This window comes from Paenibacillus sp. FW126-R14, assembly GCF_058789495.1.
In genome coordinates, this window is record NZ_JBYTBS010000013.1 from 57,672 (window position 1) to 115,342 (window position 57,671).

Sequence of the window (57,671 nt, forward strand, 5' to 3'; positions counted from 1 at the left end):
AGATTATGTGAACGCGCAGCAGTATGATTATTTAAAAGAGGCAAACGTCAATTATGTCGAGGTTGTTGAAACGGGAGATTTGACCTCCGTTGAAACTAACGACACGATGCTCGATCTGGCCGGGGAAAGAGGGATAAAGGTCAGCGTTACGAATACGGAGGATCTTTCCAGCGTATCCGACCAGGAGATTGAGGACTTTGTCAATCATTATAAGCCGCATCCGGCGACGGGCGGGTATTTCGTACGCGATGAGCCGGTTGCGCTCAAAGATTTCCAAGATTCGGAGCGGATCTTCAAAAAAATCAAGTCGATGGACCCGGCCCGCCTGCCGCATCTGAATTTGCTGCCGGGCAGCGACCATTGGGCAACCTGGACCGGACTAGTCGGGGCGTCAAACATCGATTATTTGACCTTCGATTCCTATCCGTTCGGCGTTAACGGAATGGGCCAAGACTTTTATTACTTGCTGGACCGCGTTCGTAAAATGGGATTAAGCAATCATTACAAAACGGCAGGATATTTGCAAAGCGTCGGCATCGACAATCGGCTGGTTCGGCCGACTCCAGAAATTATCCGTTATGAAGTTTATTTGAATCTGGCATACGGCCTCAAAAAGTTGACCTGGTTTACATGGTGGACCCCGACGGATCGCGGCGAGCCTTTCACAACGGCGATCATTACGGCGGACGGTCAAAAGACCGATCTCTTTGAGCCGGTTAAACAGATGAACAAAGTGATCCAGGAGCTTGGCTCGACGCTGCTGAAGCTGGATGCGAAGGATGTGTACCATTATGGGCAAATTCCGCCAAACACCGAGCAGCTTCCGGCCAGCTTCTACTTCCAGCCTGTGTCGGCACCGAACGCCAATGACGATATGCTGATCACGAACTTCGTTCACAAAGATACCGGAAGACGCTATGTGATGGTTGTGAACAAATCGATGACGGAAAGCAAAAATTTCACGTTCGCGATTAATTCCAATACGGGGATAAGATCGGTTACAGAGGTTTCAAAAGAGAACGGTGAAGAGATGGCCACAAACTTCGATCCGGCCACTTCCGAGCTGTCTGCCAGCTTCCTCCCTGGCGAAGGCAGACTGTACGCAATGCCGGAAACGTTCATCCGTCCGTATCCGGTGCAAGCGCCGGTATCGTCTTTGAACAATCCTACGCCGGATAACCTGGCTTTTGGCAAAAAAGCTTTTGGAAGCAGCGACACGGGCATTGAATGGGGTTGGAACGCTGCATTCGCAATCGACGGCAAGCGCAATTCCACACCGGCCTCGTATGGCTGGTCCAACTCGTTGGATCTCGGCGTCGACCATAAGGAATGGATCACCATTGACCTTGGCTCTACGCAGGAGGTTGGGGCGGTAAGCCTGTTCCCGAGAACGGATCAATGGCATGAAGGAACCGGTTTCCCGGTAGGCTTCAACATCGAAGTCTCCAATGACAACGTCAACTGGACGACCGTTCATACAACGCAGAATTATACGGAAAGGCCGGCAACGACGCGCAACATCTCGTTCCCTGCCGTTAACGCCAGGTACGTCAAAGTAGAGGCGACCGAGCTGGGCAAAGATGATTACAACTATTACCGCATGCAGTTTGCGGAGATCGAAGTGTATAAGGACGCGTCGGCATTCTCTAATCTGCGCGCCAAAATGCTTCCGTCCGACCTGTATGCCGGCTCTCAAGGGACGCTTAGCCTCGGCAGACTGCAGTTGGACGGGTCTTTGCAGGCAGTCAGCGGCCAAGTGAGCTATAGCAGCAGCAATCCCTCTGTCGTTACGGTGAATGCTCAAGGCGTTGTGACCGGCGTTGCGGCTGGCTCTGCGACAATTGCCGTAACGGTGCCGGGCGTAAACGGCGGTACGGAAACGAAGAGCTTCCCGATCCTCGTTAAGGAGCTTGCTTCGCCATGGGCGTTGAGCTTCGTGGGCGGAGCAGACGGCAAAGCGGAGCTGCAGCAGAACGGAAGCTATCGGGTGTGGGCATCCGGAACCGGCATGGGTGCCGCCGCCGATCAGTTCGTCTATATGAACAAAAATCTGACGTCGGCTCAATCTGTGACACTGACATCCAACCTCGAATCGCTGTCTTATGCTGACGCAAGCACGGCCGGATCGAGTGGCAGAACGGGCATTATGATCCGGAGCACATCGACAAACGGATCTTCACAGCCGGCGAGCGTGTATCTCTCCGTGAATGCCGAAGGGAGAACGCAGTTGACCTACCGTGATGAGGACGGTACGGTCACGACGATTGACGGCGATTACGTGAAACCATCGGTTGAGCTGAAGCTTGAGAAGCAAGGCAATACGGTCACCGGTTATTACAAAAAAGGAACAGAATGGGTTGGGATTAACGCCGATGCTTCGCAGTCGTCGATAACGGTCAGTCTTGCCGAAACGCTTACGGGCGGCATCGCTGCGTATTCCGGCGCGGCAGGCGCGTTCAGCGATTCGGTCGGAGTCACTGTGACTGAAGTGAGTCAGGTTGCGCCTTCAAGCGACGCCAGGCTGAAGGGAATCGCCCTTGGCGGCAGCCCGCTGCAGGGCTTCGATGCCGGGAAGACCGGCTATGACGTGCAGCTTCCGGCCGGGACGACGGCCGTACCAACGGTGACGGCCACGGCGATGGATGAGAAGGCCAAGGTGACGGTTGCCCAGGCCGCTTCGACGACGGGCAAGGCGGTCATCGAGGTGACGGCGGAGGACGGCGCAACGAAGTCGACCTATGAAGTTCGTTTCTCCGTTGCTTCGAGCGGTTCCGGTTCGGATCCAGGCACGGATCCGAACCCTGGTACAAATCCCGATACGGGAACGGATCAGCCACCTGCAACGAAACCCGATGCGGGAACAGGAACAGGAGCAGGAGCTGGGACGAGTACGGGGACGGGCACGAATACGGGCCAGCCAAGCAGTCCGGGCTCCGGAATCAAGTTGACGGATGTGCCGGATCGCCATTGGGCGGCGGACAACATTCGGAAGGCCGTTCAACTTGGCATTGTGAACGGATATGATGACGGCACCTTTAAGCCGGACAGACAAGTGAACCGGGCGGAGTTTATCGTCATGCTGGCGCGCGCGCTGAAGCTTCCGGAAACGACTTCAACTGCCGTAGCGTTCACCGATGCCGACAAGATGGCCAAATGGGCGCTTCCGTATATTGCGCAGGCGGAGAAGAGAGGGCTCGTATCGGGCTATTCCGACGGAACTTTCCGTCCTGAAGCAACGATAACGCGAGCCGAAATGGCCGTGCTGATCTTCCGGGCGGCGGGTCTGCAGAAGCTGAAAGAGGATGAGAAGCTTTCGCTTCCCTTCGCCGACGCTGACGGGATTCCCGATTGGGCGCTTCCGTACGTGGCGGCGCTGACGAATGCCGGCCTCATTAACGGGACAGACGGCAATCGCTTCGATCCCGCAGGTATCGTTACCAGGGCTCAAGCCGTGACGATAATCATGGCGATGTTGAATCGGAAATAGGACTTAGTAGAGGCTGTCCAAGAAGGTCTGTTACGACCTGAGGGCCAGCCTCGTTTTTTTTAATTTATCCTTGCCTAAAATGCCGAAAAAAAGAGAGCTAAAATGAAGTTTGCATCATTTTGTTTGCCGCTTTTCCCTTGTATGCTAAACATATTCGCTGCCTCAGGCGGCGCGCAACAAGTGATGCAGAGGGAGAGGGGTTATTATGCTGAAATGGTCGCTCGCTAAGAAGGAGCATGTGGGGTGGGCTGCGTTTATTGCACCTGCATTTCTCATTTATACCGTAATTTTTCTAGGGCCGGTAATTACCAGCTTCTACTACAGTTTGACGAATTGGAACGGGTTTTACAAAACGATGGATTTTGTGGGCTTGCGCAACTTTGCGCATCTGGCAACGGATGGGGCATTCCACAAGGCGCTTCGCAACACGTTCTGGTTCACACTGCTGATCGTCGTTTTGCAAAACGGTCTTGCCATTCCGCTAGCTTTAGCGCTCGATTCGAAGATTAAATCCAAGTCAGCGCTGCGAGCCGTATTTTTCACGCCGGCAATTCTGAGTCCCTTGGTTGTAGGCTATACCTGGATGTACATCTTTCAGCCGCAGAACGGTCTCCTGAATGGCCTTCTGGGGATCGTGGGACTTGGCTCTTGGGAGCAGTCGTGGCTGGGCGATCCGCAGTACGCTTTGTATTCACTAGTTACGATCGTACTGTGGCAGTATGTCGGCTATTCCATGGTCATTTTTGTCGCCAATCTGCAGTCCATTCCCGGAGATTATTATGAAGCCGCCGACATTGACGGCGCGGGAGCCTGGCGCAAGTTCCGCAACATCACGCTCCCGCTGATGGCGCCATCGATTACGATCAATGTCGTACTGGCCAGTATCGGTTCGTTAAAGGCGTTCGACATCATCTACGTGACAACAAAAGGCGGACCGTTTCAGGCAACGGAAACCATTACGACGCTGCTTTTCAAAACGGCTTTCACCCAAAGCAACTTCGGCTACGGCACGGCAATTGGGGTCGTCATGTTTTTTATCATCTTGTTGATCTCGGTCATCCAGATTGCCGTACTACGCAGAAGAGAGGTTGGGGTTTAAATGAGATTGAAATCAGGCCGTGTGGCAACATTGGAAATCGTCATGATCTTGCTTGCCCTATTGTTCGTTATTCCGTTTTATTTTGTACTCTCCATGACGTTCAAAACACCGGAGGAAATGGCGGGATTTCCGCTCTCGCTGCCCCATAGTTTACGTTTGGGCAATTACGCGGAAACTTGGCAGATGATGCGCTTTCCTCTGGTGCTTGGCAATACGCTGCTCATAACGGTTTGCTCCGTTGCGGTGTTGATTGTATTCGGCTCGATGGCTGCATATCCGCTTGCGAGGAAATCGAGCCGAACGTATAATTTGATGTATCTCTACTTTACTGCCGGTATCATGGTGCCGTTTCAACTGGCGATGGTTCCCTTATACCGCTTTGTCAACGCGCTTCATTTAGTCAATACATATCACGGTGCGGTTCTCATCTATTCCGCGATCAATTTGCCGCTTGCTGTATTTTTGTTCACGGGATTTCTGAAATCGACGCCCAAGGAGCTGGAAGAAGCGGCTTGGATCGATGGCTGCTCCAAGTTTCGTGCCTACTGGGTCGCTGTATTTCCGATCATTAAGCCGGCAACGGCGACGGTTGCTGTCCTCTGCTCGCTGAGTACGTGGAACGATTTCCTAGTCCCGCTGCTTTTCCTGCAAGATCAGGGCAGACGTACGATTACCATTGAACTGTACATGTTTGTAGGCGAGCACGTGACGAACTGGTCGCTGCTGTTCCCAGGCATGGTATTGTCCATCTTACCGCTGCTTATTTCCTATATTTTTCTGCAAAAATATATTATTAAAGGCATCGCTGCCGGCTCAATTAAAGGTTAGAGGGTTACATCAAGAGGGCAGGGGGGAGCGAGATGAAGCCGAAGGCTTACCGGGTTCGGGACTGGAATCTGAACACGAAGCTGATCTCCGTTTATTCCGTCACCATCATCATTTCGGTCATTGTACTAACGCTGCTGGGCTTCCAACACTATAATGCGAATTTGCAGAAGAAGGTCGGGGAGTATGGCCTCAGTTTAACCGATCAAGTACGCAAAAATTTGGACACTTACATTCGGCAAATCGACCTAATGACGTCCACTTTTTATCTGGATGTCCGGGACAGTTTGGGCAAAGAAGTTAACCGGGAGAATCCCGCCGAGGCTTTCCGGGAAAAAGTGATGATTGACCGGGCGCTTCGCAATACGATACTGGCCATCCCGTTCTCGGAGCTGCTTGGCGCGTATTGGATTAAAGACGGTCAAGTCTTGTACTCGCAGTACGGAACGGGTGACTGGATCGATCATACCGGGTTCCGGGAGGCCGGCTGGTATGACCGCGTCCTGCAAATGGACGGCAAAGGCTTGCTGATTCCCCCTTACAAGGTAAATACGAGAACCGGGGAAGCGTATGTGTTTTCGTATGCACGAAGCATCGTGAATGTGGACAACCGTCAGTCTGCCGGCGTGCTGCTGCTCGATTTCTCGGTTAAAGGCCTGGAGGAAATAACCGATAATGTCAAAAGCTCTTCGGCCGGCACCTTGTTCATACTCGACGAAAACGGACATATCGCCTATCATCCGGACGCGTCGCGCATGAAGGATACATTCCTACTGAAGCCGGGAGCTTCGTATGGCTATTATAAGGACACCATCGACGGCCGGCAAACGTTGGTTCACTATGTCCGTTCTTCGCTTTCTCAGTGGAGCATTGTCAACACGATTGAAGTCAGCCAGCTTTCCAACGAGCTCGGCCTGCTTCATAAATTACTTTGGACGACTGCTGCCATCCTTCTTCTCGTGTCGATTTCACTAACGGCGTTTCTGACGACTACGATCAACCGGCCGCTGAAGGAGCTGAAAAAGCTGATGCGTCGCGTAGAACTGGGAGACTATAACGTAAAGTACCATACCCGTTCGAACGACGAAATGAACCACTTGGGCCATAGCTTCAATACGATGGTGAGTAAACTAAATGAGTTGGTCAATAATGTTCTGCATATGAAGATATACCGTCAACAAGCGCAGGTTCAGGTGCTGCGAAGCCAAATTAATCCCCATTTCCTGTATAATACGCTAGAGTCCATCAACATGAAGGCGGAGATGAACGGAGATTACGAGGTGGCGGACATGGTGTCGCTGCTGGGCAAGCTGTTCCGCTTATCGCTGCGCTCTGAAGCTGAGAGCGTACCCCTTTTTCGCGAGCTGGAATACGTTAATGTATTTATGCGATTGCAAACCATACGATTCCCGCATTTATCGATGGTGATCGAAATCCCCGAAAGTCTGATGACGATAGACATTCCGCGATGGATTATTCAACCGCTCGTAGAGAATGCGATCATTCATGGTAAAGTGCAGGTCAACAAGGAAGGGTTAATTCTTATCCGGGCCATGATGGAAACAAACGGCGATCTGACGATTTTCATCGAAGATAACGGCGTGGGATTAACCGCCGAGCGATTGGAATGGCTGCGCGTTATGCTTCGGAACTCACAGCAGGAGGAGCTCGAAGACGGCGATCATATCGGATTGCGGAATGTTCACCGCCGCATTATGTACCTGTGCGGTGACAATTACGGCCTTAAGATCGATAATCGCGCGGGTGGCGGCGCCCAAGTGATCATTCGTTTAAATGTTATTCAAAAAGGAGCACAGAGCGAATGCCAAAGCTGCTGATCGTAGATGACGAAGAGATGATAAGGGCGGGATTGTCACAAATGGTGCCCAGGCTGCTGCCGGAGTGGGAGGTCGCCGGAGCTTGCCCGGATGCCGAGAGCGCATGGCAGACTATCCAGCGTGTGGAACCGGATTTGGTTATCCTCGATATCGGGATGCCAGGCGAAAGCGGGCTGGTGCTGGCGGACAGGCTGTCTCGCCTGAAACCGGATATTTCTATTATCATGCTGACCGGCTATGACAGATTTGAGGACATCCATTCCGCCCTGCGCAGCGGTGTTAGCGCTTACTTGCTTAAGCCTATTCAACGGGATGAATTGAAGCAGGCCATCGTTAAAGTCGGGGAAAAGATTGCCGGACGAACGTCGCAGAGCAACCGGCTGCTCGTTCAGGCGTTAACGGAATGGGTGCTCACTGCTGAAGGTCCAGCTCTGCGAACGCTCATTGATATTTTGGACAGAGAGGGTTTGAGAGGGCAGGAGATCAGCTACAATTTGCAGTTGACGATGTTCGTCCAACACGATAACGGAAGTACGGACAAAAATTTGGAAGAGCGTCATGCCCGCGCGGGCGAGATCGTAAAAGCCATGAGCCGATCAGGTTCAGAAATCCTTAAGTGGGCTGTAGTCCCGATCGCCAAGTCCTGCGAGCTGCTGTTCGTGGCAGGCAGGCGATTGATCTGCCCTTCATCAGCCATAAGCGGGAACACAGAGAGCGGCATGCTGGCAGCCGCAGGCGATCCGGTGACGGATCCGGCCGAGCTCCCTCGTTTGTTCCGCGAAGTGCAGGAGCGGCTCCTGCGCAGCGGAACGGAAGCGGATAGTCTGACCCCGGAAGAGCTTGAACGGTTGTCCCGGCTCACGCTGGCGCTGGAGATGAACGATTTGGATGGTACGGTCGCCGTACTGCGGCATGAAATACAAGCTTGGCGTTCGATGGAGCCGCTTCAGAAGCTGCGCGCCGGTTTTCGGCTCATTGCCTTTTTTTCAGGGCCAGAGACACGCAAACTTCAATCTAAACTATTGAAGAGGATGCAGCCCGAGATTGACAAACTGACGAGCAGGCTGCTATTCAATCCCGATCCTGTCCTTTTACAGCTGGAAGTGGAAATATTGCCTGACAAATTGGCCGGGCTTCAACCTTTTGCACCGGATGACCGCAAAGTGATTGCGAAAGTTAAGGAAATTATCAAACGCGAATTTATGAATCCTAATTTTACACTGGAACAGGCGGCAGCGGGCGTCTATTTGAACCCTACGTATCTCAGCGAGCTGTTCAAGGAATCAACAGGCCAAAAGTTTATCGATTACATTACCGAAGTCCGGTTGAACGAAGCCCGGCGCATGCTGATGGAGACGGATATGAAGATGTATGAGGTGTGCGACTCGGTAGGCTATACCAGTTCCAAATACTTCAGCACCTTATTCCGCAAGAGATTTGACGTAACGCCGACGCAATACAGAGAGAGCAGCGGGGATCGGCAAAGCGTGAGTACGGATTCAGAATGAAAAAAGCGGAATCGCAATGCGGGGCTATCTTCATGAGGCGCCCGCTTGAGGATTCCGCTTTTCTGTGCTCAGAACGCAATAAAGCTGTAGGTTCCCGATCCGAACCGGAGGGTTACAGTATCTGGAAGCCGCTCCCCGCTCAGCAACCCTTCCGTGCCTTCGGCGTAAAATTTATTTTCCTTCCATACGAGTTGCCCCGCGTTCTCTTCATAGATTTGCAGCGCGTCCAGCCCCTTAGCCAAAGAGAGCGGGGTCAGCCGTAATTCTGCTTGAGCCCCGGCGGGCACAGCAAATGTCATCTTGAGGCTCTTATTTTGGATTCGGCGCTCCCACTTTGCACTCGTCATTCCGAAGGGGGTGGGGACGCGTGCTTCGGCATATTCAAGGCCCTCCGGGCAATAAGGCTGGAAGCGGATAGTGGCGAATCCGGGAGCCGCGATTTGAATGCCGGCTACATATTCGGTTAGCAGCCGGGCGGGATAACCGTTCCATGCGTGGCTGTGAGATTCGATATCGTCCCAGCCCTCCCACATGGTGGGGGAGCCTTGCGCGATCATGTAGCCCCATCCGGGATACTCCGATTTGCGCAGCAGAGCGAAAGCCTTATCGGCGAATCCTTGCTCGAACAGCAAACGCAGCAGAGGCAGGGACAGAACGGTTCGCGCTTCCCACGGCTGTTCGGCGATGCGTCTCAGCATGGCCGATCGATCGGCTGTCTGGGGTGCGAGCCCAGCTAACATAGCTAAGGCATTTACCCCTTGATGCCTGGCGGGCGATCCCAAACTGTCCATGAATCCGTTAGACTCAGGATCAAACAGCTGATTGGCGATGCTTTCGGCGAGACGCTTGGATGCTGCCGTCCATGACTCGCTATCTTGATCCAATCCTGCAATAGCCGACATTTGCCCCAGCAGCAGCAAAGCCTGATAGAGCTTCGTGTTCTGAACCGTCAGTACAGCGCCGCTGTCGTCAACGGTCGGGTAAGGCCAATCGCTGATATGCCACCACGCGCTCTTGGGCAGAAGGCCGTCCGCTCCGCAGAAAGAGAGCCAGTAAGCAACAGAGCGTCTCGCGGCATCATAGTGCCGTCGGATGAAGCCGGCGTCTCCAGTTGCCTCGTAAACTTTCCAGAGCAGAGTAACAAAATGCAAATCCCATTCAGGAATGCGGATAGCGAAATCAGGGTGTTCGTCATTGCTGGGAGCTACAAAAGGAAAAGCTCCATCCGGCTTCTGCGCTGCCGTGAAGTCGGCAAGCGTCTTTTCCAACATCGCGGCTGCCGAATCGAAATGATAAAGCAGCAGCTCGGCTTGCAAATCGCTGTCGGCCAAATATTGAGCTTGCTCTCGGTGAGGACAGTCTACAATTTGACCCAGTATATTGTTCTTCTGTGTCCGTACACAAGCTTCGTGAAGAGCGTTCAAGAATGGATCCGAGCTGTGGAACAGCCCATCTTCCGGCAGTCCCGTTCGCATGGCTGTCACGTGGATCTGATCGCCTTGAAGCGGGACAGGGTAGCCCGTCACTTCGATATAGCGGAACGCTTTGTAGGTAAATGCGGCTTCCCACTCTTCCATATCATCGCCACGCATCGTATATTGATCGTAGTAATGTTCGGATGTTTCGTTGCATACTTTGCGTTCCACGCCTCCATCCGCTGCAAGCTGCTCCGCATAACGCAAACGGACCGTGGCGCCACGGATGCCGGGAAGACGCAAGCGGACCCATCCGGACACGATGCATTCGGCATCGTAAATTTGCAGGCAGCCGTCAGCGTTAAGCTCCGAACGGACAAGCTTGGGTACGAAGATGTCATCGATGCCCCCTTCGGGAATTCGCTGCGGTGTCAAACGCCATCCGGCTTCGGCGGCAGGAGATAACTCGGCAGGGGAGCATTCGGTATCGCGATAACCATATTGGGTCCACGAGGAGGACAGCTTGCGCGCATCGACATCTTCTATGGGGGAGATTCTCCGGTTTTGTTGAAAAGGTGTCCCTGAACGATGAGCGCCGCTTGATAAGTGTTTCCAATACGGATCCGTAGCCCAGCGCTGCCGTTCGCCGTTTTTCATGACGAGATCCGCTTGTACGATTAGACCAGGCAAGCCGTCTACGGTATTTTGCCCGCCTCCGCCCAAATAAAGAGCAGTGACCGCCAAGCAGTTAAGGCCGTCCGGACGAAGCAGCGGCGCGATGTCGTAGGTGATATACAGCTTTCCGTTTTGGGGATCGGATGGAGCGGGACTCACATAGCCGCCGACACGCGTTCCATTGAGAAAGAGCTGAAAATAGTGATGGGCGGAGATGGATAAATAGGCAGAGAGAACCGGCTGCTCCACGATGTATTCTTTACGGAAGTAGGCAAACTGGTTGGTGGCAGCCGGCTCGCCGTTCCAGATCCAGCTGGCTGTCCAGTCGGCAGGCGTAAGGCCGGTAACAAAGGAGGCTTCGCTTTCCGCCGGATCAGGGTGGTCTTCTTCCCATACAAGCAGTTTCCAACAGTAGCTTTGATGCGGTTTAAGGACAGGCCCGTCATATGGCAGGAAGGGCATCACGGTGTCCGTCGGGCCGCTATCCCACAGCCCGGCTCCAAGAGAGCCGTCAGGTTCAAGCGGAAAGAGTGAGATTTGGCAGCTTTTTTGCCGGATGCTTCGGCGGTCACAGGCGAGTTGCCACTGGAAATGAAAAGCTGCGGGGTCGATGCCGATCGGCCGTTCCCATCCGTTAATGGACAGGGAGGCGAGAGTAAAACGGGGGTTACTTTTCACGGGCAATCGTCTCCTTCGTTGTCTTATGTTCATAATCCTAATTAATTATAGGCAACACATAGCGGCTGCCAAGGCTGCAAACTTAGGAAAGCGTTCGTTATTTTCTGGGGTTTTGCAAGGGCGCAGATCCTCCCGGCGGGAAAAAGGAATGTTCCGAAAATAAAGGAACAAACATGAATTTATGAACATGTTTTTTTGAACTTATTTTTTCTAAGATAGAGCTGGGATCAAACCTTTCATAATTTTAGGAGGATGAAAAAAATGGGGAAAAAGAGTCTGGTCACGGCATTGTCACTTATCTCAGCATTGTCTCTAACTGCATGCAGCAATGGCGGAAACAGTCCATCCGCAAGTTCGGCTGCTCCGGCAGCGGTATCCGCAAGCCCAACTAGCGCCAGCACGGAGAAAGTCGTATTGAAAGTAACGGGGTTTAAGTCCGGTTCCGAGCTAGGAGCGATTCCTGAACTTAATGACAAGTTCATGAAGGACAATCCGAACATCAAAGTCGTATACGAAGGAATGCCTGGCGGACAGTTCAAAGAGTTCATCAAAACGCGGTTTGCAGCCTCTGACGCATCGGATGTCATTATGCTGCATCCGGGTCTGTCGGACATTATTGCTTATGGCAAAGCAGGGTACTTGTACGATTTGTCCGCAGAGCCATGGATCAAGAATTTTACAGATGCTTCCCTCAAGGCTACCTCGGCTAACGGCAAAGTATACGGCATTCCGAATGACATGAATGTACTTGGCGTGTACTACAATAAGAAGCTATTCGCCGATCTGTCGATCTCGGTCCCGAAAAGCTGGGACGAATTCGTCGCGGCCTCGGAGAAAATCAAGGCGGCAGGCAAGCTCCCGATTTCCATCGGAAACAATGACGGCTGGATGACGCTGGCTGCTCTGTACACGATGGCGCCTGCACTCGTATATGCCGACAATCCTAACTTGGATGCACAGTTGAATGATGGTACGGCTACATTTGCCAAGAGCTGGCAAGATATGAACCAGAAATGGTTCTCGCTCAATGATAAAGGCTATCTGACGCCTCAAAGCACAGGAGTCAGCCTGGATCAGGCGCAGCAAGCTTTCGCCAAGGGGAATGCGGCCATGTACATTGATGGAAGCTGGTCGCTCGCCGGCATTAAAAAGGCAGGTCCGGATCTTGATGTCGGCATGTTCGCGATGCCTTCCAATGCAGCGGGCAAAGATGTCGTCGCTTCAGCTGCTGTCGGAACTACTTTAGCGATTAACAAAGATACGAAAGTGCTTGACGCAGCTAAAAAATATGTTGCCTTTTGGAGCCAGGTAGACAATCAAAAGAAATGGGCGGCAAGCCAGCAGGCGTTCATGACGATTAAAGGTGAAACAGGTGATATGGATAAAGCCTTTACTGAGATTGCGAAGGTCGTAGCAGCAGGCAAGAGCTATCCTTTCCTCGATCAGGGCTGGTTGTATGGCAGTGCGGCTACTGGCGAGTTGATGACTTCTGCACAGGGCGTTTATTTGAAGGCGATTACACCGCAAGCCATGCTGGAGAGCATGGACAAAGCGTGGAAGCAGGCGGCAACGAAGTAATCGTGCATTTCCTTATTACGGATAAGACAAATTTCTTGGAAAAAAAGCAGCCGAGCGACTCGGACTGCTTTTTTTTCTTTGCTTTCGGACTAAGAAATTTACAAGGAAATCGCATTACGATAACATTCACTTAACAAATTATGCTCATAATAAGAGGTCTAGACAAGATTTCGTTATCGGTCAGGTTGACAAGCGAGCAGCAGCCTTTCATGATAAAACCATAGAGTTGCGCTCAAGCATGACAGCATGAAGATTAGATAGAAATATACTTGCCGTTCAGGAGGAAGCGATGTATCCAAGATATATGCAAATTCGCGATGAAATCAGTACACAGATTGAACAAGGCGAACTGAAAGTTGGCTATAAATTTCCCTCAGAGCCCGAGATGGCCAGCAAATTCGGCGTAAGCCGCGAAACGTTTCGAGCCGCGGTCAAAAAGCTGGAGGAAGAAGGTAAAATTCGCGTTCAGCACGGAGTAGGCACATTTGTCATCAGACAGCTCGATAAAATTCCGAGTGATCTTTCCCGGCTGCAATCGACAAGTGAAATGATCCGAATTTCCGGACGTCAGGAAGGGGATCAGCAGTTGTCTGTCAGCTACGCTTCTTGTACGGAGGAATGGGCGGCCATTCTCAATCTCAGGGAAGGGGAGCCGGTTGTGGTGCTTGAACGGGTCCGCACAGCGGATCATGAGCCGGTCATGACTTCTTTCTATATTTTACCGCAGTCTATTGTAGGGGAAGCCTTTAACGAGGAAAGCTTCGGCGGCTCGATGTTTCAATTTTTGGAGCAGAAGCTCGGCATTAAGATTAAGCGCAGCCATACGGAAATTACGGTTCCGCTGCAGACAGATGCGAGGGTTCAGAGCTTGACGGTACACCCCACGACGACTGTTTTGCAAATGAAGCAGACGCATTTTGATGAAAATAATTTTCCGATTTTTTATGCTTGCGATTATTTTCGCAATGATGTCTTTCAGTTTTGGGTTGAACGCTTTTCGTAACGGCGCACGTTGCATGATCGCATGATAAAACCTCTGTCGGCTCGCTTTTCGCGGGTTGGCAGAGGTTTTTTTGCAAGCTCCTCCCTTTGCAGCGGAGCATTAATGCGCCGCGGTCGTTCGAGGAGGAGATGTATAGACAACATTTATAAAACATTTACATTCCAATGATATGCAGTTAACAATTCTCCTGCATACTGAGGGTGAATGAAGTCTAGACAACTAAAGAGCGTCAATGTGCATTTAATTCGAACTAGGAGGCAGAGAGAAATGAAGAAACCATGGACCACACTTGTATTGGTAGGTACGACGCTAACAACATTATTGACCGGCTGCGGGGGGAACGAATCGAAAACAGCAGCGGTAAGCCCCTCTGCTTCTGCAAGCCCGGCCGCTTCAGCCAAGCCGGCAAGCAATGTGAAGATGGCGCTCAATGTTGCGACAGCCGGCGATACGAATATGACGGAGCTCCAAGAGAAGTACATGATTCCAGAACTCAAGAAAAAATTTGCAGATGCTAACGTTAACGTAGTCGGTACAGGCCCTGGAGACGCTGGATCACAGAAAATTTTCGAAAAGCTGAAAGCGCAGAAAGATGCGGGCAAGAAAGAATGGGATATCGATGTTGCCATCGTTCATCAAAGCGCGATGCAATCGCTAATCGACAACGATCTCATCGAGAAATGGGTTCCGATGTCCGCGAATAAGGCCGCTGTCGTCTCTGCCGACAGTAAAAACAGCTTGGGAACTAACGTGGACGGCTACGTGATTCCGCTTTATCACAGCCAAGTTGCCTTTGCTTACAATCCCGATAAAGTGAAACAGGTGCCGAAAACGATCGACGAGATTGAAAAGTGGATTCAAGCCAATCCGAAGCGTTTTGGCTATAACGGCATCAAAAACGGCATGAGCGGCGTAGCGTTCGCGACGGCATATCTCTATGCAAAGAGCAATGACTACAAGGCATTAACCGAAGGTCCTTTCAACGCGGATCTCGAGAAGAAATGGCCGGACATCATCAAGCAGTTAAAGGCGCTGCCAGTCGTTTATACGAACGGAAACAACGGTACGCTGGACATGCTTAACCGTGGCGAGATCGACATGGGGCCGGTATGGGTCGATATGTTCAATCAATGGGTTGCAGACGGCCGTATGAACCCGAATTTCGGTCTGAAACTGACGGATCCGGGTATGCCGGGACAACCGCTCTACGTTGTAATTCCGAAAAATGCGAAAAATAAAGAGGCGGCTCTAACATATGCAGATTTCATGACGTCTCCGGAAATTCAAGCGAAGGTCATCGTCGGCCAATTCAGCTGGTACCCTGGCATCAATGCGGAATCGGTGCTGCCGAGCGTTAGCGAAGATGCGAAGAAAAAGCTGTTTAAAGATGTTTCTGCAGAAGATCTGAACAAGCGCGGGCTGCAGTTCCCGTTGGCGCAGTTTTTAGGTGATTATCAAGGGGCTTTTGAAAAAAATTAATGCATGGGAGGGGATGAAGCCAATGTCTCGACCGAATACCGCATCAATTGGCGCTTCGTCCTGGATCCGTTGGTTGGCTGGAATCGCGATGGTGGCTCCAGCCACACTTATTGTTGTGGGGCTCTTTCTGTATCCGTTTCTTGATTCCCTGCTGGGAAGCTTTCGTGACAAAAACAGCCAATGGACAATGGACAACTATGTGAATGTTCTTACCTCATATTCCGGAGACTTCCTTTTTACCATTTTCGTTTGTTTGATCAGTCTCGTGCTGGTACTTATTTTGGCGGCTTTTCTTGCGGGCTGGCTGCGGCTGAAAGCCGATCCTTTCGTTGAGTTTTTGTTCAAAATACCTCTGTTCGTGCCGTTTGTCGTCGTCGGTCATGCGATGCGGGTCTTTCTCGCACCGCACGGCACGCTGAACTCATTGCTTTCCGCAACAGGGCTGTTCAACCCGGATGCGATGCCCAGTGTCGCCTTTTCCACTGTCGGTCTCATAACGGCGCTGGTTTGGAAAAGCATGGGGCTCACGCTGCTACTGTTCATGGGCGCGTTCCGAGGCATCAACGGCAGCTATTTAGAAGCGGCGCGCAATGTCGGTGCGGGCAGTTTTCGCTTGATTAAGGATATGATGATTCCGATGTCTTGGGGGACGATCGGCGTGGCAGGCGTTCTGACGTTCACCTCCTTGATTGGCAATTTCTCCATTCCCGCTATGCTTGGCGACGGCGGAGGCCACCAGATGCTGATGGTCGATTTGTATTATGAGCTCGTTTTTATGCATAATTCCGGAGCTGCCAATGCGCTCGGCGTCATCTCTTATATCGCATCGCTCGGAGCGGCGATCTACTATGTGAAGAAGGTGGCCAAGTCATGAATGCGGACTCAACCCAAGCGATCAATAACAGGAAATCACGCGGACTGCTGTCCCTGGTTATACGACTGTCGATTTATGCGTTTTCCATCTTTATGATTTTCGGACCGATTTCCAGTTTGATTCTGTGGTCATTCGCCGAAAAATGGTACTGGCCGCATATGCTCCCCCAGGACTGGGGATTCAAGTACTGGGCGAAAGTGTTTGACGGGAAAATGCTGACCGCGCTCTCCACAAGCTTCGGCATTGCTTTTTTGGTAACCTTCATAAGTATTGTTCTTTGTGTGCCGCTGTCTTATTTGTTTGCGCGCTTTCGCATTCCGGGAAAATCGCTGCTGCTGCTGCTTTTCTTACTGCCGCAAGCTTTTCCTCAGCTTCCGGTTTTTACTAACGTCATGACGTCGATGTACAAATGGGATCTTGTAGGCACGATTACAGGCGTAACGCTTATCCATCTGGTGGGCGCAATCGTGTTTTCTGTATGGACAATGGTGTCCGTGTTCCAGCATATTTCGGTTGTTTTGGAAGATGCGGCGGTGAATCTCGGTGCCTCCCGGCTGCGCACCTTTTTTACCATCACGCTGCCGATGGCCGTTCCTGGCATCATTGCGGCATCATTGCTGGTGTTTCTGTACTCACTCGACGAGTTCACAGGAAGCTTGCTGATCGGTTCGCCCTTCATCTCGACAATGCCGGTGTATATGTATAATTCGGCCATGGGGTACGAGATGCAGACGGCATCCGTGACAGGCCTGCTTCTGATGATACCCGGCGTCTTTCTGCTGCTGCTGATGCAGCGATTTATGAAATCTGAATATATGGCCGCTTTTGGAAGGGGATAGTTATGGAGATCCGACTAGAGAATGTATCAAAACAATATGGTAAAAGCCGTGGGATCGAAAATATTTCACTTTCCCTGCCGCAAGGCGGTTTTACCGCGATTGTCGGCCCGAGCGGCTGCGGCAAAACGACGCTGCTGCGCGCGCTCGCCGGCTTTCACGATATCGATTCAGGCACCATTCGTTTTGGAGACAAAGACGTCACGCATGCGCCTTCGAGCGAACGCGGAGCGACGATGGTTTTTCAGAACTATGCCTTATGGCCCCATATGTCCGTCTTTGACAACGTTGCCTACGGATTGAAGCTTCGCAAAGTCAAGAAGGATGTCATTGAGCAAAAAGTATTCGACGTGCTGCGCAAAGTGGAAATTCCCGTGCAGGAAATCAAACACCGGAAGCCGCAGCAATTTTCCGGCGGTCAACAGCAGCGGATCGCTTTGGCGCGGGCGCTCGTGATCGAGCCGAATTTACTCTTGATGGACGAACCTCTCTCTAACTTGGATGCCAAAGTCAGATCGCGCCTTCGCGTCGAAATTCGCGATATTCAGCAAGCCTTCGGCATTACGGCCTTGTATGTCACGCATGATCAGGAAGAGGCCCTGTCCATGGCGGATCATCTCGTCATTATGAAGGATGGACGCGTCGAGCAGGCAGGTAAGCCGAGCGATGTGTATTACCGGCCGGCTACCTTGTTCTCGGCTCAATTTATGGGGGAGAGCCATACGCTCACGGTTTCGAAAGACGGCGAGCACAAGCAGCTCGTCATTCGCGCGGAAGATGCGCAGCTGCTGCCTGAAGACGCTAGTCTTCCCGCTTCGGCCGCTTACCCGGATGTTCGCAGCCGGGATGGTTTTGTCTATTTTCATGCGGAAGTGAAAAGTCATCTGTTTATCGGTTCGAGCTACCGTCATTTGGTGACGGCAGGCGGACAAATCTTTTTTGTCGATGCCCAGAAGATGCAGGCGCCGGGCAAGTACTGCGTTGGCGTGCCGGAAGAGCGGGCTTATTGGTTTGCATGAAGGTGAAAGGACAGGGGAGAGAAGCGCTTGATCACATGGATGGAACATAGACGCAAAATACTGGTTTCAGATTTGCAGCGGAAGCTCACGAGTTCAGTCGGTGTTAAGCTTTTTATCCTCTTTTTCATATGTATCACGCTGTTTGTCTCTGCTGCCGGTTATGCTTCTTACCAGGTGGAGAGGAGTATGCTGGAGCGGCAAGTGGCGTCAGCTTCCAAGCAAATGATTATTCAAGCGAGAGAGAAGCTGGACATGCTGTTTGGCAGCTTTGAAACGTTCTCGTTCCAGTTTGCGGTGGATCGGGACCTGCAGAGCGAGATTAAAACGTATTTGGGAAGCGCTGCGGGGACCTCTGCACGGACGAGCCAGTGGGAGGCGCTCAAAACAAGAATGGAAGACGTCCTGTTCAGGGATTCCTCGCTTGACGGAATAAAGCTTTACGGCCCGGATGCCAAGGAAATCGTGTTAACGGGAAACAATAGCCGTTCGCTGCAACAAGGAAGTTCTTCCGCAGCGGATACGGCTTGGTATGGCTTATTGAAGACGGATGACCAAAGCGTTGTTTGGATTCAACCGAAGGAACTTAGCGCTGATGCCGCTTCATTAGGGCTAGCCCGTACCATTAAGGATCCTCTCACAAAGCAAACGATTGCTTATGTCGTAATGGAAATCAAGAAGGATGTTTTTATCAATCAATTGGATTCGATTCAGCTTGGAACAACAGGAGTAAACCGTCTGATTGACCGCCAGCACGAAACGGTGTTCGCGACGGGGGCGCTGCAAGGCGCAGACGATACGGCCAATTACGCGGATCTTCTGAAAGGCGCACAGAATTCGACGGAAAAAGCCGGAGCTTATGTGCTCACAAGCGGACAGGCTGGCGGGCAATTGGTCGTCTACGATCAACTGTCCGATGAGCGGTTAGGCTGGACGGTGGTAAGCACCATTTCGATGAATGAATTATTGAAAGGCGCGAGCTACGTGCTCAATGTCATCCTGCTGATTGTGGCGGCTGCAGCGATTGCCGCAGGAGGGCTTGGCTTCTATGTGGCGGGATTCATCGGAAAGCCGCTACGCGTTTTAAAAGATAAGATGCGTCAGGGGACGGAAGGCGATCTGTCTATTCGCGTTCATTTCGGGCGATCCGACGAAATCGGAGCCGTCGGCGAGAGCTTCAATCTCATGATGCAGCTGATCCAGAAGCTTGCCGATGAAGCAAACAAGTCCGCCGGCGATGTGTTGACGCTTGCGGACACCGTGAGAAGCGGTGCCAAGGAAACGACGAGCTCTGCGCACAATAATGCCGAGTCGACGTCGCAAATTGCCGAAGCGACTAAACTGCTTACGAAGGAAGCCGAGCGGGCAAGCGAAATGTCGCAGGCCGTTCTTGAGCAGACCGAACAAGTGATCCACGTCAGCCGGAAGATCGACGAATCGGCGAGCTGGGTGAAACAAGCCAGTAAAGAAGGAAAACAGTACATGGAGGAAGTTGTTGCGAACAACCGCACGGTTGAGCAAGTGACAGATTCATTGCAAGGCCGTGTGATGAGACTGGCGGAAAGCACGAATGCCGTCTCGCAAATCGTCAAACTGCTGAAACAAATGACGGGGCAAACGAATGTGTTGGCGTTAAACGCTGCCATTGAAGCTGCCAGATCCGGCGTTCATGGAAAAGGCTTTATGGTGATTGCCTCCGAAATCCGCAAGCTGTCGGAGGAGGCGAACCGTTCCATCGAGCAAGTCGGCCGCATCGCCACACAAATTCAAACGGATATGGAGGAGACGATGTCTGCCATCGATGAGTCGAGACCCGTCTTCCTGCGTCAATTTGAAGCTGTTCGTCATGCCGACCAGCGATTCGGCGTGGTCCACGATCAGATGATCACATTAAACGATTACTTGGAAAACGTCGACAGCGCCATTGAAAACCTCCGCCATTCACAAGATGTACTGTCCAAAGCGATGATTAACGTTTGCGCCATCTCCGAAGAAACATCGGCTTCTGCGCTTGCAGTTTCGGAGGAGACGGCCAGCCAGCTTCACATTAGCGGCAAGCTGTCCGGCACTGCCGAACAACTAAAAGAGATGTCCTCAGGGCTGAAGGAGTCGCTTGGCTACTTTCAGCGATCAGGGTCAATGACTTCATAGAAAGGTAAGAAGACGAATGAAAGTATTGCTTGAGATCAAGGAAACGCTGTCGTCTCGGGAGACGCAAACGCACCGAAGCTACCGCTTCTCCGTTCCGGAGGCATGCCGGAAATTGATTGTTAAACTGAATTATTCGCCAGGCAGCGAATCGAACGAAGAGCGGGCGAAGCATATCATCATGGAAAGTCAGCACCGATATGCAGGGGAAGGCGAAATACCGGACCCGGACAGCTGGAGAAAATATTTGCCGCTCAAAAATTTAATGACCGTTTCGCTCGATGATCCGGTTGAATTCCGTGGAGCATGCCACCGAAAAGCGGATTTTCAAATTTTAACGGTATCGGAGAGCGAAGCGTCTCCGGGCTTGCTACCCGGTGCGATTCACCCGGGAGAATGGCAGGTTACGTTAAGTTTTCATGCGATCGTAACGGAAACATGCGATTATGAGCTCATGGTGTTAGGATCGGAGGAGAACCTATGAATGCAAAGTGGCTTCCCTACGAGCTTCACACGCATACCTTTCACAGTGACGGTCGGCATACCCTGGGAGAATTGGCGGCAAGCGCCAAGGAGCTGGGGCTGCACGGCATCGCGATGACCGATCATAATACGATGTCGCCGCTCTTGAACCGGGACGCCGTGCAGGATGCGGCAGGTTTACATATTGTTCGCGGCATGGAGTGGACTACGTTTTACGGACATCTGCTTATGCTGGGCATCGAGCATTATGTCGATTGGCGTGATCTCGGCATTCGGGATATTCACAAGGGCATTGAGCGCGTTCACCGGCAGGGTGGAATTGTCGGCATTGCACATCCCTTCCGCATCGGCAACCCGATCTGCACGGGCTGCTATTGGGAGTACGAGGTTTCCAACTGGCATGATATCGATTATATCGAAGTATGGTCGTATACGATGCCATCGATATTAACGAGCAATCAGCGGGCTTTTCAAATGTGGACGAATTTGTTGAATGAAGGCTGCCGGATCGCGGCTGTTTGCGGGCGGGATTGGCATGATTCCGTCCCGACATCGGACCCTGTTGCCGTAACGTATTTACAGTTGGCGCATAGCACCGCACCATATGGTGAGGATCGTCATGTTGTTGAAGCCATTCGCGCCGGGGCTGTCAGCGTTACGATGGGGCCGCTGCTCTTGCTTGAGCTTACCTCAGATCAAAGCGTTTCTTACGGGATTGGCGATGTGGCGGCAGTCCGGGATCTTCATACGGAGTGGGAAGTGACTGTGCGGCTGGACATGTCGGCAAGAGCCGGATATTGGCAGCTGCACGATCAATTGTTTACCGTAGAACTGAATAGCAATCAAGGCACAGTCGCCAAGCTTACATTGCCATACAGCGGTGAGGCGGTCACCTGCAAGCTGAGCGTGGACGGGATGACTTGGCTGCGGGCGGAGCTGTACGGTGTGATTGCGGGCTGTCGAACGATGATCGCTTTCACAAATCCGGTTTATTTGGAACAGGCATAAATGGTTATTGCACCACCGAACGGCTGAACATTCAGCCGTTCTTTTTTTGCTGTAAGTGACGGCTCGCAGGTTAAGCTTTTGTAAAAATAGTAACTTCCGTATAATATTGGCGTTTAATTTATTAAACAATACGCCATGAGGTGAAGCCCTAATGAAGAAGCTCGGTCCCCGAAAACTCGCTGCTCTCACAACCGCCGCCGCACTGTTGTTAAGCGATCAACTTACGTCAGCCTCTTACGCTGCCGGCAATTCGGTGAAAGTCAGTATACCCAGTTTCCCTGTACAAATAAACGGGGGAATCATCGATCCGTCCAAAGCCCAATACCCGCCTATCGTCTACAAAGACATTACTTATTTGCCATTAACCTGGGATTATACCCGCTCTTTGTCTTTGGAGTATACGTGGAGCGACTCGCAAGGTCTTCACGTTTATGCACGAGGAAATCACTATCAGGAACCGCCTGCTGGGGATAAGAACGGCAGCAACAAGAAACCAACGTATACAGCGGAACTCGTGACGTATCCCGTCTTTGTGAACGACAAAGCGATCGACAATCAAGCGGAGGAATATCCGCTGCTAAGTTTCCGGGATATTACCTACTTTCCGATGACCTGGCATTTCATGCATGACGAATTCTTTATGAATTTGTTCTGGAATCCTAAAGACGGGTTCTCCGTCGTAGGTCCGCAGCGTCACTACCTATATTCCTTCGTCAACGACTCCGCCGATTACCTGTACCTTTACTCTGGCTTACAAATGTTCAAAATCAGGAAATCATTAACCGAACAACCATCACTTTTGACCGAAGAGGAGAATCAGCAGGTTTCCGCCCTGCCGCCAAGAGCAAATGCCGAACCGCTGACGAAAGCGGAATTCGCTTCGCCGGACTCTGCGTCTATCGAACGGAAGGAGAAAACATTCTATTACAGAGGGCAAGAGCTGCTCTCGTTGATGCCTATGCCGCAGGACGGTACATCTTCTTCAGAGGGATTCATGGAACGTTCTTACGCAGGCTTAGCGTATAAGGAAGCATGGTTTGATCTTGGATCAGGAAGAAAGATCCTATCGATCGTAGAGACGGACACTAATAATAAGATTTTACCGGACATTTTTACCTATTACCGTTATTTCTTCGTGGATGGCAATGAACGACCCGTACCTTTGAATGGGTTCGCTCATTGGCCCATCTCCAGTGTTCAACCAAATCCAAATGGAACTTGGTGGTTGACGAGCAGACCTATTACAGGGGACTACATTAACGGTCGAAATGGTTTTATCAGAGGGGGAGCTTAGTCTGCTGCAGCCAAACGGTCAAACCATTTCCGTGAACCGTCAACTGAAGATAGACGAGATTGAAGTGCTTTCCCATGAGGAAGACGGCACACTCATCTTTCGTGCTTATACCCGAACAATGGAGAGGGATAATCCTGCCTTTGGCATATATAAGATTGACTAAAAGGCGTGAGTCCATGGATATACCGAACTCATGCCTTTTTGCCGTAAAGATCGTGCATTGTAGTCCTCACTCCGTTTAATTGGTCACTTCTGTGCTAGAGCTGTTCATGGTTTTGTCACAGAAGTGATCTTAAAGCTATTTAATGTCTTGAAATTCAGTAGAAAGACATCTATATTAGTAATGATTACTATTAACACAATTTATAATAGTAATTATTACACTTAAATGAAAATGAGGGGGCAAGCAAAATGAAGTTATGGGGAACGAAAACTTTTGCTTTGGCGCTAATATGTGCGGCCATTCTGGCCGGATGTTCTACGACTGCGAATACCGATTCGACCGCACAGAAGGATGAGGCAAAGCTGAAAGCGATTACGCTCTCTTGGGCTAAAGATATCGGCAGCTTAAACCCGCACCTGTATGCGCCGAATGAGCTTTTCGCGCAAGCCATGGTGTACGAACCGCTTGTGCAGTATGGCGTGAAGGGCGATATTCAGCCGGCTCTTGCAGAGAGTTGGCGTGTAACGCCGGACGGAAAAACGTACACATTTCAATTGCGCAAAGGGGTGAAATACTCAGACGGTTCGGAGCTTGATGCCGCTAATATAAAGAAGAACTTCGATGCCCTGCTGGCGAATGGAAAGCGGCACAGCTGGCTGGGATCGATCAATGAAATCAAACAGACGGAAATCGTCGATTCGCAAACTTTCAAGATCGAATTGAAAGATGCGTATTATCCGTTTTTGCAGGAGCTTGCGCTCATTCGTCCCATGCGTATGCTCGGCAATGCCGGGTTTCCTGATGACGGGAATACGGCTGAGACGATTAAAAAGCCGATAGGAACGGGCCCATGGGTACTGTCCGATTATCGAAAAGACGAATATGCGGTGTTTACTCGCAACGAACATTATTGGGGAACGAAGCCGAAGCTGGATAAAGTGACGATCAAAATCATCCCTGATCCGCAAGCCCGTGCGATGGCGCTGGAAAAGAAGGAAATCGATATGATTTTCGGGAGCGCTCAGCTGTCGCCTGCTGCATTTAAGTCAATGAAGGATACTGGCAAGTATTTGACGATGGTCTCCGAGCCGCTTTCCACGCGCGTGCTGGCCGTGAATTCGAACAGAGGTCCGACTCGGGATCTGCAAGTCCGTCAAGCGTTGGAATACGCATTTGATAAAAATACGGTTATCGAGCATGTGCTTAACGGCATCGAGAAGCCGGCGGATACGCTTTTCCCGCCAACACTTCCCTATACCAACGTGAAATTGCAGCCCTATGCGTATAATTTGGAAAAAGCGAAATCGCTGCTGGATGAAGCGGGCTGGAAGCTGGAGAGCGGCAAAACGTTCCGTGAAAAAGACGGGAAAGTGCTGGAACTGGATCTCGCCTATGACAGCAACGACCAAGTGCAGAAGACGATTTTTGAGTATATGCAAGGAGAATGGCGCAAAATCGGGATCAAAGGCAATATGATCGGCGAAGAGAAACAAGCGTTCACGAACCGGCAGAAAGAGGGAACGTTTAACCTGGCTTTCAACGAAACATGGGGCATTCCTTACGACCCGCATACGTTCGTGGCTTCCATGCGGGAGCCTGGGCATGCCGATTACCAAGCGCAAGCAGGCTTGCCGATGAAAAAAGAGATTGACGACAAAATTACGCAAGTGATCATCAGCACGGACGAGCAAAGAAGACAAGAACTGTACGCGGACATTTTGACGACACTGCACGAGCAGGCGGTATATTTGCCGATCTCCCACACGGTGAATGTTGTCGTTGCGAATAACAAGGTGAGCGGAGTTTCGTTCTATCCGATGCAGTTTGAGATTCCATTCCAAATGTTTGATATCAAATAGGAGCACCTCATGATTAACTTTCTAGCAAGAAGATTGGGCAGCATGCTGGTTGTGATCATGGGGATCACGGTGGCAGCCTTTCTGTTAATCAGGCTTATACCGGTTGATCCGGCGGAAGCTTACTTGAATCTGTCGAAAATTCCCATCACGGAAGCTGCGCTTGATTCGGCGCGCAAAGAGCTGGGACTAGATCGTCCCGTGTACGAACAATATGCCCAGTGGATCGGTCATGCGGTGCGGCTTGATTTTGGCACATCATTCATCTCGAAGAAGCCCGTTTTGACTGAATTGGCAGGAAGGTTTAAAGCGACGGCTCAGCTAGCGTTTGTCTCCTTCGTTGTGATGCTGGCCATCAGCATCCCCGTTGGGATATGGTCAGCGATTCGCCGAAACGGCTGGTTTGATCGGATCGCCAAACTCGGCGTATTTGCTCTAGCCTCTATGCCGAGCTTTTGGCTCGCCTTTATTTTAGTCTATTGGCTGGGATTAAAATGGGACTTATTCCCGCTTATGGGAAGGGGAACGGCGGCTCATCTGGTGCTGCCCTCCCTGACCCTGGCGCTCATTTACAGCACCTACTATATCCGGCTTATCCGAACGGGCATGTTGGAACATTTGGAGCAGCCTCACGTTTGGTACGCACGGTCGCGCGGGGTGAAGGAGCCGCTGATTATGCTTCGTCACGTCGGAAAGAGCACGCTGCTGCCCATCATTACGTCGCTGGGCATTACGCTCGGGCATTTGCTCGGTGGAACGGTCATTGTTGAAAATGTGTTTGCTATCCCGGGCATCGGCCGCTACATCATGGAGTCAATGGTGAACCGGGATTATGCCGTCGTGCAATGTTTTGTTTTGCTGACCGGCCTGTTTTTTGTCGTCATCAATTTGCTTGCGGACACGGTGTGCGCCTTCGTAGATCCGCGTATTCGAGAGAAAGGGGGACGGCGGCATGAGTGAACGGTTGAGCCTGACGTTTTATCGCTCTGCGGCGCTGATCGTTAGCGGAGGCTGTTTGCTGGTGCTCGCCATGATTGCCGTGCTGGCGCCGCATCTCATGCCGCATGATCCGTATGAGGTTGATATTGTACATAAATTACAGGCTCCTTCATGGGATTATCCGCTAGGAACGGACCATTTGGGACGCTGCGTATGGTCGCGAATCATTGCCGGTACACGTGTTTCGCTCGTTGCGGCTTTCGTCGTTATCGCGATCACAACCGCGCTGAGTCTGACGATCGGAATCGCAGCAGGCTACCTAGGAGGGTGGCTCGATCGGCTGCTCATGCGTGTTTGCGATCTGTTCTTAGCATTTCCGAGCTTCATTTTCGCGCTTGCCATTGCCGGTTTGCTGGGAGGCGGCGTCGTGAATCTGGTCGCAGCGCTGGTTGTCGCGCATTGGGCCGGTTATGCAAGAATGATTCGGATGATGGCTGTTAGCCTAAAGGAAAGAAACTATGTATTCTCGGCGAAAATAACCGGGGTCTCCAGCTTCGGTATTCTGCTGAGGCATATATTGCCGTTCGTGCTGCCCCAAATCATTGTGCTGCAATTTTTGCAAATGGGCTCCGTTATTTTGCAAATTTCGGAATTGTCGTTTCTTGGACTGGGCGTGCAGGCGCCGATGGCCGAATGGGGCATGATGATCAACGACAGCAAATCATGGATGGCCAGCCATCCGCTGCTGATGGTCGCTCCGGGACTTATGATCTTTGTCACGGTTGTGGCTTTCAACTGGTTCGGCGACGCGCTGCGTGACAGGCTCGATCCGAAGTCCGGTTAAAACGAAAGGAGCTGCGTATGGAACAAACGGTCATTCTGGACATTCGCAATTTGCAAGTCGATCTTCCTGTTCAAGGCGGGCGCATGAAACGTGTGGTGAGCAACATTCATTTGACGTTAATGCAAGGACAAGTGTTAGGCATTGCAGGCGAAAGTGGCAGCGGCAAAACGATGATATGCTCGGCGATACTTCGGCTGTTCAGCGCTAAACAGCAAGTGAAGGGCAGCATTCGTTTTTGCGGCGAGGAACTGCTCCAGCAGCCCGAGGCAAGAATGCGTCAACTGCGCGGTCAGGACATCGCTTTGATTATGCAAAATCCGATGGCGGCCTTTAATCCGACGGTAACGATCGGCGTTCACTTTACCGAGACGATCCGTTCTCACATGGCAATGAGCAGAGCGGAAGCGCACAGGCTCGCCTGTAAGCAAGTTCAGCGCTTTCAGCTGCCGCATGGAGAGGGGGTGCTGCGCATGTATCCCTTTGAGCTGAGCGGGGGGATGCTGCAGCGCATCATGATCGCAATAGCCGCTTGTTTGCAGCCGAAGCTGCTTATCGCCGATGAACCGACGACGGCGCTCGATACGACGACGCAGTTCGCGATATTGGAAGAGCTGCAAAGACTGCGCGAGCAAAGCGGCATGAGCATGCTGATCGTATCGCATGATCTTGGCGTCATGGCGAAGCTTGCGGACGAAGTGGCCGTGATGCGCGGGGGCATCATGGTGGAAAAAGGACCCGCCAAGCTCCTGTTCAACCGTCCGCGTCATCCGTATACGCAGGCGTTGTTGGCTGCGCGGGAGGGCTTCGGCAGCACGACCGTTTCTGCGGAAGCGGAAGAAACCGCGGATGAGGACTTCATCGAAGTGGAGCCGGGGCATTGGGTACGATCACATCAATCGGCTGGCAGGTGAAAGCATGCGTTGTATATTGGAATTGAACAATGTGTCAAAAACGTACCATTCAGGCGCTTCGTTCGTTTGGCGCCGGCGTACGGAAATTGAAGCGGTGAAGAACGTGTCGCTTCGTCTCGACGAAGGGACGTGTCTTGCCATCGTTGGCGAAAGCGGCTCCGGCAAAAGCACGCTGGGCAAAATCGTGCTCGGCCTGGAGCGGCCGGATCGCGGCGAAGCCAAGTTCCTTGGACGCAGCTTGCATGGCGTTCCGGCTAAAGAGCGCAAGCTGCTGCGGCGCGACATGCAGCTGGTGTTTCAGGATTCTCACAGCGCGGTGAACCCGCGCATGACCGTGCAGAGCATCATTGCCGAGCCGCTGCGGGTGCATGAGCGCATGACGGCATCCGAGCAATCCCGGCGGGTACGCGAGCTGCTCGAAGTGGTCGGCTTGCATAAAGACGACGCCGGGAAGTATCCGCATCAGTTCAGCGGCGGGCAGCTGCAGCGGATTTGCATCGCCCGTGCGATTGCGCTCTATCCGAAGCTGATCGTGCTGGATGAGGCGGTCAACAGCTTGGATGTGCTCGTGAAAGCGAGCATTTTGCGCCTGCTCGCGGAGTTGAAGGAGCGGTATGGGCTCTCGTATTTGTTCATCTCGCATGATTTGGCAGCCGTGCGATTGCTTGCGGATCGCGTCGCGGTCATGGAACAAGGCGAGATCGTCGAAACGCTGGACGACGCAACGAGGCTTGATGAGCTGCAGCACCCGGCTGGCCGGCGGCTGCTGCAGGCCGTACTGCCTGGCATCTAAAGGAAAGGATCGCTGTTAACGAAGCGTTATGTAATTAAGATGAAGAGATTAAATCATAGATCTTATTTGAAATTGGCGATTCCACTGACCTTATCGACCATGACGACGCCGCTCTTGGGGGCGGTGGATACGGCCGTAGCCGGACAGCTTCATCATCCGGCTTATTTGGGCGGGATTGCCGTGGGTACGCTTATATTCAATACCTTATATTGGCTATTTGGGTTTCTGCGCGTCAGCACCTCCGGATTTGCAGCACAAGCTTTGGGTCAAGGAGACCGGGACCTGCAAATCGAAGAACTGCTGCGCCCGCTTGTGCTTGCAACGCTGCTAGGCATGCTGTTTGTGGTGCTGCAATGGCCGATATTACAAGCTTGCTTACATGTGATCAACCCAGAAAATGAAGTTAGAGCAATCGCTTCGCACTATTTTTACATACGTATTTGGGGCGCGCCCATTACCTTGATTAACTATGTTATTCTCGGTTGGCTGATGGGGATGGGAAGAATCAAGTTTTCGCTGTTTTTGCAAATCGCTATGAATGTGCTCAACATCTTGCTGTGCCTGTTATTTGTTCACGGCTTTCATTTAGGGGTTGGCAGCGTTGCTGCAGCTACGCTTCTTGCGGAAGGCGGGGCGCTTTTACTGGGGATAGGTTTCATTATCCGGTTGGTGCCGCTCAAGCTGAGGTGGACCCAGGTCAAGAAGTCAGCGTCTATTTCCAAAATGAAAAAGAGCATGGCGGTCAATAGCGATCTGTTGATCCGAACAGCTTGTCTATTGGCTGTATTTAACCTGTTCACGGCAGCTGGCGCCTCCTTCGGTACGGAAGTATTGGCGGCTAATGCCATTCTTATGCAAATTCAGTTTATGATGGCTTACTTTTTTGATGGCTTAGCGAACGCAAGCAGTATTATGGCTGGGCGAGCCGTAGGTTCGAAAGATCGTGAAACCTTCCGGAAAACGGTCGGTTTATCATGGCAGTGGTCCCTATTTGCTTCCGTTTCGGTGGCTGCTCTATTTTATTTGTTGAAGGATGAGACCATCGCTCTTTTTACAAGTATACACACGGTGGCGGATCAAGCTAATCGCTACAGTGTGTGGCTGGTTTTATTCCCTTTTTTATCAAGTTTAGGTCTTGTGTATTATGGCGTATTTACGGGTACTTCAGTTACCCGCCCCATTCGAAACACGATGATCGGGGCAATGCTGCTATTTCTGGCGGCCCGGTTGCTGCTGGTAGACAAGTTGCATAACGACGGACTCTGGATGGCCTTCCTCGTATTTTGCACAGCGAGGTCTCTGCTGCTGGTCATATTTGTACCGAAGCTCGAAAAAGCGCTGTTTCCCAATCGCGATGATCTAATGCAGAGCTCGCTGAAGAATTAAAAAGCTGCCCATCGGAAGCATTTACCGAAGGGCAGCTTATTTAAATATCCATCTCCTGAAAGTCTGTGATGAAGGTCCTGTAACGGGGTTTGGGATGAGCCAGGGGACTATAGGGCGTTATTTTGCTAGAAACAGCCTACTAGGCAGGGAAGAGGGAACTGGGGTCCGCTATTCCACCATCCGAGCAGATAGGTAGGTCTTTGTGGCGAAATAAAACCCTGTAGTTCCCCTTCAATCCCGAAATGTCGATTTTCTCCAAAATAAGGGAGCGGAGTTCCCTCCATCAGGCGGATCTCAAGTTATGCCGGGTAAACTACCCTGACGGTTTTTAGGAAGCAGCTGTACTTTATTTAGTTAAGGCATCTTAGGCCAATCTTCTTGACTCGTACTCCAATAATCAACAATAAGCCATTTTCCTTCTATTAGTTCTAATGTGACTGTATCAACATAATGACGAGATTTTCCTTTTACCATAACCTCTACCGAAGCTTCTTTTTGTTTGCCTTTTTCACGAACATCAAATATAGACTTCTGTTTAGGATGGCTAATATCCCTAATCTTCACAATGCGATAATTTTGTATGTCCCCGTACCAAAAACGATATTGTACGACCAATTGTGCATTATGATCTGGAAAGAATTCACCGGTGTTGTCAACACTAGTAACGTATAAATCATAGAAATTTATTAAAGTATCTCTTGCGGTAGCATGTTTTGAAGCGTTTGGACTTTGATTGTAATATAGATAAATAGCAAATGTAGCAACACTTATACTAAGTAGTAAAATGAGAGTTTTTTTCATATTAACCCCATATTATTCCTGCTTTAACGCGCACTTTTTCATTACGTTGATTTGTATTTCCTAAATTATTCCACACATTATTAGACACCTTGAATATGGTTTTTATTACATAATTATGTAAATTTTTTTGAGAGCATACGTAGATTCGAGAACTTTTTTTAAATTCTACTCCAAATCTATCTACGATCCGCAGAGTTCCTCCGTACGCTCCAACATACGAGTTTAGACAAGGACCAGCTACAGGCTGGGTCTTTCCTATACCTCTTTAAAAACCGTTCCATCCAATAAAGGGATGAACTTTTTGGCCGCAGGCGAAAAATGTTTGTTGCGATGATAAACATAGCTGATGCCTCTAAGGAATTGGATTCCCTCAATAGGGATCTTAACTAGCAGACCATGCTTGATTTCCTGCTGAATAGCAAAGCTAGAAACGATGGAGACACCGAGTTCATGAATGACACCTTGTTTGATCCCCTCAAGATTGCTGATTTCCAAATATTTAGGAGGGGAGAAGCCGTACTTTCGAAATTGATCTTCTAAGTAAAGGCGGGTAGCGGATTTGTCCGGTTTTAAAATGAAGGTTTCGTTAACCAAATCTTCTAGTGTACACTGCTGTTTTTGGGCCAGATGATGGGAAGGACTAACGATAAGGACGAGCTCGTCCTGATAAAATGTGGTCTGTTGATAGCGGGTCTCATCAATCCGCACGCGATCGGACAAAATCAAGAAATCGACTTTATTCGTATCGAGCATGTGAATCAGGTGGTTGGATGATGTGATATGCATATTTATTTTGATATTTGGGAACTCTGTGGCGTATTCTCGCAGCATTTTGGGAAGCAGGTATACGCCGACAAAATTGCTTGCTCCTATGGATAAGGTTCCGAAAGATAAATCCTCCAGCTGCCGGATATGATCTTTAGCTGAATGAAGCAAGTTAATAATTTGTTCCGCGTACGGCTTGAAATGTTCGCCTTGTTTCGTTAGGTATAATTTTTTTCCGATCCTGTCAAAAAGGGGAACCCCCAGTTCTTCTTCCATGCTCTGAATCTGCATGCTTACGGATGGTTGGGAGCAGTAGAGCTGTTCGGCCGCTTCTGTGAAATTAAGGCATTCCGAGAGCGTAATAAAGGTCTGCAGCTTGGATAGATTCATGATTCAACACATCCTTTTCTAAAAATAAACTATAACGTTATGTTATGATTATTCAAATATAATCAAATTGTATAATAACAGTAGCGCGAATATACTAAAATTGCAAACGGTTAACTAAAAGGAGGATGTCAATGGGAAGCGTACCCGGTGAATGGTTTGGTGGAAACTCGATTTTAAAGGCTCCACGTATTTTAGAAATGAAAGCGATAACATTTTGGGGACGATGGAAGAAGAAGTGTGGCTCATTATGAAGGTTAACACCAGTTCGAGCAGGCTTAATCACTACTGAGGAGAATGAGAGATGACAAATGAACGGACTACGGAAGAAAAGGAAGGCAAGGAGCCGTCTCGCCCAAAGAGCAGCAGAGCGGAAAACTTCATGAAAAAGTGGGGGTTCCCCCTTGCGGTTATTGTGGGATTGCTTCTATTCTTCATGCCCACCCCGCAAGGCTTAAGCGCAGAGGCACAGAAAGCAATTGCTATTTTTACGGGATCGTTAATCCTTTGGATCACCACACCCATTCCCATTTATTTAACATCGATCATTGCGATTTTGCTGCTTCCTTTAACCGGAGCTGTGAAAGATCAAGATGTGGCCTTCGGAACATTAGGTTTTGACGTCATTTGGTTGATGGTTGCGGCATTCATCCTCACGTCTGCGATGATGAAATCTAATTTGGGCAGAAGATTCGCCTTGTGGATGGTTACGAGCTTCGGGAAAACGCCGAAGAGAACGCTGCTCGTCCTTATTATCATTAACTTTGTTCTTGCTTTTTTCGTACCTTCGACAACGGCAAGAGCTACGCTAATGGTTCCTATTTGCTTGATTCTGTTAGAAGTGTATCGGGCAGTTCCGGGTACAAGCAATCTTGGGAAATTGATGATGCTGCAAGGCGTCCAAGCAGACGCGATCGCGACATCCGGCGTTATGACGGCCACATCGGGCAACATCATCGCCGTAGGCTTCATCAATGAACAAGCGGGCGGGCATATCGGCTATATCGATTGGCTATTAGCATCTATGCCTACGGCTATTATTACGATGGGATTGACCTTTCTCATTGGATTTAAGCTCTTCTCTATTAAAGGCGAGTCCAGATTTGAAAATGCCATGAGCACATTGAAGGAAGAGCTGAGAAAGCTGGGATCTTTCTCGCTGAATGAAAAGAAAGCTTTAATTATCTTTGTTTGTACCGTAATCCTTTGGGCTACAGGCGATTATCAAAAAGGGTGGTTCGGTTTTGCACTGAGCACGGAACAGACAGCGGTGCTTGCAGCACTTTTTTGCCTGCTACCTAGAGTAGGGGTACTTACATGGAAAGAAGCAAATATCAAATGGGAGCTCATGATTTTCGCTGCCGGGGCGTACGCTGTCGGCAATGCATTGGATAAATCCAAAGGCGCGGAATGGATCATCAAGAAATTGGTGACGTTCTTAGGCTTGGAACATATGAGTCATGCGCTGGTTTACGTGGTGGTCGTGTTCCTGAGCATGTACAGTCATCTTATATTTACAAGTAAAACCGTACGTGTGACGATCTTAATCCCGGCGTTCATTGCTCTGGCCAAAACATTAGGCATCGATCCAGTACCGCTGGCATTAGCTGCTGCAATGACGATGACCTATACCATCACTCTCCCTCCGCATTCGAAGGTGAATACGATTTATTTTGGAACAGGGTATTTTTCCGTCTTAGATCAAGTGAAGTATGCCATTGTGACTTGTTTTATTGGCGCTTGCGTAATTAGTTTATCTTTATTTACCTGGTTTAAAATACTGGGATTATAAAAACATTCGGAGGAAACCATGCTAAAAAGAAAAGTTATTCTGGCTATTGCTGACGGTTTGGGGGACCGTCCACATCCGCTGTTGAATCATGAAACTCCATTGGAATACGCGAAAACGCCTAATCTGGATCTGTTGGCAGCAAGTGGGATTACGGGAATGATGGATTTGATTAGTCCCGGAATTCCGGTGGGAACGGATATGGGACATCTCATTTTATTCGGTTATCCGCCGCATCGCTATCCAGGACGAGGGCCAATCGAAGCTTTAGGCATCGGTATGGACATTCAGTCGGGAGATGTCGTCTTGCGCTGTAACTTTGCTACGGTCAATGAGGACGGAATCGTCGTTGATCGCCGAGCCGGCCGGATTCGAGAGGGGACAGATGAATTAGCAGCAGCTATCGACGGCATGGAGATTGACGGAATTGACGTTTATTTCAGAGAGGCCACGGAGCATCGGGCGGTTCTTATTCTGCGCGGCGATGGGTTGAGCGATCAAATCAGCGATTCTGATCCCAAAGCACCAAACGATGGCATGCCTTATCTAGCGATAAAACCGCTGGATTCATCGGAGGCATCCAAGCGAACAGCCTGGATTGTAAATCTTTTTCTTCAAAAATCGCGTGACATTTTGCTGAATCATCCTGTTAATGCAGAGCGTCTTGAGCAGGGGAAACTGCCTGCGAATTTTATTCTGACCAGGGGAGCCGGTCAAATGGCCGATCTTGAACCGATTGCCAAGCAATTTGGTATAAGCGGGAGTTGTATTGCAGGAGAAAGCACGGTGCTAGGCGTGGCCCAATTAGCAGGCTTTAAGACGATGACGGACAGTAGGTTGACAGGCAACATAGATACGAATATCGAATTAAAAGCGAAATGGGCCATCGAAGAGATAGCGGCGAATGACATGGTTTATGTGCATATGAAAGCACCTGATGTCAAAGGCCATGATAACTTGCCGTTTGAAAAAGCAGCAGCTATCGAGCTGTTTGACCGGATGGTGGGGCTTATTTTACATTCGCTGCCGGAGGATACTTATCTTGCCCTGGCTGCCGATCATTCTACGCCTTGCGAAGTTGGCGAACACACGGGAGATCCGGTTCCGGTTCTCATTTACGGGCCAAGCATCCGAAGAGACCGGGTCACGGCGTATAATGAATTGGACTGCGCATATGGAGGATTAGGACGGTTGTCGGGGAGCGATTTTGTCAGAACTTTACATGGGTTAATGGGAATCGTGAAGAAGCAGGGGAATTAAATCCCGCATAGGGATAGATAAAGGGGCTGTCTCGCTAGGTATGAAGACCTGCGGGAGAGCCCCTTTTATCATATCGAAACAGCTACAGCTATTTCCCCCCGATATCCGCAATAATGGTGCGGTTCCTGCCGGTTTCCTTAGCTTTGTACAAGGCCTGGTCGGCCAAATGAATCAGCTCTTCAGCCGAGTCTGAGTGGGAGGAATAGTGGGCGATGCCCTGCGAGACCGTAATCGGCTGCCGGACAGGATTATCCTTATTTTGCAGCGTAATGCGAATTCGTTCGGCAACAAGATAAGCCTCTTCTGCACTTGCTTGTGGAATAAGGGCAATGAACTCTTCGCCTCCGAATCGGCAGCACACATCACTTGGCCGAACGGTTGAGGTCACTATTTTCGCGAAATGCTTCAACACTTCATCCCCTGCTTGATGCCCATACGTGTCATTAATAGATTTAAACCGATCAAGATCCATGATAATGACGGAGAATGAAGTTCCTTCCTCTATCCACTTATGCATGATGGCTTCGAGCGTTCTGCGGTTTGTAAGTCCGGTTAACGGATCTGTCATGGCATCGAGCGTCAATTGATCGGTCTGTTTTTTAATAGCCGTTAACGCATATCTGACTGCTGTCGATAACAAATCGACCTCACGGTTCCAGTGCTGTTTTCCTTCAGGCAGCTCGACATGTTCCCGACCGATTTTGCCAACCAGATCGGCCAAGGAAATGAATGGCCGCGCTAATCTGCGCGCAAGCCCGATGACGATTAACATGAATATCGAGAACGGGAGCATCGTGTACAACAGAACGGATTTGATATGACGCATTAATTGCTCATAGACGACGCTGATTGGGGACACGACAACGACGCCCCAGCCATTTTCGGGAACTTTTACATAACCCGCCAGCAAAGATTCGCCATGTAAATTGACCATCTGTTCGTAGCCGCTTTGACCTTGAATAAGCTTGTTAACGACTTGATTGGCGCTGATATCCTCGCCTAGCCGTGTTGTGTCGCGATGGAACAGCAGATGACCGTCCGATCCGACGATGTAAAAATAGGAACCTACTTTATCCGTCGGGTTGCTCCCGAAAATCATATTCAATATATTGTACTCTTGCAGATAAAGCGTGCCCCCGATGAAACCGCGGTAAGTACCTTCTTTGTCGAATAACGGCTCGCTCATAAAGACGATGAGGCGGTTGGTGCTTGCGGCAATGTACGGTTTGGAGAGGTAGGGCTTTTGCGATGCCAATGCAGCTTTCGCCGCTTCTGTCGTAATATATTTTCCAGCTGTGCCTGTGGACGAGGGCGACACATTCCGAACAAGACCCGTCTCATCCACGATTGAAATGGAATTAAAATAATTGCTGCTGTGACGCATTAATTCGAGACTTGCATATACTTCATCTGGATTCATAGCGTTTACATTTGAAAAAATGTTTGCTGAATATTGCAGACTGCTTCGCATGGATTTAAACAAGGAGTTGATCGTCTGGCTCATTTTGCCTGCGCTCGAAAAGTTCAAAGTGAGCGTCGTGTCGATCAGGGACCTTTTTTTCGATTCATAGGAAGCAGCGAGCAGAATGCTTAAAGTCAAAAGGACGGAAAGGCAGACCAGCCCTGTCAGAAGCGTGGCTAAGCTGATCTTTTTCCTCTGGTTCGCTTTTATTTCGTGCAGCATAGGTACTGGATAACTCCTTTGGACTATATAGACAAATACCGACGAAAAATCGACATGTTTCGCGGTATTTAAGCTTCTATTATATACCAAATCCCCTATAAATACAGTACCCTAGCTTAGTTAAGCTCTTTCAGCGGCTCGAAATTCGGATAAATATAGGGCGAGCTTGGTGCTGCGATCTTTTCAATGCTGGCAGCTTTGATGACAAAAATATCGTTGTCATTGTAGCTGCCATTTTGAATGGTACCGGTGACCTTGACCCACATGTCTTTGGGGTAAGTCTGAGCGGTTGGGAAGTCGATCATGACGCCGTAGGGCGTAGCATCCGCGGAACAGCAGCTAACGGCAAATCGCCCCACGACAAATTGATTGCTCTTCATGTTGTCCTCACGATAGACGAAGCCGGAGAGTTCAATTTTTTTCCCGATAAAATTTTGTTTAAAAAGGTCAATCGACGAGAGAATTTCCATGTAGATTTCCGGTTTGACGACAATGGTATCCTTTTTGTAGAGAATCATGCCGATTTTGGCAAAGTCTTCATCCCATTCGTTATCCGCGTGGAACAATTTCTGCAGGGCAGCATCTGTTTCCGCGGCAGCCGGCGTCTCCGTATTGGAAACGGACGGGGTGATCGCAGGCGCAGGCGTGGAAGCGGGAGCAGCAATCTCCCCTTGGCCGGCCGGATTTTCACTTGAGGCTGTGCTTGCCTTTGCGATCGAGGATTTGGCAGCGGAAAGATTCATCCCTTTGGCGGCGACCATGGAAGAGCTTAGGGCCGTATCCGGAAGCAAAAAGCCGATTAACAGCGGCAAAATCAGCAGCCCGTAGGCAGCCGTATTGCGCCAAGATGAGCGGGAAACAGGCTGCTCACACTCACAGGCTACGGGTTTTCCCCAATAGGAACGCAATGCCATATAACCTTGAAAGCAGGCAATGACATATAACACGACGGCAGCAACTTTTACGAAGATCATCATTCGCGGCGCTATGTAAAATTGGAGAGCGTCCGATTTGACAAGGACCACGATATAGCTGGAAAATCCGAGCAAAATCAAGGTGCGGATACAATAATGAAAACTGATTAAGCGAGCCTGGCTCATGGACATTCCTCCCTCATAGCAAAAATAAATGTTCAAAAAGCAGCGAGCAAGCGAGCACCGTGATGATAATGAGTACAGAGAGAATAAGCACAAATTTCGATTTGAATACGGAGAGCAGCATCAGCGTGCTTTTGAAATCCAGCATAGGACCAAATACTAGAAAGGTTAGCAGAGAGCCGGATGTAAACGATGTCTGAAAAGATGAAGCTACGAATGCATCCGAGGTCGAACATAAAGAAAGAATGTAGGCGAAGCCCATCATAAACAAATGAGAGCTGAGCGGACCTTGGCCGATGGCAAGGAGACTTTCGCGCTGCATAAAAATTTGAATGAGAGCCGTTAGCATGGAGCCGAAAACAAGATATTTTCCCATTTCGAAAAACTCATTCGAGGCATGTACGAAAAAGGTGTTGATTTTGCTGGAGAAGCCTCCTCCTTGGTGCTGGTGGCCTTCCCCATCTTCTTGATTCGAAAAGTTGGCGCGGCTGTTGCGCAGCGGATTGCGTTTGATAAACCGGTAAAGGATAAGTCCGATGATCACAGCCGCGGCAAAAGCCAGCCCCATCCGGGAATAGGCGATAGCTGGATGATTGCGGAATGCCATGAACGTCGCTGCAAAAACAACAGGGTTAATAATAGGCCCCGTTATAATGAAGACAACGGCAATGTAGACAGGCATTCCTTTGAGAATAAGCCTTCGCACAACGGGAATCATGCCGCATTCGCACATCGGGAAAAGGATACCGAGCAAGCAGGCAAACAAGATGCCGAGGATAGGGTTCTTCGGTATAAACCGGCGAATGGTTTGTTCCGATACAAACGTTTGCAGCAGCGACGAGAGCAGCACGCCAAGGATAATGAAGGGAACGGCTTCCAGCAGGATGCTGACAAAAATGGTTTTAAAGGATTGTATTTGTTCGGTTTGCAGGATTTGGGACAGTGAAACACTTGGCATAGTGGGAAACTCCTTACTGATAATTATTCCAGTCATTCTCAAGAGAATGGCTGTCCAGATCAAGGCCTATGAGGATCAGATAAGGCGTTCCTTGAAAAGCGGTCGGCTGCCAATTGGTGCGGTTGCCTGCAAATTGCATAAGATATGCTTCGCGATTATCGCCATTGCCGATTCGCAAATAGCCTTTCGCCCGAAGGAGCTTTTTGCCCCATTTTGCCAAATAAAGTTCCACGTAGCGCTTTGTAATCGGTCGATCGTCCTCAATGGGAATGGCCAGCGTTTGGATGCGTGAAAAAGAAGCGGCATGTTCGGCCGTCTTATTCGGCTCTTTTATCGGTTTCACAGCCTGCAGGCTCATGTTTTTGTTGAAAACGATTGAGCTTGACGGCTGCTGCTGCCTGGATGACAGACCGCCGAAAATGAAGTTTAAATCAAACAGGCTATGCGTCGTGTGCAGTAGCAGAGAGCGTTCATTGTATTTACGAACTGTTTTTTCGATGGACTTCAACTGCTTGTCTGTGACCAGATCGATTTTATTAAGCAAAAGCAGGTCGGCCACTTCCATCTGTCTTCTAAGCGTATGAACGAGCTCCCGGTCTGATGCGAAAATGCTGTTATATTCAAGCACATGTTCAGCGTCAAGCACAGTGACGACCTGATGAAGCTTCACATGAGGAAGCAGCGCAGGCTCTGTCAGCGCATCGACGATTTCTTCCGGGTTCGCGACACCTGTCAGCTCGATGAGTATGACATCCGGTTTGCGCAATAACAGTTGTTTCATGGAATCGCTAATATCGCTTTTCTTGCTGCAGCAGATGCAGCCATCGAGCAGTTTGGCCAGGTTAAGATCGGGAGAAGCCTCTTGCAGAAGGTGTCCGTCGACATCTTGCTTCCCTAACTCATTCATCAGAACCGCAGGCAAAAGTTGAAAGGCGGCGGCTTCCCGGAGCATGCGAAGAAGCAGAGTCGTTTTACCGCTGCCTAGAAATCCGCTCATTACGATGACGGGCACTTTACTCATAGATGACTCCTTTGCTATTATGTATAAATGTAATTATTACGAATTAAATTGTAGTATAAAAGACGAATCCCTGCAAGGCTAAAGATTTCGTTATTGACATCGTCTTGGAAAGAAGATATATTTGTCGGTGTAAACGTAAATATTACTATTAATGACGTTTGTTCGTAATAATTACAGATCGTAATCATCGATTAACTGCTGAGGGCGTTCTTTTTTTTGATATTAATTCGTAAATATTACATATAAATCAAAGGGGTTTATGCGAATGAGAGTTGCTTCATTACATCAGGTGGAATTCGGCTATAACGATATTCCCTGTCTGGAAGATGCTAATGTGGAAATTCAGTCCGGCGAGTTTGTTGTCGTGACGGGTCCTAACGGCGCAGCGAAGTCAACGCTGCTGAAGCTCATGCTGGGTTTAATCGAGCCGTGGAAAGGGAGCGTCTTTCTTTCGCCAAAAAATAGAGAGGGGAAGAAGCTGCGGGTAGGCTACGTTTCGCAGCAAATTGCCGCTTTTAACAGCGGATTCCCAAGCACGATACTTGAGTTTGTTCGTTCAGGCAGGTACGCAAGCGGGCCGTGGCTCCGTAAACTTCGCTTGGAAGACGATAAGTTGACAGAAGAGGCCCTTCGGCAGGTAGGCATGTGGGATTTGCGGAAACGCAAGATTGGCGAGCTTTCCGGCGGACAGAAGCAGCGGATATGCATCGCCAGAGCTCTAGCGCAGGAGCCGGATATGCTGGTGCTCGACGAGCCGACGACGGGAATGGATCAAGAGAGCCGGCTCAAGTTTTACGAACTGATGCATGCTCAAGTGAGAGATCACATGCGGACCGTCGTTATGGTGACGCACAATCTTGCCGAAGTAGCCCCGTATCTGGACCGGATGATTGAGTTGGAGAGAAGGGAGGAAGGCGGATGGAAATGCTGCACTACGACTTCATGCAGCGGGCATTTTGTGCCGGTGGGTTAATTGCCGTCATCGCTTCGATTCTCGGCGTGTATTTAATGCTGCGCAGACAAGCGCTTATGGCCGACATGCTTTCGCATGTCTCCTTGGCCGGTGTGGCGGGCGGCGCTTATCTGCACATCAACCCTACCTTAGCCGGATTTGTCGTAGCGACCTTGGGGGCGATAGCGGTTGAATATGTGAGAAGGTCCTATAAATCCTACAGTGAAATTTCTGTCGCCATTATTATGGTTGGAGGCTTGTCTTCTGCTGTAATTATCATGAGTCTTAACCAAAGCATCAACAAGGGATTTTCCGCCTACTTATTTGGTTCTGTCGTTGCCGTGAACGAAACGGAACTTCTTCTCATGCTCGCCGTTGCCATTGTCGGCGGTCTGTTTTTCTTTCTGTTTCGCCGGCCGCTGTATCAAATTACGTTCGACGAAGATACAGCCAAAACGAACGGATTGCCGGTGAAATGGATCTCGCTTGGCTTTAGCGTCATAACCGGCATGATTGTATCCGCTGCTATGCCTATCGTTGGCGTGCTGCTCGTTTCCGCACTTATCATTCTTCCTGCAGCGCTGGCTATCCGGATTGCGCCCAGCTTCACTTCATCCCTGTTTATCGCGATGGGGATCGGACTGTTCGGCGTGTTTTCCGGGCTTACGGCTTCTTATCAACTTAGCACACCGCCCGGCGGGACGATAGCGCTCCTATTATTAATCATTTTGCTTGCCGGCTTAAGCATCAAAAAAATCATACCTAAATGGAGGATTCAATAACATGAAACAATCTTGGCTAGTCAAATCATTCGCTTTCACCGCTTTATCAACGCTGCTGTTATCAGGCTGTGCCGCTAATTCTTCTTCAAGCAACGGGAAACTTAACGTGGTGACAACGTTCTATCCGATGTATGAATTCACCAAACAAGTAGCTGGCGATCATGCGGAGGTCATTGCCTTGATACCTGCCGGTGCGGAACCGCATGATTGGGAGCCCAGCGCCAAAGATATGAAAAAAGTGAAGAATGCGGACGTGTTCGTTTATAACGGAATCGTTGAAGGCTGGGCGGAACAAGCGCTTTCGAGTGCAGGAAATCAGAAGCGGGTTGTCGTTGAAGCCAGTAAAGGCATCGAGCTGATGGAAGGATTGCCGGAGGAAGATGAGGATCACAAGGACAAAGATCATAAAGAGGCGGCTGGAGGCAAAGTGATGGATCCCCATGTTTGGTTAGATCCGGCGCTTGCGCAAAAAGAAGTGGAATCCATTGCGGCCGGCTTGTCTCAAGCGGATCCTGCGCACAAAGAGGATTACCGTAAAAATGCGGATGCCTATATCGGGAAGCTTAAAGAATTGGATGCAAACTACCGTTCAAGTCTCGGACAAGTGAAGCAGAAAGATTTCGTCACACAGCACGCGGCATTCGGCTATTTGGCCAAACAATATGGACTTACGCAAGTGCCAATCGCCGGACTTTCTCCTGAAGAAGAACCGTCGCCTGCCCAAATGGCCGATATTATTACATTTGCGAAAGCCAACCAAGTGAAAACGATTTTCTTTGAAACTTTAGTCGATCCGAAAGTAGCCCAAACCATCGCCAAAGAGCTCAACGCGAAAACGGCAGTGCTGAATCCTTTGGAAGGCTTGACGGATGAAGAAAAGAAGAAAAACTTGGATTACATCAGTATTATGACCAACAACCTGGAAGCGTTAAAGAAAGCGTTGAATGAATAAAAGAACCATCAGCAAACCATCGGTTTGCTTGTTGATTCCGCTTAAATCGTAAAAATTACAAATTAAAAGGAGCGTCACGATGTCAGATCATAAAATTCCCGTCACCGTTTTAAGCGGTTATCTAGGAGCAGGCAAAACAACCTTGCTAAACCATGTCTTACATAATCGCGACGGCCTGCGAGTTGCCGTCATTGTCAATGATTTAAGCGAGGTCAATATCGATGCGGGGCTTATTCGGGAGGGCAACGGCCTGTCACGGACGAATGAGAGCTTGGTTGAAATGTCCAACGGCTGTATCTGCTGCACCTTGCGCGACGATCTGCTCCAAGAAGTGGAGCGGCTTGCCAAAGAGAATAAATTCGACTATATCCTGATCGAATCGACCGGTGTCGGCGAGCCGCTGCCGGTTGCCCAAACCTTCACATATCAGGATGAGACGCAGGGCATTGATCTCTCTCAGTTCTGCCGTTTGGACAGTATGGTGACCGTTGTGGACGCCTACCGCTTCTGGACGGACTATTCCTCCGGAGAAACGCTGCTTGACCGAAGCCAAGCCGTTGGCGAAGACGACACAAGAGAAGTTGTGGATCTGCTGATTGATCAAATTGAATTCTGCGACATCCTAATTTTGAATAAATGCGACATGCTGGACGAAGATGAACTGAACGAGCTGGAAGGCGTTCTGCGCACGCTTCAGCCTAGAGCCAAATTCATTCGTTCCGTTCATGGGCAGGTGGCGGCTGCGGAAATTTTGAATACGAATCTGTTTAATTTCGAGGAGGCTAGCACATCCGCAGGCTGGATGAAGGAAATGGCGAAGGAAAGCCACACGCCGGAAACCGAAGAATACGGCATTTCCTCCTTCGTGTATGAAAGAGTTCGGCCCTTCGAGCCTTCGCGGCTGATGAGATGGATGGAGGATTGGCCGGCGGAAATCGTTAGAGCCAAGGGGCTGATGTGGCTCGCTACCCGAAACAATTACGCGCAGAACTTGAGCCAGGCAGGACCTTCTGTTCGCTTCGGACCTGCTGGATATTGGGTGTCTGCGCTTCCCGATGCGGAAAGAGCAGCCGTACTTGAAGAGGATGGAGATCTAATCACGCATTGGGACGCTGTTTATGGCGATCGCGTCAATAAAGTCGTATTTATCGGCATGGAAATGGATCGGGCAGAAATTGCGGCTTCTTTGGATGCATGCTTATTAACCGATGATGAAATGCTCGGGGATTGGAACCGTTTCGAAGATAATCTGCCGAATGCCATGATGGAGCTAGAGGACGCTTGTCCATTGCCGCAATAGGATGCCGGGAAAAAGTGAATAGTTGAATGTCTTAAGGAGCTAAGCCGCTTATATGTGCTTAGCTTCTTTGCTTTTGAGGCTGATTGCCTCCATATTGTCTGGGACAGCCCCAGTTGGGCGATTTCAACAGTTTTATCGCGTTTGCATTATTTTGTTTTTGGCGTAAACATCGTGTTGGAAGGGCTTACAAAAATGTCCGATTGGCGGAAAATGCCCCAAGCCGCATACTGAATCTACACCGCTCGCGAGGCGATCAACTTTCTTGGAGGTGAAGAGGATGAAACGGGCAGCTGCACCTCATCCATTAGATATTGCGCAGACGGCTACCCGTGAGCAAGCAATGCGCCGTTCCACGGTAATGGGACGATTAATCAAGGACAAATGGCTGTACTTGCTCTTAGCTCCGGGGTTGTTGTATTTCATCATTTTCAAATATGTCCCAATGTGGGGCGTACTGCTTGCTTTTAAAAACTATCAGCCCTTTATAGGCTTTTGGAAAAGCGACTGGGTGGGGTTGGAGCATTTCCGTGTTTTTTTCACAAACCCTGAATTTTTCATGCTGCTTCGCAACACGCTCTTGCTCTCGTTATATAATTTGCTGTTTTTCTTCCCCGCACCGATCGTGTTGGCGCTGCTCTTAAATGAAGTACGCCTGGCGATTTTCAAGAGAGCCGTTCAGACGCTGATCTATGTGCCGCATTTTATATCCTTAGTTATCGTGGCCAGCTTGACGTATGTGTTTCTGACTACGCAAGGCGGGATCGTCAATGAAATGCTGCAGGAGCATACGGGTGCCAAAATCGATTTTCTGGCTAGTCCCCAGTGGTTCCGGCCGATGATTATTATTCAGACGATATGGAAGGAATGCGGATTCGGCACGATCATTTTCCTTGCGGCTCTGGCGGGCGTTGACGTCGAGCAATACGAGGCTGCCGTAATGGACGGAGCAAACCGCTTTCGCCAGATGTGGCATATTACGCTGCCTTCTATCCGTAGTACGATTGTCATTCTTCTCATTCTTCGGATGGGGCAAGTCATGGATAACGGTTTCGAGCAAATTTTCTTGCTGCTCAATCCTTTGAACAGGGAAACGGCGGAAGTTTTCGATACTTACGTCTATATGATGGGGATCACGCAAGGCGCGTTCAGTTACAGCACAGCGGTCGGGTTATTTAAAGCAATCGTCGGCGTTATCCTCGTTCTCGGCACGAACTGGCTGGCCAAGCGCTTCGGGCAACCCGGGATTTACTAGCGGAAGGAGGAGAGGCACATTGTCTAAAAAATACAGAAGTTTCTCAGGAACCCTATTCGATGTAAGCAATTATATTCTGCTCGGTATAATCGGTATCGTAGCCGTTCTACCCTTCATCTATGTGGTGGCCGGTTCGTTCGCGACGGATACGGAATTAACGCAAAGAGCGGTCTTTCTGATTCCCAAAACGTTTTCCTTATCGGCTTACGCGTTTATTTTTTCAACGGATACGATTCTGAAAAGTATATGGGTTTCGCTTTACGTTACGATCGTAGGCACGATTGTCAACTTGTTTTTTACCGTAACGATGGCATACGCTCTATCCAAAAGAGGGCTTATGGGCCGAAATACCATATTGAATCTGATCGTTTTCTCGATGCTCTTCGGCGGCGGTCTGATTCCGACTTATATCGTTGTTCGCGAGCTGCATATGCTCGATACGTTTTGGGCTTTGATGATTCCCGGAGCTATCAGCGCCTTTAATTTGATCATCGTCAAAAACTTTTTTCAGGAGCTCCCGCAGGAGCTGGAGGAAGCGGCCAAAATTGACGGCTGCACGGAGCTCGGTCTGCTCTGGCGCATTGTTCTTCCGTTATCGATGCCGGTGCTGGCCACCTTCACTTTGTTTTATGCGGTGGGCCATTGGAATAACTTTTTCTCGGCGCTGCTGTACATCAACGATCCGGCCAAATGGCCGCTTCAGGTCATGCTGAGACAAATCGTGCTGCTGTCGCAAATGGCGGCCGGCGATATGAGTACGGTCGATCCGCAGTTCGTGAAACAACAGGAGCAGCCAATCAAAATGGCGGTTATCGTTGTCGGCACCATTCCTATTTTGCTCGTCTATCCGTTCCTGCAAAAGCATTTTGCCAAGGGGGTCCTTATTGGATCGGTCAAAGGGTAAACGGATTGCGATAGAGTATTGGTTTCTATTTTAAAGGAGGAGCGATCACATGAAAAAGAACTCAAAAAAATGGATTTCCGTGGCAGCAGTCAGTACGATGGCCATGACAACAATTGTAGGCTGCAGCAGCGGGGGGAAGGAAGCGGCAACCACGCCTTCGGCAGCGGCAGCGTCCGCTCCGGCAGCCGCTACGCCTGCACAGCAGCAAGCACCGCTGGATCTTACGCTCATGCTCCCGATTTTCAAAACGAATTTCCCGAAAGACGATGGTCCGGTTGTCACGGAAATTGAGAAAAGGACCAATACGAATATCCATCTGGAGTGGGTGCCGAACGCCTCTTACCCGGATAAATTCAACATCACGCTCGCTTCCGGCAAGCTGCCCAGCATCATTTATGTGCCTGATGTGAAAAATCCGAGCTTTGTGAATGCCGCGAAGTCCGGCGCGTTCTGGGAAGTAGGCAAGTATTTGAAGGATTACCCGTCACTTAGTCAGGCGAACGCCATCATTATGAACAACTCCTCCATCGATGGCAAAAACTACGGTGTTTACCGCGGACGCGCGCTTGGCCGAAACGGCATCAACTACCGCAAAGACTGGTTGGAAGCGGTCGGCATGCAGCCGCCAAAAACAATCGACGATTTCTACAATATGTTGAAAGCGTTTAAAGAGAAAGATCCGGATAAGAACGGTAAGGATGACACTTACGGGATGGTCATGGTGAAATGGACCGGTCAGTGGGCAAGCAGCTTTGACATTATTAAGCTGTGGTTCGGTTCTCCGAACAAATGGGGGGTCGTGGACGGCAAGCTGATGCCGGAGCATCAAACGGCGGAATATCTGGAAGCATTGAAATTTATGAAAAAGCTGTATGATGAGAAGCTGATCAACCAGGACTTTGCCGTATTCGATTCGGCGAAATGGAACGATCCTGTCGTCAATAATCAAGCCGGCGTTATCATCGACGTTACGGACAATGCGGCGCGTTTGGACGATAAAATCCATCAAGTGCTTGCGAAGGAAGGCAAGGACAAGCCGGACGTCCACTATATTGACAACATGATTGGCGTCACCGGCAAAGCGGGTCTGAAAGCACTGCCGACCTCCGGTTTCGCTGGCTTGCTCGCCATTCCTAAATCGTCCGTGAAAACGGAAGACGACTTGAAGCGCGTGCTGAAATTCCTCGATCAAATGAATTCGCCGGAGCTCACCACAATAGCCGGATACGGTTTGGAAGGCAAGCACTATACGAAGGAAGGCGACGCTATTGTGCCTAGCAAAGATACAGCGCTTCTGGAGTCTGAAGTTGAGGGCTTGAACCAAATGCTGCCGTTCATTCCGGAGGATCGGGGGCTGAAGGTGAAACAAACGCCGCTTCGCCTGCAAACGGCGAAAATTCAGAAAGAAGCGGAGCAGTATATAGTGGCTAACCCTGCGGAGCCGTTTATTTCCCAAGTATATTCGCAAAAAGGCCAGCAGCTCGATAATATTATCAACGATGCGCGAATCAAATTCATCGTCGGTCAAACGGACGAGGCTGGTTTGAAAGCCGCGTTCGAGACTTGGAAGAGATCGGGCGGAGACGACCTCGTGAAAGAAATGAACGAGCTTTATGCCGCTGTGAAAAAGTAACAACCGAATAATTAGGCGAGGAGCCGTATTCAGGCACTCAGGTTCCGCTTGTTGGCTGGCGGGACTTGGGTGCCTTATCTGCCGGATGCTGCAGTAAGAAGTCGGAAAAGTAGGGGAAAAACTCTGAAATTTAACTTCCTCCCGGCTTGTTTCCGTTATAAGCTCGAAGTTATAGCGTCATTCGCTTGAAGGTAAACTAACGAATGGGTTGGTGAGAGCATGCTCCTAAGCACCGTAAAAGCAAGATTCGGTAACATGCAGGGGGGGACGGATGGCGGAAAAGGCCGCTTTTTTAGAAAAAGCCTGATCATGATTTTTATCGTCTCCGGCATTCCGGGACTCATTATGGGCGCATTGGTGTATTGGATCGCCGGAGGGCGCGTTGAAAGCGAGCTGCTGCAGCTGCATTACAGGCAAATCGAACAACGTTCCCAAAACATGGACGACCAACTGAGCAACCTGGAGCTGCTGCTATCCCACTGGGCGTTTGACAATAAATTCGATTACAGCTTGAACGGATTCGACTTCGTGAGAAATTTCGAAAGAACGCAGGATATGACGAGAACGCTTATCGCGATGCAGGGCTCCAATGCGCTGGTGAAGAAGGCGGAGCTGTATATCGGCGGTTCGAGCACCGTTCTTTTTAATCCGGAATATACCCTGCTTGATAATCAGGCTTCATCCGGCCTGTACGATAAGCTTATTCATGGCAAACATATCACCTACTGGACACAGTGGGCCTTCGATCCGAGCCACCCTGAGACGAAGGATTTGACGCTTATTCACCATATTCCCGGGGGCAGCTTGCAGCCCTTTGGCGTGCTGGTGTTTCGATTTGACAACGAGAAAATTGCGAACCTGCTGAAAACGATGACGCCGTACGATGACGGGGAAACCTTTGTGCTGCAAAATGCCGGCGAGCTTTATGTCTCTGCAAGTGGTAGCGCTTCCAACTCTCCTTTTGTCATGGCCTTGCGGGAAAAAATCGATGCTTTGGGTTCCCCCAAAGGCTCCTTCTTTTTAGATTACAAAGGGACGACCTACACGGTTTCCTACGGCAGCTTGTCCCGAATCGCGGACGATTGGACGTATGTATCGGCATCTCCGATTACGAGCATCATCAAGCCTGTGGTGTTTATTTCCAAGCTGATCATCACCGTAAGTCTGGTCGCGCTCCTGCTGGCGGCTCTGCTCTCTTGGCTGGCGTCGCAGCGGATTTATTTGCCTGTCAAACGGCTCGTCACCCTGCTTGGCAGTCATGCGAACTGGGCCGGCCGGGAAGATGAGTTCAGCTTGATCGAAAAACAGTGGCAAAGCCTGCACAAAGAAAGCCTTGAGCTGAACACCAAGCTCGCGGAGCAGCTGCCTCATGTGAAAGACAGTTTTTTGCACCAACTGCTCCAGGGCTACTTGAACGATTACTCCGAGGAAGATTTGCTGCGCCGCATGGAGCGGTTTAAATGGGATGTGAGAAATCGGCAATTTACAGTGCTGTATGTCCAGTTAGTCGGCATGGCCAGTATAGACGGGACATTCCGCCATGGCGACGAGGGGCTTGTAACGTTTGCGGCTGTCAACATGATCAAGGAGCTGGCTTCCTGCCATTTCGAGCAGTGCGACATCCTGAATTTCCATGATCTCACGGCTGGACTTCTGCTCATCACACCGGAAAATCAATCCCTCGCGGGAGCGTTCGAAACGTTCAGCGAAGAATTGACGCAGTCTATCAACCGCATTCTGAAAATGCGCGTAACCATCGCGATTTCTCGTCCCGTTTCGTCCGTTTCGGATGTTCCGCTTGCTTTTGACAGGACGAAACAGGCCGTCAGCTACCGCTATTTTGAAAATGCAAACCAGATCATCGATATGGAGAAGGATTATCTCGAAGGCGATGAGGCTGCGGAGCCGGAGTATCCGTTTGCGCTGGAGCGGGAGCTGATTCAGGCGCTTCGTACAGGCCGGGACGACGACGCGCACGCTATGCTGGCAGCGTTCCTTGAAGCGCTTTCCTGCAAAGGAGCGAAGGAAATCGATGTGCAGCAGGGTATGCTGCATTTGCTCGGCAATGTTCAACATGCCATTATGGTGTCCGGCATTAACCCGAACCGGCTGTTTAAAGGGGCGAATTTGTATGAGCAGCTTTCCCAGATCCGGGAGCCCCAGCGCATTCTGAAATGGTTCCAGGATAAGGTGATCGTCCCTTTCCAAAAGGAGCTGACAGGCCGCTCCGATGCACAGGTCAAGCGCATGATCGAGCAAGCGATGATCTATTTGCAGCAAAATTATATGAACGATATTTCGCTCGACAACTGTGCGGATCATACCGGCACCAACCCGTTTTTCCTCAGCAAGACGTTCAAACAGGTCACGGGGAAAAACTTTATCGACTACTTAACGGAGCTGCGTTTGGAGAAAGCGAAGGAGCTTTTGCGCGAGTCCGAAATGAGGATCAGCGATGTCGCCGATCAAGTCGGCTATCAGCATAGTTATTTTAACCGGATTTTTAAAAAGCTGGAGGGCATGACGCCGACCCGCTACCGGGAGCTCAGCCGAAGCTCCTGAACCGATTCGATTGAATGATAAGGGAGATGCATAGATGGAAACGGAAAAGAAAGTGAAGCTGCGTTGGTTATCGAAGAACAACATGGCGTCCATGCCGGTCGGCGTAACTTGGGGAATACCGTGGAGGGAGGGCGAGCTGCGCCGGGAGGAGCCCTTGCTTCTAACGGGAGCAGACGGCAAGAGCATCATCCCGCTGCAAAGCTGGCCGACCGCTTATTGGCCGGATGGCAGTGTCAAATGGTCGGCCCATGCGGCTGCAGTTCCAGACGGTTCGATAGACAGCTTCACCATTGTCAAAGGAAGCGGACCTGCTCCGGGCAGCGCCGTCATCGTTCGGGAGACGGACGATACGATTACGCTGGATACGGGAGTTATGGTTTGCACGCTGGGCAAACAGGGTGGGTACTGGCTTCGCAGCATCGTTCGCGAAGGGTCGGAAGTATGCAGCGGAGGCGACTTGATCTGCTTGAAGGTAGCTCGCACCGAGGTGACCGGGACCCGGACGCTTACGGAGGAGCCGTTCGAGAGCCGCATCCATCAGGCGGTTGTGGAGCAGGACGGCCCGGTCCGGGCGGTGGTGAAGCTCAGCGGCAGGCACCGCGCGGTGAACGGCTCGCGGGAATGGCTGCCTTTCTCGCTGCGGCTGTATGTCTACGCAGGCTTGGAGTCAATCCGGCTTGTTCATACGTTTCACTATGACGGCAATCCGAACGAGGACTATATCAAAGGGCTTGGCATCCGTTTCAAGGTGCCGATGCGGGGGCCCCATTATAACCGGCATGTCCGCTTTGCCGGGGATAACGGGTACTTCAGCGAATCGCCGAAAACGCTGCATACGCGGCGTACGAAGGGGAAGTACCGGGAGCTCTTTGAGCGTCAGACACTTGGCAAGGAGGTTGCCTTTGACGGGCAGGAGGACGCTTATTTCTTGAGCTTGCTGGATGATTCGGCAACGTGGAACAATTTTAAGCTGGTTCAGGATTCGTCGGACCATTACCGGATCTGGAAGCAGACGAAAGCGGCCTGCAGCTGGGTGAAGGTGACGGATGGGCGGCGCGCAGGCGGGCTTGGCTATATCGGCGGTGCAGGCGGCGGTTTGGCTGCCGGGCTGCGCCACTTTTGGGAGAAGCACCCATCCGGTTTGGAGGCGGGAGGCATGGCAGAGGCGGAAGCGTCGTTGACGGTGTGGTTGTGGTCGCCGGACTGTGCGCCGATGGATCTCCGCCATTACGATACCGAAACGCATGTGGAGTCGTCTTATGAGGGGGCGGAGGAACTGCGGGCAACGCCGTACGGTATCGCGAATACGAGCGAAATGACGCTGTGGAGCCTGGCCGCCGCACCAAGTCCGGAGAGGTTGGATAGCATGCTGATGCAAGTGCAAGATCCGGCTTTACTCGTTTGCGAACCGGAACATTATCAGACGGCTCGTGCCTTTGGCTATTGGAGTCTCCCTGATCGGAGCAGTCCGGCAAAGGCGGCGCTGGAGCAGCGTTTGGACGGCATCATCGCCTTTTACCAGGATGAGGTGGAGCAGCGCAAATGGTACGGTTTCTGGGACTATGGCGATTATATGCACAGCTATGACCCGGTCCGGCACGTATGGAACTACGATCTAGGCGGCTGCGCCTGGCAAAATACAGAGCTCGCGCCCAATATGTGGCTGTGGATCATGTTTCTGCGCTCGGGCCGGGACGATATTTTCCGCATGGCGGAGGCGATGACCCGGCATACGAGCGAAGTCGATGTGTACCATTTCGGCGAATATGCCGGACTTGGCTCGCGGCACAATGTCGTTCATTGGGGCTGCGGCTGCAAAGAAGCCCGCATTGCCATGGCGGGGCTGCACCGCTACTACTATTATTTGACCGCCGACGAGCGGATCGGGGATATGATGGACGAAGTGAAGGATTCGGATTTCACGACGGTCCATTTGGACCCGATGCGGGCCTACTTTCCGAAGGATGAGCACCCGACGCATATTCGCGTGGGCCCGGATTGGGCGGCCTTCAGCTCCAACTGGATGACCCGTTGGGAGCGATATGAGGACACCGCATACCGGGATAAAATCAGGGTGGGTATCGAATGCATCAAAGGCGCCAACTATGGGTTAATCTCCGGCCCAACGTATGGCTACGACCCGAAAACCGGCGTCCTGACGCCGCTTGGCGATGATAACTGGGGGCGGCATTTGGCGATATGCATGGGCGGCCCGCAGGTATGGTTCGAGCTCGCCGATATGCTGAAAGATCCGAAGTGGGAGGAAATGCTGGCCGATTTCGGCGTGTATTATAACAAGTCGCAGGAAGAGAAGGATGCGCTGACGAATGGAGATATCAGCACCAAACATTTCGAACACCCTGTGCTCAGTGTGGCGATCGTCGCTTATGGCGCCCATTACAAGCAGGACAAAGAAACAGCGCGCACATGCTGGTCTATTCTGCTGGGCAACACGTTTGCCCGCGTCGATCTGCAGAAGGACTCCGTTGTTGTTCTGCATGTGGATAAGCTCAAAGAGATCGACTGGATGAACACGAACGAGGCGGCCCAATGGTCATTGAACACGATTATTGCGCTGGAATTTATTCCGGATACGATTCCGGAGGACTATCGCTAATGGAAGGGGAGGATGTATCCATGAAAAGAGTCGTCATGTGTTTTCCCGAAGGGCGCCATAAAGCGCTGACCATGAGCTACGACGATGGCCGGAACGCCGACAAGCGGCTGGTGGACATTTTTAATCGGAACGCTATTAAAGGTACTTTCCATATCAATTCAGGGTTATTCGGCACGCCGGATCGGGTGACGGAGGAAGAGGTGCGGACACTTTACGCAGGTCACGAAGTGTCGGTGCATACGCTGACCCATCCGACAATTGCGAGGTGTCCGCAAGAGCTCATCGTTCATGAAGTTCTGGAAGACCGCAAAAACCTGGAGCGCATTGTCGGCTATACGGTACGCGGCATGTCCTATCCGAACGGCTCCTACAACCGCCGAATCAAGGAGCTGCTGCCGGGGCTCGGCATTGAATACGCGAGAGTTGTCCCCAGCACAGGCCACTTCGGCATGCCGGACGATTGGCATGAGTGGCAGCCGACCTGCCATCATAAACATGAGCTTATGCAGCAAGCGGAAACGTTTCTCGGGCTGCACAAGACGCAGTACTTGTACCTCATGTACGTATGGGGGCACAGCTACGAATTCGATCAGGACAACAACTGGGATGTTATCGAGAATTTTTGTTCGTACGCCGGCGGCAGGCCCGACATCTGGTATGCAACGAACATGGAAATCGTTGATTATACGAAAGCTTTTGAACAGCTGAAGTTTTCGGCGGCGATGGATTTTGTGTATAACCCGTCATTCCGCAGCGTTTGGCTAAGTGTTGACGGGCAGCCGCTGGAAGTGAAGGGCGGGGAGCAGAAGCAGCTGTAAGATGTCAGTAAGAGAACTGGCTCCGATTTCGGGGTCAGTTCTTTTTTGGCATCTCAAAGTCAGCCGAAGCAATAATCCCCCGTGTAGTCGATCATAGTGGGAAGGGGGGCGTTTCGGTTTAGGGGGAACTTCAGGGCTCTATTTTGCCTAAAGCAGCCTTTTGAGCAGGAAAGCGGGAACTAGGGTCCGCTATTTCGCCATTTTGAACAGGATGGAGTCACATTGATGCGATTAAGACCCTGTAGTATCCCTTCAGCTCTCGAGAGTGGGCTATCCCTCAAAATAAGGGAATGGAGTTCCCTTGAACGGTGCGGAGCTGTATGCACGGTAAGCCGAGATTCCCCCTTGATTTGAAGGGGACGCAGCTCTTGCGAGCAAGAAAGTGGCAACCCGGCAAAAAATGCATAGTCCCTTTTTGGGCGGTTCAAAAAAGTACGATTGTAGGCAGATGGAATGTTGTTTACGCTGTTTGTGCTAGCGTTTATTACGATCAAACGAGGGGCCACCAACACAGGGAGGGATACGGGATGCAACAAACGTTGAAGGAACCACATCTCATTGGAAAAATCGATATTCGGGCGGCGGGTCCCCGCTGCAAAATGCTGCTAGGCGATCTGAACGGAGACGGCCGAATGGAAGTGCTCTTGGTGCAGCCTGACAACCGCCAGGATGTGCGGTACATTCCCCACCAGGTACAGTGCTTGACGGCGTTCGATTTGGAAGGCAATCTGCTTTGGCAAACCGGCAAGCCGGACCCCGGAGCTGGAAGTCAAGGCTCGGATTATCCGGCGCAAATTGCCGATATTGACGGTGACGGCCGTCTGGAGGTTTTATGCGTGATGAACGGTCAATTCGTAATCTTGGACGGTCAAGACGGACAGGTAAAAGCTGTTCATGAGCTGCCTGGCGAGCAGGCGCATGATTGCATCATTGTAGCGAATTTGACCGGCGGCGATACGGCCGGAGATATTATTCTGAAAGACCGCTACCACACGATGTGGGCGCTCGATCGCGAATTTAAACTGCTGTGGAAACACGAAGGCAATCCGGGGCATTTTCCGTGGGTTTACGATTTCGACGGTGACGGACTCGATGAGGTCATGGCCGGATATGACCTGCTTGATCACGATGGCCGGCTTATGTGGAGCTGCCGGGATTTGGACGACCACGCAGACTGTATTTGGGTTGGCGATGTCAACGGCGACGGGGAGCCGGAGCTGGTCATCGGCGGCAGTGTCACAGTCATGTATGACCGCCATGGTCAGGAGCTTTGGCGTTATGAAGGCTCGATCGAGTCCCAGCATATTGCGCTCGGCCGGTTCCGCAGCGACTTGCCGGGACTTCAGATCGCCGGGCTGGATCGTCTCGTGCGTGAAGATGACGGCAAGGGTCTGAAAGGCAAAGACGCGCTGTTTCTTTTGGATAGCGCAGGTCAAGAGATCTGGAAGGAAGACCGCCAGACGGACGGCTGGCTGACCATCATTGAGCCTCTACGCGGCTGGGAGCAGGGTGCGCCGGATTACATTTTAGCTTATCGGCGCGGGGGCGGCGTGTTTCCAACCTTATATGACGGCGAGATGAATGCGGTGGTTTCGTTTCCGCTTGAAGGTTATGCCGTACATGGCGATTTGTTCGGCACCGGAAGCGAGCAGGTGATTATCTTCAATGATGAGACGATGGCGATTTATGCCAGCGAGCCTCGTGATGTGACCGAGAAGCCGTCCGGAACTCCGCTGCCGCATCCCAAAAGGTTGTCGAGCTCCACGCTGTACCCCGGCGGCGAGATCCCGGTCTAATGGAGGAAGCGATGAACATGAACCCGTATTTTCACCCAAATGAATCGATTGCTGGCAAAGCGAAATCTGACGCGCATATCTTGGCGACCGTCGCCGGAAGGTTTATCGGCGCTAATCCTAAGCATCCGCCGGTTTACCGGGTATTCAGGACGGAGGGCTTCCGGCGCGGGGAGGATTACCGCTACGAAATGGATCTGGCGCTGAGATGGCCGAAGCTGGAGGACGGGCAATTTGTCTACGTATGGGGAAAGCTGTGGAGTGACGGAGAGACTGAGCACCCGTTCAGCGTAAGCTGCTTTAGTCCCGTACGAATCTTGGTGAATGGGACGCAGGTATTTGCATCGAACCTGAATGATGACGTGTTCCCGGATCGAAGCAGCTACTTCCGTGCGGGGCTCGTCAAAGGCTGGAATCACATTGTTCTGGAATTTGTGAAAACCGCAACAGGCTGTGGCGGCAAGTTCGGAACGGGGAGCATAAAAGGGTTCCCGATGCACATTCTTGCCCCTGCGGCAGACCGGGACGGCCAAGAGGGATGGGTATACAGCTCCCCGCAATCGGCAGCATGGGAAGTCATGCCTGGGGCCGGAGAGGAAAACGGTGCCGATGCAATCCTGGCTCCATGGTACCCGCAAATGGAATGGACGCCGCAGGAACGGAGTGCCGGGTGCTTTGCCCGAATGTATGGAGAGCGGCGAGGGCAGATCGCTTATGCGTGGACGAAGCTGGAGAACAGGAGCCCGAGTAGGCAAACGGTCAGGTTGACAGGCGAGTACCAAGGTCAACTGACCGTGTACGTAAACGGCGCTCCGGTGTATGAGAGGCACGAGGAGCCGTCCGCAGGTCCGCTTGATCTGACATTTCCGCTCCCGTTCGGAATTCACGATCTCGTTGTCCGTTCCACTTGCGCGGGCGCGGCTTGGGGCGTCAGCCTGGAGATCGAACGCGGAGCGGGAGCCTTGTCTGTGAGGCGAATCGCCCCTTACCCGGTTGAAGGGCTGCGGGACGGGTGGCTGTATGCGGGGCCTTTCTCCGCTGAATACGCCCCTTCGCCATCGGTCATCACCCGGATGGATGCAGCGTTCGGCCCAGATGGAGAGCGCACATTCTGGCGTGCCGATATGCCCGGAGCGTGGATACGGCCGTATCTGGAGAATGCCATTTACGGCAAATGGAACTATCCGCTCGGTGTGACGCTTTACGGCATTTTACGAACAGGCGAGGAGCTCAAGGACCCGCATTATACGAATTATGCCGCCGATCATATCGAACAGTGTACGTCCTTGCACGCCTATAGTGTTTGGGACCAAGCGCAGTACGGGTCGCCGGGCGTGAATCACCAATTGGCGCTGATCGACAGTTTGGACGACTGCGGCTCATTCGGTGCGGCTATGCTGGAGGCTCACAAACTCCGGAGGCTGGCAGGGGCGGAAGCGGCAGCCGAGCGCATAGCCCGTTACATCTCGCAGGAGCAGAGCCGCCTTGAGGATGGGACCTTGTACCGGACGCGGGGAACGACCGATTTCATGAAGGATACGGTCTGGTGCGACGATTTATACATGAGCACGCCATTTCTCAGCAAGTACTATGAGCTTACGGGCGATTTGGCGTATTTGAATGATGCGGCGAAGCAGTTTTTGCAGTATAAAAAGCTGATGTTCATACCCGAGCTCGGCATTATGCATCATGTTTTCGACTTTAAATTCGGCAAAGGAAATGGCGTGCCTTGGGGGCGGGGCAATGGCTGGGTGCTGTTTTCGTTAACGGAGCTGCTGGCCGTTATGCCGTCCGGGCATGCGGACCGTCCGGCGCTCATGGCTTTTTTCCGCGAGCTGTGCCAAGGCTACATACGCTTGCAGGGGGCTCAGGGCCTTTGGCATCAAGTGCTGACAGATCCGCAGTCGTATGCGGAGACGTCTTGCACATCGATGTTCATCTACGCGTTCGCCCGAGGCGTCCGGTTCGGCTGGCTGGAAGATGCGGCTCCGTATGTGGAGGCTGTGCTGCAAGGTTGGGACGGCTTGACGCGCTATGTCATCGACAAATATGGCAACGTGTACGGCGTCTGCCGGGGCTCGGGCTATTCGTTTAGTAAGCTGTACTACAAGGATCAGCTGACGTGGCAGTTGAACGATACGCATGGAATCGGCATCGTGCTGTTGGCCGGCATCGAGACGATGAAGCTGAGGAAGCATGTGTCGGCGT

At 50.9% G+C, this 57,671-nt stretch carries 44 protein-coding genes (2 of these 44 cut by a window edge); 37 read left to right on the forward strand and 7 right to left on the reverse strand.

Features of this window, described 5'->3' with window-relative positions; genetic code table 11:
• The 5 genes from AC3WRW_RS11440 to AC3WRW_RS11460 all read left to right on the forward strand — a co-directional run.
• Positions 1 to 3,487: the 3' portion of a discoidin domain-containing protein gene (locus AC3WRW_RS11440; RefSeq protein WP_492546444.1), read on the forward strand. 1,688 nt of this gene lie to the left of the window's left edge; only the last 3,487 of its 5,175 coding nucleotides appear in the window; its start codon lies beyond the left edge, outside the window; its stop codon occupies positions 3,485 to 3,487.
• 205 nt (positions 3,488 to 3,692) lie between these two features.
• Positions 3,693 to 4,586 carry a carbohydrate ABC transporter permease gene (locus AC3WRW_RS11445; protein WP_492546445.1) on the forward strand — a complete coding sequence of 298 codons (894 nt, stop codon included), beginning with the start codon at positions 3,693 to 3,695 and terminating at the stop codon, positions 4,584 to 4,586.
• Positions 4,587 to 5,414: a carbohydrate ABC transporter permease gene (locus AC3WRW_RS11450; protein WP_492546446.1), complete on the forward strand. Its 828-nt coding sequence runs from the start codon at positions 4,587 to 4,589 to the stop codon at positions 5,412 to 5,414.
• Positions 5,415 to 5,446: 32 nt separating this feature from the next.
• Positions 5,447 to 7,249, forward strand: coding sequence for a sensor histidine kinase (locus tag AC3WRW_RS11455; RefSeq protein ID WP_492546447.1), 1,803 nt, complete (start codon positions 5,447 to 5,449; stop codon positions 7,247 to 7,249).
• On the forward strand, positions 7,234 to 8,757 hold the full coding sequence (locus tag AC3WRW_RS11460) for a response regulator transcription factor (RefSeq protein WP_492546448.1): 1,524 nt from the start codon (positions 7,234 to 7,236) through the stop codon (positions 8,755 to 8,757). Before AC3WRW_RS11455 ends, AC3WRW_RS11460 begins: the two co-directional genes overlap by 16 nt.
• Before the next feature lie 68 nt (positions 8,758 to 8,825).
• On the opposite strand, the gene AC3WRW_RS11465 is transcribed toward AC3WRW_RS11460, so the two are convergent.
• Positions 8,826 to 11,525: a family 78 glycoside hydrolase catalytic domain gene (locus AC3WRW_RS11465; protein WP_492546449.1), complete on the reverse strand. Its 2,700-nt coding sequence runs from the start codon at positions 11,523 to 11,525 to the stop codon at positions 8,826 to 8,828.
• A 261-nt stretch (positions 11,526 to 11,786) separates the two neighbouring features.
• On the opposite strand from AC3WRW_RS11465, the gene AC3WRW_RS11470 reads away from it, so the two are divergent.
• From AC3WRW_RS11470 to AC3WRW_RS11550, 17 genes are all read left to right on the forward strand, one after another.
• Positions 11,787 to 13,103: an ABC transporter substrate-binding protein gene (locus AC3WRW_RS11470; RefSeq protein ID WP_492546450.1), complete on the forward strand. Its 1,317-nt coding sequence runs from the start codon at positions 11,787 to 11,789 to the stop codon at positions 13,101 to 13,103.
• A 289-nt stretch (positions 13,104 to 13,392) separates the two neighbouring features.
• Complete coding sequence (locus AC3WRW_RS11475) at positions 13,393 to 14,106, forward strand: GntR family transcriptional regulator (RefSeq protein ID WP_492546451.1); 714 nt, start codon at positions 13,393 to 13,395, stop codon at positions 14,104 to 14,106.
• Positions 14,107 to 14,373: 267 nt separating this feature from the next.
• Positions 14,374 to 15,585, forward strand: coding sequence for an extracellular solute-binding protein (locus tag AC3WRW_RS11480; RefSeq protein ID WP_492546452.1), 1,212 nt, complete (start codon positions 14,374 to 14,376; stop codon positions 15,583 to 15,585).
• Positions 15,586 to 15,607: 22 nt separating this feature from the next.
• The gene (locus tag AC3WRW_RS11485) at positions 15,608 to 16,459 is read left to right on the forward strand and encodes an ABC transporter permease (protein WP_492546453.1); all 852 of its coding nucleotides are present in this window, start codon (positions 15,608 to 15,610) and stop codon (positions 16,457 to 16,459) included.
• Positions 16,456 to 17,298, forward strand: a complete 843-nt coding sequence (locus AC3WRW_RS11490; RefSeq protein WP_492546454.1) for an ABC transporter permease — start codon at positions 16,456 to 16,458, stop codon at positions 17,296 to 17,298. The genes AC3WRW_RS11485 and AC3WRW_RS11490 overlap by 4 nt, the downstream gene beginning before the upstream one ends.
• A 2-nt stretch (positions 17,299 to 17,300) precedes the next feature.
• On the forward strand, positions 17,301 to 18,314 hold the full coding sequence (locus AC3WRW_RS11495) for an ABC transporter ATP-binding protein (RefSeq protein ID WP_492546455.1): 1,014 nt from the start codon (positions 17,301 to 17,303) through the stop codon (positions 18,312 to 18,314).
• Between the two features lie 27 nt (positions 18,315 to 18,341).
• A complete protein-coding gene (locus tag AC3WRW_RS11500; protein ID WP_492546456.1) occupies positions 18,342 to 20,462 on the forward strand; it encodes a methyl-accepting chemotaxis protein in 2,121 nt (706 codons plus the stop codon).
• Positions 20,463 to 20,478: 16 nt separating this feature from the next.
• Positions 20,479 to 20,943 (forward strand): hypothetical protein, encoded by a 465-nt coding sequence (locus AC3WRW_RS11505; protein ID WP_492546457.1) that lies wholly within the window; start codon positions 20,479 to 20,481, stop codon positions 20,941 to 20,943.
• Positions 20,940 to 21,950 carry a CehA/McbA family metallohydrolase gene (locus AC3WRW_RS11510; protein ID WP_492546458.1) on the forward strand — a complete coding sequence of 337 codons (1,011 nt, stop codon included), beginning with the start codon at positions 20,940 to 20,942 and terminating at the stop codon, positions 21,948 to 21,950. Before AC3WRW_RS11505 ends, AC3WRW_RS11510 begins: the two co-directional genes overlap by 4 nt.
• A 151-nt stretch (positions 21,951 to 22,101) precedes the next feature.
• The gene (locus AC3WRW_RS11515; RefSeq protein ID WP_492546459.1) at positions 22,102 to 23,244 is read left to right on the forward strand and encodes a hypothetical protein; all 1,143 of its coding nucleotides are present in this window, start codon (positions 22,102 to 22,104) and stop codon (positions 23,242 to 23,244) included.
• Positions 23,219 to 23,407, forward strand: coding sequence for a hypothetical protein (locus AC3WRW_RS11520; RefSeq protein ID WP_492546460.1), 189 nt, complete (start codon positions 23,219 to 23,221; stop codon positions 23,405 to 23,407). The genes AC3WRW_RS11515 and AC3WRW_RS11520 overlap by 26 nt, the downstream gene beginning before the upstream one ends.
• Before the next feature lie 248 nt (positions 23,408 to 23,655).
• Positions 23,656 to 25,266 (forward strand): nickel ABC transporter substrate-binding protein, encoded by a 1,611-nt coding sequence (nikA, locus tag AC3WRW_RS11525; protein WP_492546461.1) that lies wholly within the window; start codon positions 23,656 to 23,658, stop codon positions 25,264 to 25,266.
• 9 nt (positions 25,267 to 25,275) lie between these two features.
• Positions 25,276 to 26,223 carry a nickel ABC transporter permease gene (nikB, locus tag AC3WRW_RS11530; protein ID WP_492546462.1) on the forward strand — a complete coding sequence of 316 codons (948 nt, stop codon included), beginning with the start codon at positions 25,276 to 25,278 and terminating at the stop codon, positions 26,221 to 26,223.
• On the forward strand, positions 26,216 to 27,046 hold the full coding sequence (nikC, locus tag AC3WRW_RS11535) for a nickel transporter permease (RefSeq protein WP_492546463.1): 831 nt from the start codon (positions 26,216 to 26,218) through the stop codon (positions 27,044 to 27,046). Before nikB ends, nikC begins: the two co-directional genes overlap by 8 nt.
• Positions 27,047 to 27,063: 17 nt before the next feature.
• Complete coding sequence (locus tag AC3WRW_RS11540; protein ID WP_492546464.1) at positions 27,064 to 27,957, forward strand: ABC transporter ATP-binding protein; 894 nt, start codon at positions 27,064 to 27,066, stop codon at positions 27,955 to 27,957.
• A 4-nt stretch (positions 27,958 to 27,961) separates the two neighbouring features.
• A complete protein-coding gene (locus tag AC3WRW_RS11545; RefSeq protein WP_492546465.1) occupies positions 27,962 to 28,750 on the forward strand; it encodes an ABC transporter ATP-binding protein in 789 nt (262 codons plus the stop codon).
• A gap of 39 nt (positions 28,751 to 28,789) precedes the next feature.
• Positions 28,790 to 30,136 (forward strand): MATE family efflux transporter, encoded by a 1,347-nt coding sequence (locus AC3WRW_RS11550; protein ID WP_492546466.1) that lies wholly within the window; start codon positions 28,790 to 28,792, stop codon positions 30,134 to 30,136.
• Positions 30,137 to 30,490: 354 nt separating this feature from the next.
• Here the strand turns inward: AC3WRW_RS11550 and AC3WRW_RS11555 are convergent, their stop codons facing one another.
• Together AC3WRW_RS11555 and AC3WRW_RS11560 are read right to left on the reverse strand one after the other, a co-directional pair.
• Positions 30,491 to 30,937, reverse strand: coding sequence for a hypothetical protein (locus AC3WRW_RS11555; RefSeq protein ID WP_492546467.1), 447 nt, complete (start codon positions 30,935 to 30,937; stop codon positions 30,491 to 30,493).
• 255 nt (positions 30,938 to 31,192) lie between these two features.
• A complete protein-coding gene (locus AC3WRW_RS11560) occupies positions 31,193 to 32,092 on the reverse strand; it encodes a LysR family transcriptional regulator (RefSeq protein ID WP_492546468.1) in 900 nt (299 codons plus the stop codon).
• Between the two features lie 151 nt (positions 32,093 to 32,243).
• Between AC3WRW_RS11560 and AC3WRW_RS11565 the strand changes: the two genes are divergently transcribed.
• Genes AC3WRW_RS11565 through apgM form a run of 3 tightly spaced genes read left to right on the forward strand, consistent with a single transcriptional unit; the run spans position 32,244 to position 35,138 of the window.
• Positions 32,244 to 32,381 (forward strand): hypothetical protein, encoded by a 138-nt coding sequence (locus AC3WRW_RS11565; protein WP_492546469.1) that lies wholly within the window; start codon positions 32,244 to 32,246, stop codon positions 32,379 to 32,381.
• A gap of 12 nt (positions 32,382 to 32,393) precedes the next feature.
• Complete coding sequence (locus tag AC3WRW_RS11570; RefSeq protein WP_492546470.1) at positions 32,394 to 33,881, forward strand: SLC13 family permease; 1,488 nt, start codon at positions 32,394 to 32,396, stop codon at positions 33,879 to 33,881.
• 18 nt (positions 33,882 to 33,899) lie between these two features.
• Positions 33,900 to 35,138 carry a 2,3-bisphosphoglycerate-independent phosphoglycerate mutase gene (gene apgM / locus AC3WRW_RS11575; protein WP_492546471.1) on the forward strand — a complete coding sequence of 413 codons (1,239 nt, stop codon included), beginning with the start codon at positions 33,900 to 33,902 and terminating at the stop codon, positions 35,136 to 35,138.
• Between the two features lie 88 nt (positions 35,139 to 35,226).
• On the opposite strand, the gene AC3WRW_RS11580 is transcribed toward apgM, so the two are convergent.
• The 4 genes from AC3WRW_RS11580 to AC3WRW_RS11595 form a co-directional block, all read right to left on the reverse strand.
• Positions 35,227 to 36,822, reverse strand: a complete 1,596-nt coding sequence (locus AC3WRW_RS11580; protein ID WP_492546472.1) for a sensor domain-containing diguanylate cyclase — start codon at positions 36,820 to 36,822, stop codon at positions 35,227 to 35,229.
• A gap of 116 nt (positions 36,823 to 36,938) precedes the next feature.
• On the reverse strand, positions 36,939 to 37,922 hold the full coding sequence (locus tag AC3WRW_RS11585) for a TIGR03943 family putative permease subunit (RefSeq protein WP_492546473.1): 984 nt from the start codon (positions 37,920 to 37,922) through the stop codon (positions 36,939 to 36,941).
• Between the two features lie 13 nt (positions 37,923 to 37,935).
• Positions 37,936 to 38,877, reverse strand: coding sequence for a permease (locus AC3WRW_RS11590; protein WP_492546474.1), 942 nt, complete (start codon positions 38,875 to 38,877; stop codon positions 37,936 to 37,938).
• Between the two features lie 13 nt (positions 38,878 to 38,890).
• A complete protein-coding gene (locus AC3WRW_RS11595; protein ID WP_492546475.1) occupies positions 38,891 to 39,898 on the reverse strand; it encodes a CobW family GTP-binding protein in 1,008 nt (335 codons plus the stop codon).
• Positions 39,899 to 40,163: 265 nt separating this feature from the next.
• On the opposite strand from AC3WRW_RS11595, the gene AC3WRW_RS11600 reads away from it, so the two are divergent.
• The 12 genes from AC3WRW_RS11600 to AC3WRW_RS11655 form a co-directional block, all read left to right on the forward strand.
• A complete protein-coding gene (locus AC3WRW_RS11600) occupies positions 40,164 to 40,871 on the forward strand; it encodes a metal ABC transporter ATP-binding protein (RefSeq protein WP_492546476.1) in 708 nt (235 codons plus the stop codon).
• Positions 40,817 to 41,632, forward strand: coding sequence for a metal ABC transporter permease (locus AC3WRW_RS11605; protein WP_492546477.1), 816 nt, complete (start codon positions 40,817 to 40,819; stop codon positions 41,630 to 41,632). Before AC3WRW_RS11600 ends, AC3WRW_RS11605 begins: the two co-directional genes overlap by 55 nt.
• A 1-nt stretch (position 41,633) precedes the next feature.
• A complete protein-coding gene (locus AC3WRW_RS11610) occupies positions 41,634 to 42,584 on the forward strand; it encodes a metal ABC transporter substrate-binding protein (RefSeq protein ID WP_492546478.1) in 951 nt (316 codons plus the stop codon).
• 79 nt (positions 42,585 to 42,663) lie between these two features.
• Complete coding sequence (locus AC3WRW_RS11615; protein ID WP_492546479.1) at positions 42,664 to 43,884, forward strand: GTP-binding protein; 1,221 nt, start codon at positions 42,664 to 42,666, stop codon at positions 43,882 to 43,884.
• Between the two features lie 340 nt (positions 43,885 to 44,224).
• Entirely contained in the window at positions 44,225 to 45,136 is a 912-nt protein-coding gene (locus AC3WRW_RS11620) for an ABC transporter permease (RefSeq protein WP_492546499.1), read from the forward strand.
• Between the two features lie 19 nt (positions 45,137 to 45,155).
• Positions 45,156 to 46,040 (forward strand): carbohydrate ABC transporter permease, encoded by an 885-nt coding sequence (locus tag AC3WRW_RS11625; protein ID WP_492546480.1) that lies wholly within the window; start codon positions 45,156 to 45,158, stop codon positions 46,038 to 46,040.
• Positions 46,041 to 46,089: 49 nt separating this feature from the next.
• Entirely contained in the window at positions 46,090 to 47,673 is a 1,584-nt protein-coding gene (locus AC3WRW_RS11630) for an extracellular solute-binding protein (RefSeq protein ID WP_492546481.1), read from the forward strand.
• A 309-nt stretch (positions 47,674 to 47,982) separates the two neighbouring features.
• Positions 47,983 to 50,235 carry a helix-turn-helix domain-containing protein gene (locus AC3WRW_RS11635; RefSeq protein ID WP_492546482.1) on the forward strand — a complete coding sequence of 751 codons (2,253 nt, stop codon included), beginning with the start codon at positions 47,983 to 47,985 and terminating at the stop codon, positions 50,233 to 50,235.
• Between the two features lie 34 nt (positions 50,236 to 50,269).
• Positions 50,270 to 52,852, forward strand: coding sequence for an exo-rhamnogalacturonan lyase family protein (locus AC3WRW_RS11640; RefSeq protein ID WP_492546483.1), 2,583 nt, complete (start codon positions 50,270 to 50,272; stop codon positions 52,850 to 52,852).
• 20 nt (positions 52,853 to 52,872) lie between these two features.
• Positions 52,873 to 53,670 (forward strand): polysaccharide deacetylase family protein, encoded by a 798-nt coding sequence (locus AC3WRW_RS11645; protein WP_492546484.1) that lies wholly within the window; start codon positions 52,873 to 52,875, stop codon positions 53,668 to 53,670.
• A 527-nt stretch (positions 53,671 to 54,197) separates the two neighbouring features.
• Entirely contained in the window at positions 54,198 to 55,466 is a 1,269-nt protein-coding gene (locus AC3WRW_RS11650; RefSeq protein ID WP_492546485.1) for an FG-GAP-like repeat-containing protein, read from the forward strand.
• 11 nt (positions 55,467 to 55,477) lie between these two features.
• Positions 55,478 to 57,671 carry the 5' portion of a glycoside hydrolase family 88/105 protein gene (locus AC3WRW_RS11655; protein ID WP_492546486.1) on the forward strand. The gene runs 11 nt beyond the window's last position, so 2,194 of the gene's 2,205 nt are visible here — the first part of the coding sequence; its start codon is at positions 55,478 to 55,480; its stop codon lies beyond the right edge, outside the window.

Bases quoted from the DNA above. Each gene is read 5' to 3' on its own strand.
- AC3WRW_RS11560 (WP_492546468.1), bottom strand. From the start codon at position 32,092: ATGAATCTATCCAAGCTGCAGACCTTTATTACGCTCTCGGAATGCCTT.
- AC3WRW_RS11450 (WP_492546446.1), top strand. From the start codon at position 4,587: ATGAGATTGAAATCAGGCCGTGTGGCAACATTGGAAATCGTCATGATC.
- AC3WRW_RS11545 (WP_492546465.1), top strand. From the start codon at position 27,962: ATGCGTTGTATATTGGAATTGAACAATGTGTCAAAAACGTACCATTCA.
- AC3WRW_RS11565 (WP_492546469.1), top strand. From the start codon at position 32,244: ATGGTTTGGTGGAAACTCGATTTTAAAGGCTCCACGTATTTTAGAAAT.
- AC3WRW_RS11590 (WP_492546474.1), bottom strand. From the start codon at position 38,877: ATGCCAAGTGTTTCACTGTCCCAAATCCTGCAAACCGAACAAATACAA.
- AC3WRW_RS11620 (WP_492546499.1), top strand. From the start codon at position 44,225: ATGCGCCGTTCCACGGTAATGGGACGATTAATCAAGGACAAATGGCTG.
- nikB (WP_492546462.1), top strand. From the start codon at position 25,276: ATGATTAACTTTCTAGCAAGAAGATTGGGCAGCATGCTGGTTGTGATC.
- AC3WRW_RS11645 (WP_492546484.1), top strand. From the start codon at position 52,873: ATGAAAAGAGTCGTCATGTGTTTTCCCGAAGGGCGCCATAAAGCGCTG.
- AC3WRW_RS11520 (WP_492546460.1), top strand. From the start codon at position 23,219: ATGGTTTTATCAGAGGGGGAGCTTAGTCTGCTGCAGCCAAACGGTCAA.
- AC3WRW_RS11555 (WP_492546467.1), bottom strand. From the start codon at position 30,937: ATGAAAAAAACTCTCATTTTACTACTTAGTATAAGTGTTGCTACATTT.
- AC3WRW_RS11490 (WP_492546454.1), top strand. From the start codon at position 16,456: ATGAATGCGGACTCAACCCAAGCGATCAATAACAGGAAATCACGCGGA.
- AC3WRW_RS11580 (WP_492546472.1), bottom strand. From the start codon at position 36,822: ATGCTGCACGAAATAAAAGCGAACCAGAGGAAAAAGATCAGCTTAGCC.
- AC3WRW_RS11505 (WP_492546457.1), top strand. From the start codon at position 20,479: ATGAAAGTATTGCTTGAGATCAAGGAAACGCTGTCGTCTCGGGAGACG.
- apgM (WP_492546471.1), top strand. From the start codon at position 33,900: ATGCTAAAAAGAAAAGTTATTCTGGCTATTGCTGACGGTTTGGGGGAC.
- AC3WRW_RS11510 (WP_492546458.1), top strand. From the start codon at position 20,940: ATGAATGCAAAGTGGCTTCCCTACGAGCTTCACACGCATACCTTTCAC.
- AC3WRW_RS11600 (WP_492546476.1), top strand. From the start codon at position 40,164: ATGAGAGTTGCTTCATTACATCAGGTGGAATTCGGCTATAACGATATT.
- AC3WRW_RS11615 (WP_492546479.1), top strand. From the start codon at position 42,664: ATGTCAGATCATAAAATTCCCGTCACCGTTTTAAGCGGTTATCTAGGA.
- AC3WRW_RS11640 (WP_492546483.1), top strand. From the start codon at position 50,270: ATGGAAACGGAAAAGAAAGTGAAGCTGCGTTGGTTATCGAAGAACAAC.
- AC3WRW_RS11630 (WP_492546481.1), top strand. From the start codon at position 46,090: ATGAAAAAGAACTCAAAAAAATGGATTTCCGTGGCAGCAGTCAGTACG.
- AC3WRW_RS11475 (WP_492546451.1), top strand. From the start codon at position 13,393: ATGTATCCAAGATATATGCAAATTCGCGATGAAATCAGTACACAGATT.
- AC3WRW_RS11550 (WP_492546466.1), top strand. From the start codon at position 28,790: ATGAAGAGATTAAATCATAGATCTTATTTGAAATTGGCGATTCCACTG.
- AC3WRW_RS11480 (WP_492546452.1), top strand. From the start codon at position 14,374: ATGAAGAAACCATGGACCACACTTGTATTGGTAGGTACGACGCTAACA.
- AC3WRW_RS11650 (WP_492546485.1), top strand. From the start codon at position 54,198: ATGCAACAAACGTTGAAGGAACCACATCTCATTGGAAAAATCGATATT.
- AC3WRW_RS11540 (WP_492546464.1), top strand. From the start codon at position 27,064: ATGGAACAAACGGTCATTCTGGACATTCGCAATTTGCAAGTCGATCTT.
- AC3WRW_RS11515 (WP_492546459.1), top strand. From the start codon at position 22,102: ATGAAGAAGCTCGGTCCCCGAAAACTCGCTGCTCTCACAACCGCCGCC.
- AC3WRW_RS11585 (WP_492546473.1), bottom strand. From the start codon at position 37,922: ATGAGCCAGGCTCGCTTAATCAGTTTTCATTATTGTATCCGCACCTTG.
- AC3WRW_RS11445 (WP_492546445.1), top strand. From the start codon at position 3,693: ATGCTGAAATGGTCGCTCGCTAAGAAGGAGCATGTGGGGTGGGCTGCG.
- AC3WRW_RS11485 (WP_492546453.1), top strand. From the start codon at position 15,608: ATGTCTCGACCGAATACCGCATCAATTGGCGCTTCGTCCTGGATCCGT.
- AC3WRW_RS11455 (WP_492546447.1), top strand. From the start codon at position 5,447: ATGAAGCCGAAGGCTTACCGGGTTCGGGACTGGAATCTGAACACGAAG.
- AC3WRW_RS11605 (WP_492546477.1), top strand. From the start codon at position 40,817: ATGGAAATGCTGCACTACGACTTCATGCAGCGGGCATTTTGTGCCGGT.
- AC3WRW_RS11635 (WP_492546482.1), top strand. From the start codon at position 47,983: ATGATTTTTATCGTCTCCGGCATTCCGGGACTCATTATGGGCGCATTG.
- nikC (WP_492546463.1), top strand. From the start codon at position 26,216: ATGAGTGAACGGTTGAGCCTGACGTTTTATCGCTCTGCGGCGCTGATC.
- AC3WRW_RS11470 (WP_492546450.1), top strand. From the start codon at position 11,787: ATGGGGAAAAAGAGTCTGGTCACGGCATTGTCACTTATCTCAGCATTG.
- AC3WRW_RS11570 (WP_492546470.1), top strand. From the start codon at position 32,394: ATGACAAATGAACGGACTACGGAAGAAAAGGAAGGCAAGGAGCCGTCT.
- nikA (WP_492546461.1), top strand. From the start codon at position 23,656: ATGAAGTTATGGGGAACGAAAACTTTTGCTTTGGCGCTAATATGTGCG.
- AC3WRW_RS11460 (WP_492546448.1), top strand. From the start codon at position 7,234: ATGCCAAAGCTGCTGATCGTAGATGACGAAGAGATGATAAGGGCGGGA.
- AC3WRW_RS11595 (WP_492546475.1), bottom strand. From the start codon at position 39,898: ATGAGTAAAGTGCCCGTCATCGTAATGAGCGGATTTCTAGGCAGCGGT.
- AC3WRW_RS11495 (WP_492546455.1), top strand. From the start codon at position 17,301: ATGGAGATCCGACTAGAGAATGTATCAAAACAATATGGTAAAAGCCGT.
- AC3WRW_RS11610 (WP_492546478.1), top strand. From the start codon at position 41,634: ATGAAACAATCTTGGCTAGTCAAATCATTCGCTTTCACCGCTTTATCA.